This is a genomic window from Methylobacterium oryzihabitans, assembly GCF_004004555.2.
GTDB lineage: Bacteria > Pseudomonadota > Alphaproteobacteria > Rhizobiales > Beijerinckiaceae > Methylobacterium > Methylobacterium oryzihabitans.
The window spans coordinates 1-56017 of record NZ_SACP01000006.1 but is presented as its reverse complement, the minus strand read 5'-3'; the positions used below and the strand labels follow the sequence as shown (position 1 = coordinate 56017).

At 71.8% G+C, this 56017-nt stretch carries 49 protein-coding genes and 1 pseudogene (1 of these 50 cut by a window edge); 27 read left to right on the top strand and 23 right to left on the bottom strand.

Annotation, left to right across the window (positions count from 1 at the left end):
* Positions 1-275 carry the 3' portion of a l-ornithine N(alpha)-acyltransferase gene (gene olsB, locus EOE48_RS08110; RefSeq protein WP_127728290.1) on the top strand. It extends 715 nt beyond the left edge of the window, so the window shows 275 of its 990 coding nt (coding positions 716-990); its start codon lies beyond the left edge, outside the window; the stop codon is at positions 273-275.
* Between the two features lie 9 nt (positions 276-284).
* On the opposite strand, the gene EOE48_RS08105 is transcribed toward olsB, so the two are convergent.
* Positions 285-1532 carry an FAD-dependent monooxygenase gene (locus EOE48_RS08105; protein WP_127728289.1) on the bottom strand — a complete coding sequence of 416 codons (1248 nt, stop codon included), beginning with the start codon at positions 1530-1532 and terminating at the stop codon, positions 285-287.
* Positions 1533-1675: 143 nt separating this feature from the next.
* Here EOE48_RS08105 and tesB point away from each other — a divergent pair, with 143 nt between their 5' ends.
* The 5 genes from tesB (at position 1676) to EOE48_RS08080 (ending at position 6577) form a co-directional block, all read left to right on the top strand.
* Positions 1676-2551 carry an acyl-CoA thioesterase II gene (gene tesB, locus EOE48_RS08100; protein ID WP_127728288.1) on the top strand — a complete coding sequence of 292 codons (876 nt, stop codon included), beginning with the start codon at positions 1676-1678 and terminating at the stop codon, positions 2549-2551.
* 259 nt (positions 2552-2810) lie between these two features.
* Positions 2811-3149, top strand: coding sequence for a P-II family nitrogen regulator (locus EOE48_RS08095; RefSeq protein ID WP_127728287.1), 339 nt, complete (start codon positions 2811-2813; stop codon positions 3147-3149).
* 68 nt (positions 3150-3217) lie between these two features.
* Complete coding sequence (locus EOE48_RS08090) at positions 3218-4723, top strand: ammonium transporter (RefSeq protein WP_127728286.1); 1506 nt, start codon at positions 3218-3220, stop codon at positions 4721-4723.
* 286 nt (positions 4724-5009) lie between these two features.
* Positions 5010-5990, top strand: coding sequence for a TorF family putative porin (locus tag EOE48_RS08085; RefSeq protein WP_246154045.1), 981 nt, complete (start codon positions 5010-5012; stop codon positions 5988-5990).
* Between the two features lie 134 nt (positions 5991-6124).
* A complete protein-coding gene (locus EOE48_RS08080; RefSeq protein WP_425463636.1) occupies positions 6125-6577 on the top strand; it encodes a PaaI family thioesterase in 453 nt (150 codons plus the stop codon).
* On the opposite strand, the gene EOE48_RS08075 is transcribed toward EOE48_RS08080, so the two are convergent.
* Entirely contained in the window at positions 6574-7359 is a 786-nt protein-coding gene (locus EOE48_RS08075) for a HesA/MoeB/ThiF family protein (protein WP_127728285.1), read from the bottom strand. The genes EOE48_RS08080 and EOE48_RS08075 overlap by 4 nt on opposite strands.
* Before the next feature lie 104 nt (positions 7360-7463).
* On the opposite strand from EOE48_RS08075, the gene dapE reads away from it, so the two are divergent.
* Together dapE and EOE48_RS08065 are read left to right on the top strand one after the other, a co-directional pair.
* On the top strand, positions 7464-8651 hold the full coding sequence (dapE, locus tag EOE48_RS08070) for a succinyl-diaminopimelate desuccinylase (RefSeq protein ID WP_127728284.1): 1188 nt from the start codon (positions 7464-7466) through the stop codon (positions 8649-8651).
* Positions 8652-8718: 67 nt separating this feature from the next.
* A complete protein-coding gene (locus tag EOE48_RS08065) occupies positions 8719-9288 on the top strand; it encodes a hypothetical protein (RefSeq protein ID WP_127728283.1) in 570 nt (189 codons plus the stop codon).
* Between the two features lie 10 nt (positions 9289-9298).
* On the opposite strand, the gene EOE48_RS08060 is transcribed toward EOE48_RS08065, so the two are convergent.
* The 11 genes from EOE48_RS08060 to zapE form a co-directional block, all read right to left on the bottom strand.
* Positions 9299-10324: an SDR family oxidoreductase gene (locus EOE48_RS08060; RefSeq protein WP_127728282.1), complete on the bottom strand. Its 1026-nt coding sequence runs from the start codon at positions 10322-10324 to the stop codon at positions 9299-9301.
* A 55-nt stretch (positions 10325-10379) separates the two neighbouring features.
* Complete coding sequence (locus tag EOE48_RS08055) at positions 10380-11294, bottom strand: manganese catalase family protein (protein WP_127728281.1); 915 nt, start codon at positions 11292-11294, stop codon at positions 10380-10382.
* 281 nt (positions 11295-11575) lie between these two features.
* Positions 11576-12976 carry a dihydrolipoyl dehydrogenase gene (gene lpdA, locus EOE48_RS08050; protein WP_127728280.1) on the bottom strand — a complete coding sequence of 467 codons (1401 nt, stop codon included), beginning with the start codon at positions 12974-12976 and terminating at the stop codon, positions 11576-11578.
* Positions 12977-13058: 82 nt separating this feature from the next.
* Positions 13059-13802 (bottom strand): SDR family oxidoreductase, encoded by a 744-nt coding sequence (locus EOE48_RS08045; protein ID WP_127728279.1) that lies wholly within the window; start codon positions 13800-13802, stop codon positions 13059-13061.
* Positions 13803-14175: 373 nt separating this feature from the next.
* Positions 14176-15462, bottom strand: coding sequence for a 2-oxoglutarate dehydrogenase complex dihydrolipoyllysine-residue succinyltransferase (gene odhB, locus EOE48_RS08040; protein ID WP_127728278.1), 1287 nt, complete (start codon positions 15460-15462; stop codon positions 14176-14178).
* Between the two features lie 93 nt (positions 15463-15555).
* Positions 15556-18510: a 2-oxoglutarate dehydrogenase E1 component gene (locus tag EOE48_RS08035; RefSeq protein WP_127728277.1), complete on the bottom strand. Its 2955-nt coding sequence runs from the start codon at positions 18508-18510 to the stop codon at positions 15556-15558.
* A 200-nt stretch (positions 18511-18710) separates the two neighbouring features.
* Positions 18711-19595 carry a succinate--CoA ligase subunit alpha gene (sucD, locus tag EOE48_RS08030; protein ID WP_127728276.1) on the bottom strand — a complete coding sequence of 295 codons (885 nt, stop codon included), beginning with the start codon at positions 19593-19595 and terminating at the stop codon, positions 18711-18713.
* Positions 19596-19959: 364 nt separating this feature from the next.
* Entirely contained in the window at positions 19960-21159 is a 1200-nt protein-coding gene (gene sucC / locus EOE48_RS08025) for an ADP-forming succinate--CoA ligase subunit beta (RefSeq protein ID WP_127728275.1), read from the bottom strand.
* A 90-nt stretch (positions 21160-21249) separates the two neighbouring features.
* A complete protein-coding gene (mdh, locus tag EOE48_RS08020) occupies positions 21250-22212 on the bottom strand; it encodes a malate dehydrogenase (RefSeq protein WP_127728274.1) in 963 nt (320 codons plus the stop codon).
* Between the two features lie 252 nt (positions 22213-22464).
* Positions 22465-23154, bottom strand: coding sequence for a TetR/AcrR family transcriptional regulator (locus EOE48_RS08015; RefSeq protein ID WP_127728273.1), 690 nt, complete (start codon positions 23152-23154; stop codon positions 22465-22467).
* Between the two features lie 89 nt (positions 23155-23243).
* On the bottom strand, positions 23244-24449 hold the full coding sequence (zapE, locus tag EOE48_RS08010) for a cell division protein ZapE (protein WP_246154044.1): 1206 nt from the start codon (positions 24447-24449) through the stop codon (positions 23244-23246).
* Positions 24450-24690: 241 nt separating this feature from the next.
* On the opposite strand from zapE, the gene EOE48_RS08005 reads away from it, so the two are divergent.
* Positions 24691-25245, top strand: coding sequence for a GNAT family N-acetyltransferase (locus tag EOE48_RS08005; protein ID WP_127728271.1), 555 nt, complete (start codon positions 24691-24693; stop codon positions 25243-25245).
* A gap of 98 nt (positions 25246-25343) precedes the next feature.
* On the opposite strand, the gene EOE48_RS08000 is transcribed toward EOE48_RS08005, so the two are convergent.
* Positions 25344-25781, bottom strand: a complete 438-nt coding sequence (locus EOE48_RS08000; protein WP_127728270.1) for a PIN domain-containing protein — start codon at positions 25779-25781, stop codon at positions 25344-25346.
* Positions 25782-26298: 517 nt separating this feature from the next.
* On the opposite strand from EOE48_RS08000, the gene EOE48_RS07995 reads away from it, so the two are divergent.
* The 3 genes from EOE48_RS07995 (at position 26299) to EOE48_RS07985 (ending at position 30062) form a co-directional block, all read left to right on the top strand.
* On the top strand, positions 26299-26931 hold the full coding sequence (locus tag EOE48_RS07995) for a DUF2155 domain-containing protein (protein WP_127728269.1): 633 nt from the start codon (positions 26299-26301) through the stop codon (positions 26929-26931).
* A gap of 153 nt (positions 26932-27084) precedes the next feature.
* Positions 27085-27894 (top strand): response regulator, encoded by an 810-nt coding sequence (locus EOE48_RS07990; protein ID WP_127728268.1) that lies wholly within the window; start codon positions 27085-27087, stop codon positions 27892-27894.
* Positions 27895-28367: 473 nt separating this feature from the next.
* The gene (locus EOE48_RS07985) at positions 28368-30062 is read left to right on the top strand and encodes a methyl-accepting chemotaxis protein (RefSeq protein ID WP_425463635.1); all 1695 of its coding nucleotides are present in this window, start codon (positions 28368-28370) and stop codon (positions 30060-30062) included.
* A 1-nt stretch (position 30063) separates the two neighbouring features.
* Here the strand turns inward: EOE48_RS07985 and EOE48_RS07980 are convergent, their stop codons facing one another.
* The 3 genes from EOE48_RS07980 to panE form a co-directional block, all read right to left on the bottom strand.
* A complete protein-coding gene (locus EOE48_RS07980) occupies positions 30064-30399 on the bottom strand; it encodes a hypothetical protein (RefSeq protein WP_127728267.1) in 336 nt (111 codons plus the stop codon).
* 351 nt (positions 30400-30750) lie between these two features.
* On the bottom strand, positions 30751-31263 hold the full coding sequence (locus EOE48_RS07975; protein WP_127728266.1) for a hypothetical protein: 513 nt from the start codon (positions 31261-31263) through the stop codon (positions 30751-30753).
* A gap of 70 nt (positions 31264-31333) precedes the next feature.
* Positions 31334-32314 (bottom strand): 2-dehydropantoate 2-reductase, encoded by a 981-nt coding sequence (gene panE / locus EOE48_RS07970; protein WP_127728265.1) that lies wholly within the window; start codon positions 32312-32314, stop codon positions 31334-31336.
* A 158-nt stretch (positions 32315-32472) separates the two neighbouring features.
* Between panE and EOE48_RS07965 the strand changes: the two genes are divergently transcribed.
* From EOE48_RS07965 to EOE48_RS07940, 6 genes are all read left to right on the top strand, one after another.
* Entirely contained in the window at positions 32473-33807 is a 1335-nt protein-coding gene (locus EOE48_RS07965; RefSeq protein WP_127728264.1) for a chloride channel protein, read from the top strand.
* 142 nt (positions 33808-33949) lie between these two features.
* A complete protein-coding gene (locus EOE48_RS07960; RefSeq protein WP_127728263.1) occupies positions 33950-35101 on the top strand; it encodes a YihY/virulence factor BrkB family protein in 1152 nt (383 codons plus the stop codon).
* A gap of 70 nt (positions 35102-35171) precedes the next feature.
* Entirely contained in the window at positions 35172-35609 is a 438-nt protein-coding gene (locus EOE48_RS07955) for a hypothetical protein (RefSeq protein ID WP_127728262.1), read from the top strand.
* Positions 35610-35669: 60 nt separating this feature from the next.
* Positions 35670-36146, top strand: a complete 477-nt coding sequence (locus EOE48_RS07950; RefSeq protein WP_127728261.1) for a MarR family winged helix-turn-helix transcriptional regulator — start codon at positions 35670-35672, stop codon at positions 36144-36146.
* The gene (locus EOE48_RS07945) at positions 36128-37582 is read left to right on the top strand and encodes an amidase (protein WP_127728260.1); all 1455 of its coding nucleotides are present in this window, start codon (positions 36128-36130) and stop codon (positions 37580-37582) included. Before EOE48_RS07950 ends, EOE48_RS07945 begins: the two co-directional genes overlap by 19 nt.
* Positions 37583-37714: 132 nt before the next feature.
* Positions 37715-38065: a hypothetical protein gene (locus tag EOE48_RS07940; RefSeq protein WP_127728259.1), complete on the top strand. Its 351-nt coding sequence runs from the start codon at positions 37715-37717 to the stop codon at positions 38063-38065.
* Positions 38066-38371: 306 nt separating this feature from the next.
* On the opposite strand, the gene EOE48_RS07935 is transcribed toward EOE48_RS07940, so the two are convergent.
* On the bottom strand, positions 38372-40183 hold the full coding sequence (locus EOE48_RS07935) for an IlvD/Edd family dehydratase (protein ID WP_127728258.1): 1812 nt from the start codon (positions 40181-40183) through the stop codon (positions 38372-38374).
* Between the two features lie 212 nt (positions 40184-40395).
* Between EOE48_RS07935 and EOE48_RS07930 the strand changes: the two genes are divergently transcribed.
* A complete protein-coding gene (locus tag EOE48_RS07930) occupies positions 40396-40602 on the top strand; it encodes a hypothetical protein (RefSeq protein WP_127728257.1) in 207 nt (68 codons plus the stop codon).
* Between the two features lie 308 nt (positions 40603-40910).
* Positions 40911-42089, top strand: a complete 1179-nt coding sequence (locus EOE48_RS07925; RefSeq protein ID WP_127728256.1) for a pyridoxal phosphate-dependent aminotransferase — start codon at positions 40911-40913, stop codon at positions 42087-42089.
* Here EOE48_RS07925 and EOE48_RS07920 read toward each other — a convergent pair whose 3' ends face one another.
* From EOE48_RS07920 to EOE48_RS07910, 3 genes are all read right to left on the bottom strand, one after another.
* Positions 42090-42929 (bottom strand): DUF1206 domain-containing protein, encoded by an 840-nt coding sequence (locus EOE48_RS07920; RefSeq protein WP_246154043.1) that lies wholly within the window; start codon positions 42927-42929, stop codon positions 42090-42092.
* A 121-nt stretch (positions 42930-43050) separates the two neighbouring features.
* Entirely contained in the window at positions 43051-44979 is a 1929-nt protein-coding gene (locus tag EOE48_RS07915; protein ID WP_425463634.1) for a PAS domain S-box protein, read from the bottom strand.
* 157 nt (positions 44980-45136) lie between these two features.
* Positions 45137-45661, bottom strand: coding sequence for a tellurite resistance TerB family protein (locus EOE48_RS07910; protein ID WP_127728253.1), 525 nt, complete (start codon positions 45659-45661; stop codon positions 45137-45139).
* Positions 45662-45811: 150 nt separating this feature from the next.
* Here EOE48_RS07910 and EOE48_RS07905 point away from each other — a divergent pair, with 150 nt between their 5' ends.
* On the top strand, positions 45812-46117 hold the full coding sequence (locus tag EOE48_RS07905) for a hypothetical protein (protein WP_127728252.1): 306 nt from the start codon (positions 45812-45814) through the stop codon (positions 46115-46117).
* A 556-nt stretch (positions 46118-46673) separates the two neighbouring features.
* Here the strand turns inward: EOE48_RS07905 and ptsP are convergent.
* Together ptsP and EOE48_RS07895 are read right to left on the bottom strand one after the other, a co-directional pair.
* Positions 46674-48935, bottom strand: a complete 2262-nt coding sequence (ptsP, locus tag EOE48_RS07900; RefSeq protein WP_127728251.1) for a phosphoenolpyruvate--protein phosphotransferase — start codon at positions 48933-48935, stop codon at positions 46674-46676.
* Positions 48936-49210: 275 nt separating this feature from the next.
* Positions 49211-50476 (bottom strand): aspartate kinase, encoded by a 1266-nt coding sequence (locus EOE48_RS07895; RefSeq protein WP_425463633.1) that lies wholly within the window; start codon positions 50474-50476, stop codon positions 49211-49213.
* A 161-nt stretch (positions 50477-50637) separates the two neighbouring features.
* Between EOE48_RS07895 and ubiG the strand changes: the two genes are divergently transcribed.
* The 6 genes and pseudogenes from ubiG to EOE48_RS07865 form a co-directional block, all read left to right on the top strand.
* Entirely contained in the window at positions 50638-51384 is a 747-nt protein-coding gene (gene ubiG / locus EOE48_RS07890; RefSeq protein ID WP_127728250.1) for a bifunctional 2-polyprenyl-6-hydroxyphenol methylase/3-demethylubiquinol 3-O-methyltransferase UbiG, read from the top strand.
* 51 nt (positions 51385-51435) lie between these two features.
* Positions 51436-52002 carry a YbhB/YbcL family Raf kinase inhibitor-like protein gene (locus EOE48_RS07885; protein WP_127728249.1) on the top strand — a complete coding sequence of 189 codons (567 nt, stop codon included), beginning with the start codon at positions 51436-51438 and terminating at the stop codon, positions 52000-52002.
* Positions 52003-52182: 180 nt separating this feature from the next.
* Positions 52183-52779, top strand: a pseudogene (gene rimP, locus EOE48_RS07880) (ribosome maturation factor RimP); the annotation flags it as partial.
* Positions 52780-52860: 81 nt separating this feature from the next.
* Positions 52861-54558 carry a transcription termination factor NusA gene (gene nusA / locus EOE48_RS07875; protein ID WP_127728247.1) on the top strand — a complete coding sequence of 566 codons (1698 nt, stop codon included), beginning with the start codon at positions 52861-52863 and terminating at the stop codon, positions 54556-54558.
* Positions 54559-54578: 20 nt separating this feature from the next.
* Positions 54579-55352, top strand: coding sequence for an RNA-binding protein (locus EOE48_RS07870; RefSeq protein ID WP_127728246.1), 774 nt, complete (start codon positions 54579-54581; stop codon positions 55350-55352).
* 113 nt (positions 55353-55465) lie between these two features.
* Positions 55466-56017: translation initiation factor IF-2 associated domain-containing protein (locus tag EOE48_RS07865; protein ID WP_187371347.1), on the top strand; the 552-nt coding region annotated here is incomplete at its 3' end.

Genomic DNA, 56017 nt, shown 5'->3' with positions numbered 1-56017 from the left:
CCCGCGCCCCCGAGGCGTGGCGCGCCCGCGCCCTGCCGGAGCGCCACGTCGCGATGGACCGCCTCGACCGCGGGGCGATCGACCCGCGCATGGCGCTCCAGTCGCTGCCGCCGCTGATCAAGGGCTACCTGCGCGTCGGCGCCACCTTCGGCGACGGCGCGGTGGTGGACCGGCAGTTCGGCACCACCGACGTGTTCGTGGTGCTGCCGGTCGAGGCGATCGCGCCGCGCTACGTCGGGCATTTCGGCGCGAGCGCCGACCGGCACGCGGCCTGAGCGCGGCGACTACAACGCCTCGCCGCGCATCAGCCGCGGCGGGGTGCCGCGCAGGCCGGCGGCCTCGCGCACGAACAGGCGCTTGAGGCCGGGCAGGCGGTCGACGAGGCCGAGGCCGACGTCGCGGGCGAGGCGCACCGGCAGGGCGTCGGTGGAGAAAAGGCGGTTGAGCCCGTCGGTCGCCGCGCCCATCGCCAGGGCGTCGAAGCGGCGGGCGCGCTCGTAATCCTCGCGCACGTCCGGGCTGCCCGGATCGAGACCGAGGCGCAGGGCGTCGGCGAGGATCTCGGCGAGCGCGGCGGCGCTGCGCAGGCCGAGATTGAGGCCCTGGCCGGCGATCGGGTGGACGACGTGGGCGGCGTCGCCGAGCAGCAGCAGCCGCGGCGCGCCGAAGCGGCGGGCGATGCCGAAGGCGAGCGGATGGGCGTGGGGCGCGTCCTCGAGGGCGAGCCGCCCGAGCACCGGGCCGAAGCGCCGCTCGACCTCGCGCAGCACCTCGTCGGGGCCGCCACCGAGGAGTGCGGGCAGGTCGGCCCGCCGCTCGGTCCAGACGATCGACGAGCGGTGGCCGAGCGACCCGCCGGGGACGAGCGGCAGGGTCGCGAACGGGCCCGACGGCAGGAAGTGCTCGTAGGCCCTGCCCTCGTGGTCGCGCTCGTGCGCCACCGTCGCGACGACGCCCGATTGCGGATAGGACCAGCCGACCCAGCCGATGCCGGCCGCCTCGCGCAGGCGCGAGCGGGCGCCGTCCGCCGCGACCACGAGGGCGGCGCGCAGGGCCCGCCCGTCGGCGAGCGTCGCGGTGATGCCGGCGGCATCCGCCCGCGCGGACGAGACCGGGACCGGTTCGAGGGCGACACCGGCCGCCGCGCAGGCGTGGCGCAGGGCGTCGAGCAGGCCCGGCCCCTCGATCATGTGGGCGAAGGGCTCGCCCGCCTCGACCTCGCCGCCGAAGGTGAGGAAGACCGGCCGCACCGGGTCGGCGACGCGGCTGTCGGTGATGACCATCTCGCGGATGACCTGGGCGCGGGGCGCCACCGTCTCCCACACGCCGAGGCGTCCCAGCATCCGCCGGGCGCCGGCCGCCACCGCGTAGGCGCGGTTCGGCCCCGGCCCGCTGCGGGCGAAGGCGGGGTCGCAGACCGTGAGCCCGACCGCCTCGCCGAGCGCCTGCCGCAGGGCCAGCGCGAGGGACAGCCCGGGCAGGCCGCCGCCCGCCACGATGATCTCCCGCGCCGGCCGAGTCCGCCCCACCATGTTCCCTCCGGTTCCGTGCCGCACCTTGCGGTGCCGTCGGCATAGCACGGCGCCGCGCCGTCCGGGCCGTCGGCTTGACGCATCGCGGCCCCCCGCTCCAGATCGGCGCAGGGTACGGTGCGGCGCACACGGGAGACCACGCAGTGAAGGCGGTCGACGAACTTCTCGCCATCCTCGATCTGGAGCAGCTGGAGCAGAACCTGTTCCGCGGCCGCTCGCCGAAGGACCGCTGGCAGCGGGTGTTCGGCGGCCAGGTCATCGGGCAGGCCCTCGTCGCCGCCACCCGCACGGTCGCGCCGGAGCGCCGGCCGCACTCGCTGCACGGCTACTTCCTGCTCGGCGGCGACCCGAAGGTGCCGATCGTCTACGAGGTCGACCGCATCCGCGACGGCCGCAGCTTCACCACCCGCCGCGTCGTCGCGATCCAGCACGGCCGGGCGATCTTCTCGATGTCGGCCTCGTTCCACCTCGAGGAGCCCGGCCTCGCCCACCAGATGCCGATGCCGGCGGTGCCGACGCCCGAGGAGCTGGAGGGCGAGACCGCCCTGAAGGCGACGATGATGGCGCGGATGCCCGACCCGGTGCGGGCGTATTTCGAGCGCGAGCGGCCGATCGAGCTGCGCCCGGTCGAGATCGAGCGCTACGCCTCGCCGGAGAAGCGCGACCCGCGCTTCCACGTCTGGATCCGGGCGACCGCGCCGCTGCCCGACGACCCGGCGGTGCACCAGAGCATCCTCGCCTACGCCTCCGACATGACGCTGCTCGACACCTCGCTCATCGCCCACGGCCGCACGGTGTTCGAGAGCGCGATCCAGCCGGCGAGCCTCGACCACGCCCTGTGGTTCCACCGCCCGTTCCGCGCCGACGAGTGGCTGCTCTACGCGCAGGACAGCCCGAGCGCCTCGGGCGCCCGCGGCTTCTCGCGCGGGCTGATCTTCACCCGCGACGGCACCCTCGTGGCTTCCGTGACACAGGAGGGCATGATCCGCGAGCGGCGCGAGGCCCCGCCGGAGCCGTGAACTCCCGTCCGTGCCGCCAATCTGCCCACTCGTTATTCAAATGATGAATTTCTGACCGATTTTGCCTGCCCGGACGGCGTCTTTCTCCGCAAACGGCCCAGGAACCGGGCAGGCCATCGATCTCCTTCGGAACGGGCCCTGGCACAGTCCTTGATACGGGCGCCGCATCGGTGGCGCGCTGTCCGGGCGTTGCGCCGAACCACGAGCCGCCGCGCGACCGCGCGGGCAGCCCGGGCCAATCCGAAAGGGGGCACGACCCATGAAGATCGTCATGGCCATCATCAAGCCGTTCAAGCTGGAGGAGGTGCGCGACGCCCTGACCAGCATTGGCGTGCACGGCCTGACCGTGACCGAAGTGAAGGGCTACGGACGGCAGAAGGGACACACCGAGATCTACCGCGGCGCCGAGTACGCCGTGAGCTTCCTGCCGAAGCTCAAGATCGAGGTCGCGGTCGCCGTCGACCTCGTCAGCAACGTCGTCGACGCCATTGCGGCGGCCGCCCGCACCGGCCAGATCGGCGACGGCAAGATCTTCGTCCTTCCGCTGGAGAAGGCCGTCCGCATCCGCACCGGCGAGACCGACGCCGACGCCCTGTGATCCGCGGCGCCGGTGATCCCGGCGCGCTCCCCAACCCCCGTCAAGACCCTCTCGGGAGTTCCGTTCCCATGAAGCTTCGTCACCTCCTGGCTGCCGGACTGGGAGGCGCCGTCCTGGCGCTGGCCCTGGTCGAGCCGTCCCTGGCGCAGACGCCGACCGTGGAGGCACCGGCCGCCGCCGCGGCGGCGGCGCCGGTGCCCAACAAGGGCGACACCGCCTGGATGCTGATCTCGACGGCGCTCGTGCTGATGATGTCGGTGCCCGGCCTCGCCCTGTTCTACGGCGGGCTGGTGCGCACCAAGAACATGCTGTCGCTGCTGACCCAGGTCTTCGCCATCGTCAGCGTCGCCGCCCTGCTCTGGGTGTTCTACGGCTACAGCCTCTCCTTCACCAACGGCGGCGGCATCAACGACTTCGTCGGCGGGTTCTCGAAGGCGTTCCTGAAGGGCGTCGACGCCAACTCCACGGTCGCCACCTTCTCCAACGGCGTCGTCATCCCCGAATACGTCTATCTGTGCTTCCAGATGACGTTCGCGATGATCACCCCGGCACTCATCGTCGGCGCCTTCGCCGAGCGGATGAAGTTCTCGGCCCTGCTGCTGTTCAGCGTGCTGTGGCTGACCTTCATCTACTTCCCGATGGCGCACATGGTCTGGTACTGGGGCGGTCCCGATGCGGTCGGCAACGCCGCCAAGGCGCTCGCCGCGGCGACCGACGAGGCCTCCAAGAAGGCGGCCCAGGACGCGCTGGACGCCGTCAACGCCGATGCCGGCCTGCTGTTCAAGTGGGGCGCCCTCGACTTCGCCGGCGGCACCGTGGTGCACATCAACGCGGGCATCGCCGGCATCGTCGGCTGCCTGCTGATCGGCAAGCGCATCGGCTACGGCCGCGACCTGCTCGCCCCGCACTCGCTGACCATGACGATGATCGGCGCCTCGCTGCTGTGGGTAGGCTGGTTCGGCTTCAACGCCGGCTCGAACCTCGAGGCCAACGGCTCGGCGGCGCTCGCCATGCTCAACACCTTCGTGGCCACCGCCGCGGCGGCCGTGTCCTGGCTGTTCGTGGAATGGGCCGCCAAGGGCAAGCCGTCGCTGCTCGGCATGCTGTCGGGCGCGGTCGCCGGCCTCGTCGCCGTCACCCCGGCCTGCGGCTTCGCCGGCCCGATGGGCTCGATCGTCCTCGGCCTCGTCGCCGGCGCGGTCTGCTTCGTGATGTGCTCCACGGTCAAGAACGCCATCGGGTACGACGACTCCCTCGACGTGTTCGGCGTGCACTGCGTCGGCGGCATCATCGGGGCGCTGGCCACCGGCATCCTGGTCAACCCGGCTCTCGGCGGCGTCGGCGTCCCCGACTACGCGACGAAGCCCGGCGAGCTCGTCGCCGCCGCCTACGAGTTCGGCCCGGCCTTCCTGGCCCAGGCCAAGGCGGTCGGCTTCACGGTCCTGTGGTCCGGCATCGGCTCGGCGATCCTGTTCAAGCTGGTCGACGTGCTGATCGGCCTGCGGGTGACCGCCGACGAGGAGCGCGAAGGCCTCGACGTCGCCGATCACGGCGAGCGCGCCTACAACTACTGATCGACGCCTCTCCCCCAGCGTCAGCGGGCTCCGGTGCTACGGCACCGGGGCCCTTTTTGTTGCCCGATTCGGCAGGCGGAGCCCCGGCGCCTCCCGGGACGGCACTCTCACGCCCGAAGGTCCCGCCGGGACCCCGCGAAAACTGTGGCAACACTGCAACGTTTTTGCGGTGCGAACACGGACGGGGCGAAAATGCCTATCAAATGGGCAAATGCTCGAAAGTTAGTTTTGCTCGAAACGGCGGATTTCGCCACCTTGGCCGGAAAGCAAGATGGGGCCTTCCAAGATGAGTCAGCGGTTTTTCCTGAAGGGTGCAGTCGCGGCGGTGGCCGCCACCCTGAGCTTCGGTCCGGTTCTGGCGGCAGACCTCTCGACGGCCCCCAAGGTGATGCCGGCCGAGGCGAAGGCGCCGGATCCGATCATCGGCTTCTCGTGGTACTCGCAATACGCCACGGACTACAACTTCCGCGGCGTGTCGCAGTCGAACCTGCAGGGCAGCTACCAGACCTTCTTCGAGGCGCAGTTCTTCAACAACTTCGCCTATGCCGGATTCTACACCTGGCAGACCCGCCTGCCGACGCGACCCGACTTCGAGTTCGACCTCGTCGCCGGTATCCGGCCGACCTTCGACAAGCTGTCGTTCGACCTCGGCGTGATCTACTACTTCTACCCCAACGAGCAGCGCCTGTTCAACGCGGCCGGCGCCCCGCTGACCACCGCCAACACCGACTTCATCGAATACGCCGGCAAGGCGCTGTTCCAGGCGACGCCGGAACTGGCGATCGGCGCCAACGTGTTCTTCGCGCCGAACTACCTCGGCCAGCACACGAACGGCACCTACACCTCGGGCACCATCGCCTACACCCTGCCGGCCTCGTGGTTCTCGTTCCTGCCGGAGGCTTATGCCGGCGGCTTCTCGTTCTCGGGCGAGGGCGGCCACTACTTCCTCGGCGCGGCCAAGACCTCGGCGACCGGCTTCAACGCCGACATCAACCGCTTCGCCAGCTTCAACCTGCCGAGCTACAACTACGGCAACGTCGGCGTGTCCTGGTCGTACAAGAACCTGCTGGTCGATTTCCGCTTCCACACCACCGACCTGACGCCATCGCAGTGCTTCGCCCTCACCGGCGACTTCCGCGGCAACATCAACGGCGGCACCTCGCGCTGGTGCGGCGACGCCTTCATCGGCTCGATCCGCTGGCAGGCCTCGACCGCCAATCCGGGCGTCTACGCCGAGCCGGGCGGCCTGTTCAACTTCTTCAAGTAACCGGGCCGGGCTTTACGCCCGATCCCGCGACCGACGCGAAGCCCCGGAGCGATCCGGGGCTTTCGTCGTTCGGCTTCCCGGCCGCCGCGCCGGCCCCTACAGTCGCGCCCGCGCAGCCGGCCGGGGAGAACGACGTGGGCGACGAAAACGGGTTTCCGGCGGGAGAAGAGCGCGTCCGGGCGAGCTTCGCTAGGCAGGGGCTGATGCGGACGCTCGGGGCGACCCTCGGCACGGTGGCGCCGGGGTCGGTGGAGATCGCCCTCGCGCCGGGCCCCGCGGTCTCGCAGCAGCACGGCTTCGTCCATGCCGGCGCGGTGAGCGCCATCGCCGACAGCGCCGCCGGCTACGCCGCGCTGAGCCTGATGCCGCCGGGCGCCGGCGTGCTGACCACCGAGTTCAAGATCAACCTCGTGGCCCCCGCCGCCGGCGACCGCCTCGTCGCCCGCGGCCGGGTGGTGAAGGCCGGCCGCACCCTCACCCTGGCCCAGGCCGAGGTGTTTTCCGAGCGCGACGGCGCCGAGCGGCTGGTCGCCCTGCTCACCGCGACGCTGATGACGGTGCAGGGGCGCGACGGGATCGGGGATTAGCCTCCCGCCCCGCGCCCGCTCAGCGGGTTGTCCGGGTCCCAGCCGTAGCGCAGGGTCTCGAAGCGCAGCGAGCGGGCGTCGACCATCAGCAGCCGGCCGACGAGGCTGTCGCCGAAGCCGGTCAGGGCGCGGATCACCTCCAGCGCCATCAGCGAGCCCATCAGGCCGGCCAGCGCCCCGAGCACCCCGGCCTCGGCGCAGGTCGGGACCGAGCCGGCCGGGGGCGGGTTCGGAAACAGGCAGCGATAGGTCGGGTTCGGCCGCCCGTCGGCGCCGGTCTCGTGGGCGCGGATCGTGGTGAGCGAGCCGTCGAACTGGCCGAGCGCCGCCGTCACCAGCGGCCGCCCGGCCCGGTAGCAGGCATCCGACACCGCGTAGCGGGTGGAGAAGTTGTCGGAGCCGTCGGCGACGAGGTCGTAACCGGCGACCAGCGCCTCGGCGTTGCCGGCGTCGAGCCGCAGCGGGTGCGCCTCGACCCGGACGTGCGGGTTGAGCCGCGCCACCGCCTCGGCCGCGCTCTCGACCTTCGGCCGGCCGAGATCGGGCGTGCCGTGGATCACCTGCCGCTGGAGGTTCGACAGCGACACGGTGTCGTCGTCGACGATCCCGACCGTGCCGATCCCCGCCGCCGCGAGGTACTGGATCAGCGGCGCCCCGAGGCCGCCGGCCCCGATCACCAGCACCCGCGCCGCCTTGAGCCGGACCTGACCCGGGCCGCCGACCTCCCGCAGCACGATGTGGCGGGCGTAGCGCTCGATCTCGTCGGGGCTGAGACTGCTCATCGCCTCCGGATACGCGAGGCCGGCGGGCGGAGGAAGAGCATCGGCTTGCAACCCCGCCCCGCTTCGCTACCGGTGGGGCGACCGACCGCGACGAGACGAGCCCCGTGACCACCCTCCCCTCCCCGCTGGCCCTGGCCCGGGACCTGATCCGCTGCCCCTCCGTGACCCCGGCCGAGGGCGGCGCGCTCGCCTGCCTCGCCGGCCACCTCGCCGCGGCGGGGTTCTCGGTCGAGCGGCCGGTCTTCTCCGAGCCGGGCACCCCGGACGTCGAGAACCTCTACGCCCGGATCGGCCGCGCCGGCCCGTGCCTGCTGCTCGCCGGCCATACCGACGTGGTGCCGCCCGGCGAGACCGGCGCCTGGCGCCACGGCCCGTTCGACGGCGCGGTGGCGGACGGCGTGCTCTACGGTCGCGGCGCGGTCGACATGAAGGGCGGCATCGCCTGCCTGCTGGCGGCGGTGCTCGGCTTCCTCGCCGCCCGCGGGCCGGATTTCGGCGGTTCGATCGCCTTCCTCATCACCGGCGACGAGGAGGGCCCGGCGGTCAACGGCACCCCGAAGCTCCTCGACTGGGCGCTGGCGCGGGGCGAGCGCTTCGACCATTGCCTGCTCGGCGAGCCGACCAACCCCGACCGCCTCGGCGAGATGATCAAGATCGGCCGGCGCGGCTCGCTCACCGGCGACCTCACGGTCCACGGCATCCAGGGCCACGTCGCCTATCCCCACCGGGCCGACAACCCGATTCCGCACCTGCTGCGCCTCGCCGGCGCCTTGCTCGCCGCGCCCCTCGACGCGGGCACCGCGCATTTCGACGCCTCGAACCTCGAATTCACGACCCTCGACGTCGGCAACCCGTCGACCAACGTGATTCCGGCCAGCGCCCGCGGCACCTTCAATATCCGCTTCAACGACCTGTGGACGCTCGCATCGCTCGCCGACGAGCTGCGCCGGCGCCTCGCCGGAGCCGCGGACGGCGCCCGCTACGACCTCGCCCTGCGCCCGACCAACGCGGTCGCGTTCCTGACCCGACCCGACGCCTTCGTGGAGCGCGTCGCCGACGCCATCGCGGCCGAGACCGGCCTGCGCCCGGTCCTGTCCACCACCGGCGGCACCTCGGATGCGCGCTTCATCAAGGACGCCTGCCCGGTGATCGAGTTCGGCCTCGTCGGGCAGACCATGCACCAGATCGACGAATGCGTGCCGGTGGCCGATCTCGACCGGCTCGCGGCGATCTACCGGCGGGTGCTCGACGCCTATTTTCCGGCCGATGCTGCGCTGCAAAAACCCGCTTGACCAGTCTACGACGAAAGTTGAATCTCCTCCGACGAAGGCGGCTGGTCCGCCGATCGCCGGAGGCGTCATGCTCGTCACCGCCGAGGAAGTCGGCCGCTCCCTGCGGGGCGCCGCCGCGCTGCTGAACCGCCATCCCCAGGCCCTGCGCCTGTTCGACGTCAGCGAGCGCGGGTTCTGGCGCTCGTTCGGGGCGATCTGGCTCACCGCCCCGGCGATGGTGATCGCGCTGGCCCTGGAGCGGGGGCCCGGCACGCCGCTGCTGCGCCCCGATCACACCACCCTGGCGGTGCTGGCCGGCACGCTCGCGGCGTTCCTGGTGATTCCGGTGACGATGCTCGGCCTCGCCCGGCGCCTCGGCCTGACGCGGGCCTACGTGCCGTTCGTCATCGTCACCAACTGGACCCTGGCGCTCGCCCTGGCGGTGCTGTCGCTGCCGGGCTTCCTGCTGGTGCTCGGGCTGGCGACGCCGGGCCTCGCGGCGCTCTATGCCGCCGCCTTCGCGGTGATCCTGCTCCACATCCACGGCGTCGCGGTCCGCGCCACCCTGGGGCTGCCGGCCCCGGCCGCGTTCCTGGTCAGCCTCGCCTGCGGCCTTCTCGTCGCCGCGGTCGCCGCCGGAGCGCACGCGGCGGCGTAAGGCCGGCGCCTCAGAGGCGGCGGCCGCCGCGGGCCCGCCCGAGCAGCCCCGCCGCCAGCGTCAGCCCGATCCCGACGAGGCCGGCGGTCTTCATCGGGTTCAGCTTGGCCGGCTGCAGGCTCGCCCGGGTGTAGTAGCTCTTGCGCCGCACGAAGCCGGGCTGGTGGCCCTTCGCGGCGCCGTCGCCGACGGGGTCGCGCAGGGCACCCTCCGGGTCGCGCGGCGGCTCGCTGCGCTGCTGGAACGCGATGATCGCCGGCGCGAGCTTGTCGTAGGCCCCGGGCGCGAATTCCTTGAGGCCGACCAGCACCCTCCCGCCGCCGCCGACGAAGATGTCGCGCTGGGGATGCACCGCGGCGTGCAGGATCGCGTGCGCGACTTCCTCGGGCGGGTAGATCGGCGGCGGCAGGGTCGGCTCGCGGTCCATGTAGTTGCGCGCCCGCTGCGGCAGCGGCGTGTCGATCGAGGTCGGCTTGACCAGCGTCACGCTGATCGGCAGGCCGTCCTGCTCCAGTTCCATCCGCAGGGCGTCGGTAAAACCCTTCACCGCGTGCTTGCTGGCGCAGTACATGCCCTGGAACGGGAAGGCGAGGTCGGAGGCGACGCTGCCGACGTTGATGAGCGCCCCGCCGCGCTCCTTCAGGTACTCGACTGCGACCAGCGAACCGAACACCGTGCCCCACAGGTTGGTCTGGAGCAGGCGGGCGTGGTCCTCGTCGGTGACCTCGCGCAACGGCCCGTAGATGGTCAGGCCCGCGACGTTGACCCAGGTGTCGAAGCCGCCGAAGGCCGCGACCGCCCGGTCGGCGATCGCCTGGACGTCCGCGCGCCGGCCGACATCGGCGACGACGTGGATCGCCCGGCCGCTGGCGGCCTCGATCTCGGACTGGATGCGGGCCAGGGCCTCGCCGTTGCGGGCCGCCAGCACGACGCGGGCGCCCCGCTCGGCCGCCATGCGGGCGGTGGCAAGGCCGATCCCGCTCGACGCGCCGGTGACGACGACGACCTGATCGCGCAGGGACTTGTGCTGCTTCATCGGCGGACACCTCCGGGAATGGGAACGGGGCGGCGCGACGCCGCCCCGCCGGCCGTCAGCGGCTCTTCTTGTAGAGCTTGCTCGCGATCTCGAAGATCTCTTCCGGAGCGTAGTTCGGCGCGAAGGCGCCGTAATTGCCGTCGAGTTCCGGGATCTTGCCGCCCTCGGGCAGGCCGTCGACCACTTCGAGGTGGCCCGGCGGATCGCCCGGCAGCGCGACCTCGTCGTTCGACCACACGCCGGCTGCCTCCTGGTAGTCGCTGGGGCTGAAGCGATACAACCGCCGGTGGCTGCCCTCCTGGAGGTACTTCTGGCATTCCGGAATATTGTCGAGCCGGATGTTGGGCGTCGGCAGCATCTTCTCGATCTCGACGCCGGTCAGCTTCTTCAGCGCCAGCCCGTAGGCGTGGGCGTGGACCGAGCCGCGCACCAGCAGGTAGCCGCACACCTCGCGCCCGGTCGGGTCGGTCAGGGTCTCGTAGACCCGCAGCTTGTGCAGCCGGGCGCCGCATTCGAGATGGAAGTTGTGCAGCAGGTCGATGATGATGTTCCCGGTCGTGGTGACCATGTCCATGTTCCACGACGCGGCGTTGGCGTTCATCGGCATCGCGCCGCCGCCGTTCGACAGGAAGCTGCCGGCCAGCCGCACGTCCTTCATCTCCTCGAACGGCGCCTTCGACACGTCGACGTCCGGGGTGTCGTCGCCGGGGCCGTTGTTCAGCATCGAGATGCCAGTCGAGACCAGCTCGACATGGCCCAGTTCCTCGGCGAAGATGCTCGAAACGAGGCTATAGAAAGGACGAAGCTTGGATTTGTTGCGGAAGTTGAAGCTCTGGAACATGTAGTTCCCCAGCGTCGACATCTCGCCGTACTTGCCACCCAGCAGTTCCTGCAGGGCAGCCGCCGCATTCGGGTCTGGCTTTTTAGGCTGGGGAAGCTCGGCCTGGAGCCGATCGATCCGCATGAACATGTCCGGAGCCCTCGTTGTCAGCGACGAGGGGCTACGGTTCAGCGGCGGATGCGTTCCATCACAGGTTGAAAATCCTCCTGCGGCGGATCCGCCGCAGGGGCCGTGCCCGGGGAATCCGGGCACGGCAGTCGCTTCATACGATTTTCGATTGATCGCTCGGCGATTGCTGCGCAATCGCTTCGCGATGCGAAAATCGGCTTCGCTCAGGTGCGCGCAGAGCTTTGCTCTGCGCCGCGCGGACTATTGATACGGTTTTCGGAACTGATCGTCCGAAAACCGTATCACATGTGCAGGGCGCGCTTGTCGACGGCGAGCGCCGCCTCCTTGACCGCCTCGGTCAGGGTCGGGTGTGCGTGGCAGGTGCGGGCGATGTCCTCCGACGAGGCGCCGAACTCCATCGCCACCGCGACCTCCATGATGAGGTTGCCGGCATCCGGGCCGACGATGTGGACGCCGAGCACCCGGTCCGTCCCGGCATCGGCCAGCACCTTCACGAAGCCGTCGGTGGTGTGGTTGACCTTGGCGCGGCCGTTCGCGGTGAACGGGAACTTGCCGGTGTTGTAGGTCACGCCGTCCTTCTTCAGCTCCTCCTCGGTCAGGCCGACCGAGGCGACCTCCGGCGTGGTGTAGACCACGTTCGGGATCACGCCGTAATTCACGTGCCCGGCCTTGCCGGCGAGGATCTCGGCGACGGCGACGCCCTCGTCCTCGGCCTTGTGGGCCAGCATCGGGCCGGCGATGACGTCGCCGATCGCGTAGAGGCCGGTGACGTTGGTGGCGTAGTGGTTGTCGGTGAGGATGCGGCCCTTGTTGTCGAGCTGCACGCCGACCGTCTCGAGGCCGAGCCCGGCGGTGTAAGGCACCCGGCCAATGGCGACCAGCACCACGTCGGCCTGGAGCGTCTCGGCCGCGCCGCCGGCCGACGGCTCGACCGTCACGGTGGCGCCCGCCCCCTCGCGGGTCACGCCGGTGACCTTCGACGACAGCTTGAAGGCGATGCCCTGCTTCTGGAGGATGCGCTGGAACTGCTTGCCGACCTCGCCGTCCATGCCCGGCAGGATGCGGTCGAGATACTCGACCACCGTGACCTCGGCGCCGAGGCGCCGCCACACCGAGCCGAGTTCGAGGCCGATGACGCCGGCGCCGATGATGACGAGCTTGCCCGGAACCTTGGCGAGGTCGAGGGCGCCGGTGGACGAGACCACGACCTCCTCGTCGATGGTCACGCCCGGCAGGTTGGCGACGTCGGAGCCGGTCGCGATGACGACGTTCCGGGTCTCCAGCATCTGGTTGCCGCCGTCCTCCGACAGCACCTCGACACGGCCGGCGCCGGCGAGGCGGCCGGTGCCGTGGAAGCTCTCGACGCCGTTCTTCTTGAGCAGGAACGCGACGCCCTTGGTGTTGCCGTCGACGCCCTCCTGCTTGAACGCCATCATCTTCTTGAGGTCGAGCTGCGGCTCGCCGACCGTGATGCCGAGGTCGGGGAAGTGCTTCGTGGCCTCCTCGAACGCCTCGGAGGCGTGCAGCAGCGCCTTCGACGGGATGCAGCCGACGTTGAGGCAGGTGCCGCCGTGGCTGGCCCGCTTCTCGACCACCGCGGTCTTGAGGCCGAGCTGGGCGGCCCGGATGGCGCAGACGTAACCGCCGGGGCCGGTGCCGATGACGACGAGATCGTAGGACATGAGAGCTTCCGCACAGTGAGGTCGCGCAGCCGGCGCAGCAAGGCCCGCGCCGGTCGCGCGACCGGAGTGGTGGAGGGCGGTGTTAACGGCCGCCCGAGACCGTCACGAGGGTTCCGGTGGTGTAGGACGCCTCATCCGAGAGCAGCCAGACGATCGGGGCCGCGACCTCCTCGGCGGTGCCGACGCGCTTCATCGGCACCGAGGGGCCGAGGCGCACGAGCCGGTCGGGCTGGCCGCCGCTGGCGTGGATCTCGGTCTCGATCAGCCCGGGGGCGACCGCGTTGACGCGGATGCCCTCGGCGGCGACCTCGACCGCGAGGCCGGTGGTGAAGGTGTCGATCGCCCCCTTCGAGGCGGCGTAGTCGACGTACTGGCCGGGCGCGCCGAGGCGCGCGGCGACCGACGACAGGTTGACGATGGCGCCGCCCCGGCCGCCGTGCTTCGTCGACATCCGCCGCACCGCCTGGGCCGCGCACAGGAACGAGCCGACGACGTTGGTGGTCATCATCCGGGTCAGGCGCGTGCCGGTCATCTCGTCGACCCGGGCAGCGTAATCGACCACGCCGGCATTGTTGACGAGGCCGCCGAGGGTCCCGAGTCCGTCGGCCTGCCGAAAGAGGTCCTCGATCTCGGCCTCGACCGCGACGTCGCTCCGCACCGCGAGCGCGGTGCCGCCGCCGGCCTCAATCTCCCGCACCACCGCCTCGGCGGCGTCGCGGTTCGACACGTAGGACAGGCAGACGCGCCAGCCCCGCTTTGCCGCGAGCAGCGACACCGCGCGACCGATGCCGCGGCTGCCGCCGGTGACCACCAGGACCTTGTCCATCGACGTTCCTTCCCGAGCTGGGCGCCCCCGGTTCTGCGAGGGGGCCCCTCCCCCATTCCCGAGGCGGGGCCCGCCGTCAAACGATCATGCAACGTCCGGTTGATGGGCCGCGGGTGGTCCCTCGCCGAGGGGTTCGGGGCTTCGTCGCCGAGGGGCCGGCGCGAGCAGGCACGCGCGCGCCTTCTCCTCTCCCCGCGAGCGCACAACTGCCAGGGAAAAATCCTGTTCAGAGTCAAGCGCGGGACCCCCTCTCCCGAGTGGGAGAGGGGAGACGCGCTCCTTCTTCGCCGGACGGCCCTGCCGCACGCAGGGCGAAGAGTCCGGGCGCCACTGACTGCGGCCGAACCCAGCCCGGCGGGTTACGAGTCCCGCCTCACAGATCCAGCACGAGACGCGCCGGGTCCTCCAGGGCTTCCTTGATCCGCACCAGGAAGGTCACCGCCTCCTTCCCGTCGACGATGCGGTGGTCGTAGGACAGGGCGAGGTACATCATCGGCCGCGCCTCGATCTTGCCGCCGCGCACCACCGGCCGCTCCTCGATGCGGTGCATGCCGAGGATGCCCGATTGCGGCGCGTTGAGGATCGGGGTCGACATCAGCGAGCCGTAGATGCCGCCGTTGGTGATCGTGAAGGTGCCGCCCTGCATGTCCTCGATCGACAGCTTGCCGTCGCGGGCCTTGCGGCCGAAGCCGGCGATCGCCTTCTCGATGCCGGCGATCGACAGGGTGTCGGCGTCGCGCACCACCGGCACGACCAGGCCCTTGTCGGTCCCGACCGCGATGCCGACGTGGTAGTAGTTCTTGTAGACGAGATCCTGGCCATCGATCTCGGCGTTCACCGCCGGCACGTCCTTCAGGGCCTGGATCACCGCCTTGGTGAAGAAGCCCATGAAGCCGAGCTTGGTGCCGTGCTTCTTCTCGAAGATGTCCTTGTACTGCTGGCGCAGGCTCATCACCGCGCCCATGTCGACGTCGTTGAACGTCGTCAGCATCGCAGCGGTGTTCTGCGCGTCCTTCAGGCGCCGGGCGATGGTCTGGCGCAACTTGGTCATGCGCACCCGCTCCTCGCGGGAGGCGTCGTCCGGCGCCGAGGGGGCGCGGGCGATCTGCGTCGGGGCCGGGGCGGGCGCCGCCGCGCCGCCGCCCTTCACGGCGGCCAGCATGTCGCCCTTGGTGACGCGGCCGTCCTTGCCGCTGCCCTGGACCGAGGACGGATCGACGCCGCTCTCCTGGGCGATGCGGCCGACCGCAGGGCCGTGGTCGCCGGCCGGGCGGGCCTGACCGGAGGGCGCGGCCTCGCCGTGGTTGCCGTAGGCGGCCGCCGACGACTTCGTGGGCTCCTTGGCGGGCTCGGCCTTCGCAGGCTCGGCCTTAGCCGGCTCCTTGGCCGGCTCCTTGGCCGCCTTGGGCGCCTCGCCGGCGCCGCCCTCGACGATCGAGCCGAGCAGCGCGCCGGGCTCCACCGTCTCGCCGTCCTTGGCGACGATGTCGCCGAGCTGGCCCGAGGCCGGGGCGTTGACCTCGAGGGTCACCTTGTCGGTCTCGAGTTCGACGAGGGGCTCGTCGGCCTTCACGGTGTCGCCGGGCTTCTTGAACCAGCGGCCGATGGTGGCCTCGCTCACGGACTCGCCGAGGGTCGGGACGCGGATTTCGGTGGCCATGATGTCCGTCTGTCAGGGTTGGGGCCGGGTGGCCCGGTCAGGTGTGAGCGGCGCCCCGCTGGCGGGACGCCGGATGACGCGCGATCCGGCGGTTCAGACCGCCAGGGCCTCGTTGAGGAAGGCCTGGAGCTGGTCGAGGTGCTTCGACATCAGGCCGACCGCGGTCGAGGCCGAGGCCGGGCGGCCGACGTAGCGCGGGCGCTTGGAGGCCGAGCCGGCCTGGTTGAGCACCCATTCCAGGTAGGGCTCGACGAACGCCCAGGAGCCCATGTTCTTCGGCTCCTCCTGGCACCACACCACCTCGGCGTTGCGGAACCGGGCGATCTCGGCGGCGAGCGACTTCAGCGGGAACGGGTAGAGCTGCTCGACGCGCAGGAGGTAGACGTCGTTGACGCCGCGCTTCTCGCGCTCCTCGTAGAGGTCGTAATAGACCTTGCCCGAGCACAGCACGACCCGCCGGACCTTGTCGTCCTTGGCGAGCTTGACGCCCTCCGGCGCCCGCTCGGCGTCGTCCCACAGCACCCGGTGGAAGGTCGAGCCCTCGGCGAGGTCGGAGAGCGGCGACACCGCTCGCTTGTGGCGCAGCAGCGACTTCGGCGTCATCAGCACCAGCGGCTTGCGGAAGTCGCGCTTGAGCTGCCGGCGCAGGATGTGGAAGTAGTTCGAGGGCGTCGTGCAGTTGGCGACCTGCATGTTGTCCTCGGCGCACATCTGCAGGTAGCGCTCCAGGCGGGCCGAGGAATGCTCGGGCCCCTGGCCCTCGTAGCCGTGCGGCAGCAGCATCACGAGGCCCGACATGCGCAGCCACTTGCGCTCGCCGGACGAGATGAACTGATCGACCACGACCTGCGCGCCGTTGGCGAAGTCGCCGAACTGCGCCTCCCACAGGACGAGCGCGTTCGGCTCGGCGAGGGAGTAGCCGTACTCGAAGCCGAGCACCGCCTCCTCCGAGAGCATCGAGTTGATGACCTCGTAGCGGCTCTGCCCGTCCTTGACGTGGTTGAGGGGCGTGTAGCGCTCCTCGTTCTCCTGGTCGATCAGCACCGAGTGGCGCTGCGAGAAGGTGCCGCGCTCGACGTCCTGGCCCGAGAGCCGGACCTTGTGGCCTTCGAGCAGCAGCGAGCCGTAGGCCAGCGCCTCGGCGGTGGCCCAGTCCAGGCCCTCGCCGGTCTCGATCGCCTTGGCGCGGTTGTCGAGGAAGCGCTTGATCGTGCGGTGGAGGTGGAACTCCGCCGGGACCTCGGTGATCTTGCGGCCGATCTCCTTGAGGAGGTCGGTCGCGACGCCGGTGCGGCCGCGGCGCGGGTCGTCCTCGTCCTCGCGCACCGCCTTCAGGCCCGACCAGCGGCCGTCGAGCCAGTCGGCCTTGTTGGCCTTGTAGCCGGTGGCGATGTCGAACTCGCTGTCGAGGGTGGCGCGGAACTCCGCCTTGCGGGCCTCGACCTCGTCGGCCTTGACCGCGTTCGCCTCGACCAGCCGCTTGGAGTAGGTCTCCAGCGTCGACGGGTGCTTGCGGATGATCTGGTACATTTTCGGCTGGGTGAACGCGGGCTCGTCGCCCTCGTTGTGGCCGAAGCGGCGGTAGCACAGCATGTCGATCACGACCGGCTTGTGGAACTTCTGCCGGTACTCGGTCGCGATCTTGGCCGCGAAGGTCACCGCCTCCGGGTCGTCGCCGTTGCAGTGGAAGATCGGGGCCTCGACCATCTTCGCCACGTCGGACGGGTAGGGCGAGGAGCGCGAGAAGCGCGGATCGGTGGTGAAGCCGATCTGGTTGTTGATGATGAAGTGGATCGAGCCGCCGGTGCGGTGGCCCTTCAGGCCCGACAGGCCGAAGCACTCGGCCACCACGCCCTGGCCGGCGAAGGCGGCGTCGCCGTGGATGAGGAGCGGCAGCACGCTGGTGCGCTGCTCGTCGCCGGTCTGGTCCTGCTTCGCCCGCACCTTGCCGAGCACCACCGGATCGACGATCTCGAGGTGCGACGGGTTCGCGGTCAGCGACAGGTGGACGGTGTTGCCGTCGAACGAGCGGTCGCTCGACGCACCGAGATGGTACTTCACGTCGCCCGAGCCCTCGACCTCGGCCGGGGACGACGAGCCGCCCTTGAACTCGTGGAAGATCGCCCGGAACGGCTTCGACATCACGGTGGCGAGCACGTTGAGCCGGCCGCGATGCGCCATGCCGAGCACGATGTCGGTGACGCCGAGCGCGCCGCCGCGCTTGATGATCTGTTCGAGCGCCGGGACCATCGCCTCCGAGCCGTCGAGGCCGAAGCGCTTGGTGCCGGTGTACTTGAGGTCGAGGAACTTCTCGAAGCCTTCCGCCTCGATCAGCTTGTTGAGGATCGCCCGCCGGCCCTGCTCGGTGAACGAGACCTCCTTGTCCTTGCCCTCGATGCGCTCCTGGATCCAGGCCTTCTCCTCGGGATCGGAGATGTGCATGAACTCGAAGCCGAGGGTCTGGCAGTAGGTCCGCTCCAGGATCGCGACGATCTCCCGGATGGTGCCGAATTCGAGCCCGAGCACGTTGTCGAGGAAGATCGGGCGGTCCCAGTCGGCCTCGGTGAAGCCGTAATGCTGCGGGTGCAGCTCCTCGTGGTCGCCGCGCGGCTGCAGGCCCAGCGGATCGAGCTTGGCGTGCAGGTGGCCGCGCATGCGGTAGGCACGGATCAGCATGATCGCGCGCACGGAATCCTTGGTCGCCTGCTGGACGTCGACCGGCGCGGCGGCGGGGCCCTTGGCCTCCTGGCGCGCCTTGATCTTCTCGCCGACCGCCTTCTCCAGGGTCGCCCAGTTGCCGTCGAGCGCCGAGACGATCTCGCCGTTGGCCGCGATCGGCCAGTTCGGCTTGGTCCAGGACGCGCCCTCGGCGTTCTTGACGACCGTGGCCCGGTCCTCCTTCAGGCCCTCGAAGAAGGTCCGCCACTCCGGATCGACCGCGTTCGGGTCCCGGGTGTAGGTCGCGTACAGTTCCTCGATGTAGGCGGCGTTGCCTCCGTACAGGAACGAGGTTCCGAGGAGGGCGTCGTTCGCGTCCTGGCGTGCCATGGCGTGTCTATCCGCGGTTTCCTGCCCGGGAGGACGTAAGGGGGGTCGGACCGCCCTCTCGCCGGGGGATGGAGGCGCCCAGGCAGTCCGGGCGCCGGATTCGTCGCTGTCGGGCCCCTCATCTGGGGTCGGGGCCCGTCCGGTGCCGGGCGGTCTGCCATGCACCGGGTGCAGAAAGCGTTGCTGGTTTCCTCGGGGCCTCAGCCCCGCAGGACTTCCACCAGGGTCTTGCCGAGGCGGGCCGGCGACGGCGAAACCTTGATGCCGGCGGCTTCCATCGCGGCGATCTTGTCCTCGGCGCCGCCCTTGCCGCCCGAGATGATCGCGCCGGCATGGCCCATGCGGCGGCCGGGGGGCGCCGTGCGGCCGGCGATGAAGCCGACCATCGGCTTCTTGCGGCCGCGCTTGGCCTCGTCGGCGATGAACTGCGCCGCCTCTTCCTCGGCCGAGCCGCCGATCTCGCCGATCATCACGATCGACTCGGTCCTGTCGTCGGCCAGGAACAGTTCGAGCATCGCGATGAACTCGGTGCCCTTGACCGGGTCACCGCCGATGCCGACCGCGGTGGTCTGGCCGAGGCCCTCGTTGGTGGTCTGGAACACCGCCTCGTAGGTCAGGGTGCCGGAGCGCGACACGATGCCGACCGAGCCGGGCTTGAAGATGTTGGCCGGCATGATGCCGATCTTCGACTCGCCCGCCGTGACGATGCCCGGGCAGTTCGGGCCGATCAGCCGCGACTTCGAGCCTTCGAGCGAGCGCTTGACCCGCACCATGTCGAGAACGGGAATCCCTTCCGTGATGCAGACGATCAGCGGGATCTCGGCGTCGATCGCCTCGCAGATCGCGTCGGCGGCGCCCGGCGGCGGCACGTAGACCACCGAGGCGTCGGCGCCGGTGGCCTCGCGGGCCTCCTTCACGGTGTCGAAGACCGGCAGGCCGAGATGGGTCGAGCCGCCCTTCCCCGGCGAGGTGCCGCCGACCATCTTGGTGCCGTAGGCGATCGCCTGTTCGGAATGGAAGGTCCCGTTCTTGCCGGTGAAGCCCTGGCAGATGACCTTGGTGTTCTTGTCGATGAGGATGGACATGCTGTCAGGGACTCCGTGGAGTTAGCGGGCGCTTTGCGATTTGAGGTCGCAGCTTCATCAGGACAACGCTGAGAGCGACAACGACCGGCGCGCCCACGATTAAAACGAGAACGACGAACAAGCCGCCTGGACCGCACTCTCGGTCGTAAATCGGGTAGTTATCGTTTTCCCAACTCACAACTTGAGCGTTTGAGCAGTAGATTAGATCCGATATTGCGATCATCACGACTGCAGCTACCAGGAGGAGGGATGCGCATCCGAGATAGAAGCCGAACCGCCTGGACAGCCAGATCCCGATCACTAGGGGGATTCCAGCCAATACGACCGTCGGCATCAAGGACAGGAGCGCAACCCAGATCAACGGTCAGTTTCCGCCACGCACCGCCGCGACGATCTTCTGGGCCGCGTCGTCGAGGTCGTCGGCCGGGATCACGTTGAGGCCCGAGTTGCGGATGATCTCCTTGCCCTTCTCGACGTTGGTGCCCTCGAGGCGCACCACCAGCGGGACCTGGAGGCCGACCGCCTTCACCGCCGCGATCACCCCGTTGGCGATCACGTCGCACTTCATGATGCCGCCGAAGATGTTGACCAGGATGCCCTTCACGTTCGGGTCGGCGGTGATGATCTTGAACGCCGCCGTGACCTTCTCCTCCGAGGCGCCGCCGCCGACATCGAGGAAGTTCGCCGGCTCCTCGCCGTAGAGCTTGATGATGTCGAGCGTCGCCATGGCGAGGCCGGCGCCGTTGACCATGCAGCCGATCGTGCCGTCGAGCGCGATGTAGGCGAGGTCGTACTTCGACGCCTCGATCTCCTTCTCGTCCTCCTCGGTGGTGTCGCGCAGCTGCACGATGTCCGGGTGGCGGTAGAGGCTGTTCGAATCGAACGAGATCTTGGCGTCCAGGCACTTCAGGTGCCCGTCCGTGGTGACGATGAGCGGGTTGATCTCCAGCATGCTCATGTCCTTGGCGGTGAACGCCTCGTAGAGCTTGCTGGTGACGTCCGCCGCCTCCTTGGCGAGCGCGCCGGTGAGGCCGAGCGCCTTGGCGACCGCGCGGCCGTGATGCGGCAGCACGCCGGTGGCCGGGTCGACCGAGAAGGTGACGATCTTCTCAGGCGTGTCGTGGGCGACCGCCTCGATGTCCATGCCGCCCTCGGTCGAGACCACGAAGGCGACCCGGCCGGTCTCGCGGTCGACAAGCATCGACAGGTAGAACTCGGTCTCGATGTCCGAGCCGTCCTCGATGTAGAGGCGGTTGACCTGCTTGCCGGCCTCGCCGGTCTGGATCGTGACCAGGGTGTTGCCGAGCATCTGGCCGGCGAAGGCCTTGACCTCCTCGACCGACTTGGCGAGGCGCACGCCGCCCTTCTCGCCGGCCTCGGCCTCCTTGAACTTGCCCTTGCCGCGCCCGCCGGCGTGGATCTGGGACTTCACCACCCAGAGCGGGCCGCCGAGCTCGTTGGCGGCGGCCTCGGCCTCGCTGGCCTTGAAGATCGCGCGGCCGTTCGAGACCGGCAGGCCGAACTGCTGGAGCACGGCCTTGGCTTGGTATTCGTGGATGTTCATGGGTGGCTTCCTGGTGAAGGCGGGGCGTCGGGCACGGAGCGGGCGCGGCGGGGCCTGTCGACAGGCCCTCGGCCGCGCCCGCGGGGCCGGTTACGCCAGCGCGCCGTTGATGCTCTTGCAGGCCTCGATCAGGCCCTTCACGGAGTTGACCGACTTCTCGAACATCGCCTTCTCGTCGGCCGAGAACTCGACCTCGAGGACGCGCTCGACGCCGTTCTCGCCGATCACGATCGGCACGCCGATGAACAGGCCGTCGACGCCGTACTGGCCGGTGAGGTGGGCGGCGCAGGGCAGGACGCGCTTCTTGTCCTTCAGGTAGCTCTCGGCCATCGCGATCGCCGAGGCGGCGGGCGCGTAGAAGGCCGAGCCGGTCTTGAGCAGGTTGACGATCTCGCCGCCGCCCTTGCGGGTGCGCTCGACCATCGCGTCGAGCTTCTCCTGGGTCGTCCAGCCGAGCTTGACGAGGTCGGTCAGCGGCACGCCGGCGACCGTCGAGTAGCGCACCAGCGGCACCATGTCGTCGCCGTGGCCGCCGAGCACGAAGGCGGTGACGTCCTCGACCGAGACCCCGAACTCCTCGGCCAGGAAGTGGCGGAAGCGGGCCGAGTCGAGCACGCCGGCCATGCCGACGATCTTCTTCGGGTCGAGGCCCGAGAACTTCTGCAGCGCCCACACCATCGCGTCGAGCGGGTTGGTGATGCAGATCACGAAGGCGTTCGGGGCGTGGGTCTTGATGCCGGTGCCGACCGCTTCCATCACCTTCAGGTTGATGCCGATCAGGTCGTCGCGGCTCATGCCGGGCTTGCGCGGCACGCCGGCCGTCACGATCACCACGTCGGCGCCCGCGATGGCGCTGTAGTCGCTCGCGCCGCTGTACTTGGCGTCGAAGCCGTCGACCGGGGCCGACTCGGCGATGTCGAGGCCCTTGCCCTGGGGCACGCCATCGGCGATGTCGAACAGCACGATGTCGCCGAGTTCCTTGAGGCCGGCGAGGTGCGCGAGCGTGCCGCCGATCTGTCCGGCGCCGATCAGGGCGATCTTCTTGCGTGCCATGTAGGTCCGATCCTTCGCGGTATGGAGGAAACCGTCAGGGGCCGGGGTCCGCTCGCGTGGAGCCCGCGCCAAGCGGGGGCCTGTTTGGCGAAAAAAGCCCGGCCCGACAACCCGAGCCGCCGGTTCCGGCCCCCGCAACAGGCCGTGAGCTGCCCCAGGGAACCTCGCCGAGAACAGACAAAAGCAAGATATTGCAGCGACTTCCCCGATGATGGCCGCCCGGGTTACAGAATGACCAAGCTGTCACCCGCCTCAGAGCACACCGGTGCGAAGCGCCCGCAGCAGCACCCGGATCACCGCCCCGAGCCGCAGGTCGATGAGGTCGCGCGGGATCTCGGCGTCGAGCTGGATCGAGGCCGGGTGGATGAAGCGGTGGCTGGCGTCGAAGATGAAGGCCAGCGCCCGCTCGCGGTCGCGCAGCGAGAAGGCGCCGGCATTGAGCCCCTCCTCGATCACCCGCTCGACCAGCACCCGCAGCCGCCCGCGGTGGCGCCGGGCGATCGGCCGCGACTCGACCGTGGCGTCGAGATGGACCGCGAACAGGTTGGGATCGTGGAGCAGCGCGTCGCGCTGGAGCGCGGCGAGCGCGAGCAGCAGCCGCTCCAGCTTGTCGTCGGCCGGGTCGGGCGCGTCGGCGATGACGGCGAGTTCCGCCTCGACCTCCCGCAGCCAGCGCCCGGCGACCGCATCGACCAGCGCGACCTTCGAGGGGAAGTAGCGGTAGACGTTGGCGTGGGTCATGCCGGCCTCGGCCGCCACGCCCACCACCGTCACCCCCCGGTGCCCGAGGCGGCGCAGGTGCTCGGCCGCGATGGCGAGCAGCCGGGCATCGGCCGACGGCGGAGCCGACCGCGCCCGGGCCGCGGCCCCGACGGAGGGCGGACCGCCCTCCGGGGCGGCCGGCTCGTCGCGGGTCTGGGCGCCGGGGCGGCTGCGGGTCATGGACGAACGGGGCTGCCGGGGCCGGAAGCGGCCGGGAAGCCCGACGTTACCGGGCCGGACCGGGGGCGAGAAGCCCCGGAGGCCGCGCGTCAGGTCTCGACCAGCCCGGTCGTGCTGCCCGACGCCTCGGAATCCGGCCGCCCGTGCGGCAGGGCGAGGTACTCCTCGGACCGCATCTCGATCAGCCGCGACACCGTGCGCTCGAACTCGAACGCCTCGCGGCCGGTCTCGGCGGCGTAGAGCGCGGTCGGCTCGGCGGCGGCCGAGGCGAGCAGCTTGACACGGGCGTCGTAGAGCGCGTCGATCAGGGTGATGAACCGCTTGGCCTCGTTGCGCTGGGGCAGGTCCATCACCGGGATGCCCTCGACGATCACGGTGTGGAACCGCTCGGCCAGGGCGAGGTAGTCGGCGGCACCCAGCGGCCGGGCGCAGAGGTCGGCGAAGGTGAACCGCGCCGTGCCGCCGGCCGCCTCGGGGATCGACACCTCGTGGCCCTTGACGGCGATCGCCGCCGGCCGGCCCCGCCGCTCGCCGGTCAGCGCCAGGAAGGCGCGGTCGAGGGCCTGCGCGGAAGCGGCGTCGGCCGGCACGTGGTAGACCGGGGAGCCGCCGAGCTTCTCGAGACGGAAATCGGTGCGGGAATCGAGCCGCACCACCTCGACGCGCTGCTTGAGCAGGTCGATGAACGGCAGGAACAGCGCCCGGTTCAGGCCGCCCTCGTAGAGCCGGTCGGGCTCGACGTTCGAGGTCGCCACCACCACGACCCCGTGCGCGAACAGGGCGGTGAACAGGCGCCCGAGCAGCATCGCGTCGGCGATGTCGGTCACCGTGAACTCGTCGAAGCACAGGAGCCGGGTCTCGTCGGCGAGCGCCTCCGCAACCGGCGCGATCGGGTCGTCGCCCCTGGCGGTGCCCTGCTTCACCGCCTGCCGGTGGCGGTGGATGCGCTCGTGCACGTCGCCCATGAAGGCGTGGAAGTGGACCCGGCGCTTGGGCTCCGGTGCCGCCTCGTGGAAGAGGTCCATCAGCATCGTCTTGCCGCGGCCGACGAGGCCCCAGACGTAGAGGCCGCGCGGCGCCGCCGCCGGCTCGGGCCGGCGTCCGAACAGCCGGCCGAGCATGCCGGGCTTCGCCGGCGGGGGCACGCGGGCGAGCTCGTCCAGCAGGGCGTCGAGGCGCTCCACCAGGACGATCTGGGCCGGGTCGCGCTCGATCGCGCCGGAGGCCACCAGGGCGTCGTAGCGGGCGGCGACCGGGCCGGAGCCGGGTCGCCCGGGAGCAGGGCTGTGGGTCACGGGGGACGGCTTAGCCCGAGGCCCCGCCGCGGGCAATGCGGTGACAATGGGGCCGGCGCATGCGCCCGCGGCAGGACCGCCGCCCGCCCGCCCGGCGGAACGGTGCCGCGCCCTGCTGCATTGCACCATCCGCGTCACGGAGCCGGAGAACCGGCCGGACGCCGCCGGCGCCGCGACGCCGGCCGGGGGCGGAGGAAGGGACCAGGGACGGCCGAACGACAACAAGAACGGAGCCGACACCATGTCCGACTCGAATCCCGACTGCGTCATCCGACGCCTGTGGCCGAGCGATCGCGAGGCGGTCCAGGCGCATTTCCGCCGCCTCGACGGCGCGAGCCGCTTCCAGCGCTTCTTCGGCGCCGTGAGCGACGACGGCGCCGCCGCCTACGCCGCCCGGTCGCTGACCGGCGCGGGACTCGTCTACGGCGCCTTCGCGGGCGGGACCCTGCGGGGTCTCGGCGAGTTGCGGCCGGCCGGCGGCGCCCGTCTCGGCCCCGAGGCCGAGGCCGCCTTCACGATCGAGGCGCCGTTCCGCGGCCGCGGCCTCGGCACCGCGCTCGGCCGGCGCGTCGCCGAGGCCGGGCGCAATGCCGGGGTGCGCCGGCTCCACATGCGGGTGCTGCCCGGCAACCGGCCGATGCGGGCGCTGGCGCGCGGGCTCGGCGCCGAGTTGCGCAACGCCGGGCGCGAGACCCACGCGGTGCTGGCGCTCGCGCCCGCCACGATGCTGTCGCTGTGGCACGAGGGCTGGAACGGCCTGTTCGACGCCGTCCTGGCGATGACGGCGGGGCGCTAAGCAGATTTCGCAAGAGTGGTTGCCGGTTTTGCGACAAAAATCTGCGGCAAAACAGAGACCTAAGCGGACGAAGCGTTGGCTTGCCGACGCAAGGCCGCTTAGCCCCCGACGTCCGGCGGCAGGCCGGCGAGGGGGTTGAGGGCCGCGACGCCGGTCGCCGCGAAGCGGTCGGGGTCGCGGGTCAGCACGGTCAGGCCGCGGGCCCGCGCGGTGGCGGCGACGAGCAGCGCCGGCAGCGGGGCGGCCTCCGGCATCTCGGCGAGGCGGGCGGCGATCAGCGCCACCTCCGCATCGACCGGCACCAGTCGCGGGCCGAAATCGCGCAGCAGCGCGTCGCGCAGAGCCTCGATCGCCAGGGCCCGCGGTTCCGCCCCCGCGCGGCGCAGCGCCATGAGGCCGCGCTCCAGTTCCATGAGGGTGATGGCGCTGAGGACCAGCAGGCGGTCGTGCCGCTCCATCCAGGCGATCACGTCCGAGGCGGCGGCGCGCTCCTGCGGATCGAACAGGGACACGAGCGAGGTGTCGATGAGGTACATGGGTCGCAGCCGGCCTCTCCCTCGGAGCGGCAGGGAGGACGCCGCCACTGTGCGCCCGGGTCTGTAGCACGGTCGGATCGGGCGGCGGAAGGGCGTGGGCACGGCACCGCGCCCTCGGCGGTTTCCCGAAACCCCGGCACGGATTCCGCAACGGTCGCCCGGGGGCGACGCGACCGTCCGCGGTCGGCGCGAGGCTGATGGTCATACGAAATCCGATTGATCGCCCGGCGATCCCTTCGGGATCGTGGCGACTGCTGAGCAATCGCTTCGCGATGCGGATTCCGGCTTCGCTCATGCGCCGCGCAGGCTGGGAAGACGGCATCCGGAAGTGATCGTCCGGATTCCGTCTCCCCCTTGAACGTCGTGCTCGAAAAATCCTTCCGCCGACGACGGAGGCCGGGCGACACAGCCGGAATCGGGGTCTTCGGGTGATGGCCTTGAACTCCGCCCTTTTTCCACCACCCTTGTTGGTTCTACGGCGAGTCCCGTGACTGCTCCGAGGGTTGGGCCGAGCCGCATGACCGTCCGTACCGCCGCGCGCGCCGGCCTTCTCGCCGCCCTCTGCGTCGCCTCGACGGCGGCGCTCGCCGACAAGATCCGCAACCCGACCGCGGTGTTCTCCGGCCTCGACAAGATCACCGGGCGCATCGTGTCGTTCGAGGTCGCGGTGGACGAGACCGTGCAGTTCGGCGCGCTCCAGATGACGCCGCGGGTCTGCTACACCCGGCCGCCGACCGAGAGCGCCAAGACCACCGCCTTCCTGGAGGTCGACGAGGTCACGCTGGAAAACAAGTACCGGCGCATCTTCACCGGCTGGATGTTCGCGTCGAGCCCGGGCCTGCACGCGATCGAGCACCCGATCTACGACGTCTGGCTGGTCGACTGCAAAGGCGGCACCGACATCGTGGCGGAGCCGAAGGAGCAGGAGGACGCGCCGGTGGCGGCCAAGCCCGAGCGCAGGCGCCGGGAGCAGGCCCAGCGCGGCGAGGACACCCGCCCGGCCCGCACGGTCAACCGCGAGGGACAGGTCGATGTGGCGCCGCTGCGCGGCACGCCGGTCCAGCCGCGCCAGTCGCCGTCGCGGCGCTTCTTCCCGACCAACGACGGCCCGTTGCCGCTCAACGCCGACCCGAACGCGGTCCCGCGCTGAGGCGCGGCGCCTGCCCCTGGGAAAGACCAGTCGAAGACCGGCGGCGCCCAAGACGATCGCGGCGTCTCTGCGTCGAGACGGCAACGAAACGTAAGGGCAGACGGCGTATCACGGCGGGATGACCCGTGCGCCGCCGCGAACGAGACCCGCCGCATGACCGATCCCCTGGCCGTCCTGATCGCCGAAGCCGACGGCGCGTCGCGGCAATCCGTGGCGGCCATGGTCAGGAGCGACGCCCCGGGCACCGCCGTGACCGAGGTCGGGGACGGCCCCGCGTTCGAGCGCGCCCTGGCCGCGCCGCCCGACGTGATCTTCCTCGACGTGACGCTGCCGGGCCTGAACGGCGCGTCCCTCGCCGAGTGGCGCCGGCAGGCCGGGGCGGGCAAGGTCGTGGTGCTGTTCTCGGACCTGCTGTCGCCGCACTGGCACACCACGGCGGCGCGGCTCGGGGTCTACGACGTGCTCATCAAGCCCCTGACCGGTCAGCAGATCCACAACGTGCTGGCGGCGGCCCGGGTGATCCGGCGCCCCCTGAACCTGCTGGTGGTCGACCCCAACCGCGCGACCCGCTCGGTGATCCGGCGGCTGCTCGACCAGAGCCATTTCTCGTTCGGCATCGTGGAGGCGGAGAGCGGACGCCGGGCGCTCGACCTCGTCGCCGGCCAGAGCTTCGACCTCGCGATCGTCGATACCGGGCTGACGGATTGCCCGGCCCTGGAGGTCGCCTGCCAGATCGAGGCGCGCCGGCCCGGGATCAAGCTCATCCTGATGGGGGTCGGCCTCGCGGGGCAGACCCGGCGGCTGAGCGCCTTCGGCGTCTCGGGCGTCCTCAGCAAGCCGTTCCAGTTCATCGACGTGGACCAGACGATCCACGCCGCCTTCGGGCTGTGGCACCCCTACCTCATCAACGCGCTCCAGGCCGACCGCACGAGGCGCGCCCGGGCCGTGGGCGAACCGGCCTGACCGCGGCCCGGCGGACAACCGGCCGGGCACGCTCCACCGGCTCCGAGTCCGGCCGCCCGCCTCGGATCCGGGCACAGGCGCGGTCTCTTCCGGCCGTGCGCGCCCGGTCGCCGAGGATCCGGCACGTCATCGATGTCGAACCTCAACCTTTGATTGCATTTTGATCCGAAAAGTTGTGACACCTCGTCGCCTCCGACACGCCGACGACTTCCGCTCACCGCTGCGTCGCGCCGCAAGATCGATCGAATGCTGCAGCGTTCACAGAATAGACGACGATCTCCGTGAGACACTCGCAGGTCGGAACCGTCCCGCCCTTAAAGCAACGTAGACGATCGCCAGGATAAGCTGTCGCGGGTCCGGCCGGATAGCGTAGGGCGACGCCGTCCGGACTGCTTGCGCAGCCTCTCGACCGATGCGGGACATGGATCGAGCAGAGTGCGAGCCGGACGGACCCGGAACGAGGGAGAGGTGCGGTGAGACGGCTGGCCCTGAGCAACATGCGGATCTTCGTGAAGGCGTCGCTGCCGGTCGGCCTTCTCCTGGCGGCGCTGGCCTGCCTGTGCGGCTTCGCGGTGACGCGGATGACGCGGATCGCCGACACCTACGCGGGCGTGATCGAGCGCGACGTGGCGGCGGCGCAGGCGGCGATGACGGTCGAACTCGACCTCGCACGCTACGGGGCGATTGCCAACCGCATCGTCTCGGAGAGCTCGATGTCGGAACTCGACGCCCTCGAGAAGCAGACCAAGGCGATGGCCGCGTCGCTGCCGGACCACCTGAAGGCGCTGACCGCCCTGATGCCGGCGGCGCAGGCCCGCAGCGAGGCGGTGCAGGCGCGGTTCGACCGCGCCTTCGAGGCCACCGACGAACTCATCACCAAGACCTTCGGCAGCCAGCAGGATCAGGCGCTGAAGATCGCCCGCGAGCAGGTCGATCCGGCCCTCGCCGAGGCCGGCCGGCTGCTGGCGGCGATCGTCACCGAGGCCGACGCCACCGTCCGGCGGGCGACCGCCGACGCTGCGGCGGCGGTCGAGACGGGGCGGCGGACCACGCTGGCGGTCGCGCTCGGCGTCGCCGCCGCGGCGGTGCTGCTGGCCTGGCTGATCCTCCAGGGCGGCGTCGCCCGCCCGGTGGTCGCCCTCGCCCGCACGATGGAGCGGCTGGCGGCCGGCGACGAGGCGGCGCCGATCGCCGGCACCGGGCGGCGCGACGAGGTCGGGCGGATGGCGCGGGCGGTGCAGGTGTTCCGCGACAACCTGATCCGCACCCGCACCCTGGAGGCCGAGACCGCGGAGGCCCGGCTCGGCGCCGAGGAGCAGCGCCGGACCGGCATGCGCCGGATGGCCGACCGCTTCGAGGCGGCAGTGAGCGGCGTCGTCGAGGCGGTGTCGGCCCGGGCCGGCGAGATGCAGGCCGCCGCCCGGTCGATGACCGCGACCGCGACCGAGACGGCCGGGCAATCGGCGGCGGCGGCGGCCGCCGCCGAGGACGCCGCGGCCAATGTCGGCACGGTGGCGGCGGCGGCCGAGCAGCTCGGCAGCTCGGTCCAGGAGATCGGCCGGCAGGTCTCCGGCTCGGCCGGCCTCGCCCAGGCGGCGGTCGGCGAGGCCGAGCAGACCGCGCGGCTGGTGCAGCAGCTCAGCGCCACCGTGGCGCGGATCGGCGACGTGGCGACGATGATCTCCGGCATCGCGAGCCAGACCAACCTGCTGGCGCTGAACGCCACCATCGAGGCGGCCCGGGCCGGAGAGGCGGGCCGCGGCTTCGCGGTGGTGGCCGCCGAGGTCAAGGAACTCGCCACCCAGACCACCCGGGCGACCGAGGAGATCGGCGGGCAGATCGCCCAGATCCAGGGGGCGACCGGTCAGGCGGTGACGGCGATCGGCGGCATCGGTGCGCGCATCCGCGAGATCAGCGGCGTCGCCGCCTCGATCGCGGCGGCGGTCGAGGAGCAGGGCGCCGCGACCCAGGAGATCGTGCGCAACGTCGCCCAGGCGGCAACCGGTGCCGGCGCGGTGACGAGCAACGTCGGCGGCGTCGCCCTGGCGGCGGAGGCGACCGGGACCGCCGCGGCCCAGGTGCTCGATTCGGCCTCGGCGCTGTCGCGGCAATCCGAGCATCTGAGCCAGGAGGTGGCGCGCTTCCTCGACAGCGTCCGGGCGGCGTGACCTACCCGGCGAGGCGGCGGTTGCAGGCGGCGTAGTAGCCGCCGCCCTTCTGGGTCCAGCGCAGGCCGCCGTTGCCGGTGCCGGCGGCCCGGTTGGCGCGGTAGCGCTCGAGGCAGGTCCGCCGCCGGGCCTCGCCCTCCGGGAGGGCGGCGTGGCGCGGATCGACCGCGTCGGGCAGGACGAGGGGCGTCGCCGTCGCCGGGGCCGGACGCACCGGCCGCGACGGATAGTTCGACGCGAACGGGTTGGTGACGAGACCGCCCTGGGCGAGGGCCGGCGCGGCGAGCCCGAGCAGCAGGAATGCGGACCCGAGCATCCGGCGGAGCGGGGCAGGCATCGTCAACGGGGTCCTCGAACGGCAAAAAGGCCCGCCGGACTCACCGGCAGGCCCGAGAAGGCAGGGTCCACGTTCCAGGGTTGGCGGAGGTCGAGGGGGCACGTCACAAGGCCGTCTCGGCACCGTGCCCGTCAATCCGCCCTGGAGCCACTATCCCTGTCGGAAGTGGTCCGGTGGCGTGTCCTGGTCACCGGCATTGGTCTGCGTCGCGTGAGAGCTGCGGCCCTGATGTCTCATGGCTTGCCTCCTCGAGTCCGACTCGACGAGGAGGATGCTGCGCCCGCGGCGCGACCGGGTCAAGCGGGTTGTCGAGCCGGCTCGCGAATCCGTGAGACCGTGTTGCACCGCCCCTCAGGCGACGTGCAGCACCGCGTCCTTCACCACCCGGGCGACGATCTCGCAGGAGAGTTCGGCGGCGTCGCAATGCGTCACCTGCCGGTCGGCGTGGTCGTGGTCGAGGCGGGGGTCGCAGGCGCTGGCGAGGAAGTAGCCGGCATCGGTGATGCTCATGACGTAGACGTCCGAGCGCTCGCCGGTCCGGCGGTTGATGAGCATGAACTGGGTGTAGGCCTGCTCGAAATCCGGCCGGCCGCGAAGCGGCGGTCCGCGCTCGACCAGCACCCCGTGCGGGGCGAGCTGCGCCGCCGCCTGTCCCAGCACCTCGGCGGCGATGCCCTTGAGCAGCGCGACGTGGCGGGCGTCCTCGAGGGTGAGCGGAGCGTCGTCCCGGGGCGGCCCGGCCCCCTCCGGCGCGCCCTCGTGCCGGCGGCGGCGCTGCTCCTCGAAGAAGTGCCCGAAATCCGGCAGCGCCGTCTGCTGGCACCGCGGCGGTGCCGCCGCGGCGATCGTGTCGCTCTCCGCCATCGCCCGCGCTCCGCGTCCGGTCCGACCGCGGGAGCTTAACCCAGCGGCGCGGGCCGGCAAGCCGGGCGGATCATCCCTCGCGGGCGCGGCGGGCCTCGTAGGCCTTGAGGTGGATGTAGGCGGTGGTGAGGTGCGGCAGCGCCGCCCCCGGATCGCCGGCGCGGCCGCGGCGGATGAGGTCGCCGACGACGTGGTCGGCCTCGATCCGGTTGCCGGCCGAGAGGTCGCGCATCATCGAGGCGGTGGCGGGCGAGCCTTCGGCGGTCAGCATCGCGCGGCCGTTCTGCGCCACCTTCTCGCGCGGGGCGTGGCCCGCCGCGGCGGCGATCGCGCGGCATTCCTCGAACAGGCCGAGCATCCACTCGCGCCCGCCCGGCGCCGCCACGATGTCGCCGACCGAGGTCCGCATCAGGCAGGTGCCGGCGGCGAGCGCGGCGAGAAACACCCACTTCTCCCACATCTCGAGCAGGATCCGGTCGCTCGGCCGCGCCTGGAACGCGACGCCCTGCATCAGGGCGGTGACCGCCGCCATCCTGTCGGGCCTCCCGCCCGTGTCGGGCGTCCCGCCCGAAACGCCGGGCTTATCCCCCGGACCGGCGCGCTCGCCGAAGGTGAGGCTATGCAGGTCGGTCATCCGCACGATCTCGCCGGCCTCGTTCACCGTGCCGGCGATGGCGCAGGAGCCGCCGAGCACCCGGCCGGGGCCGAAGCGGGCGTCGAGGAGGTCGAGATGGGCCATGCCGTTGAGGATCGGCAGCACCGCCGTCTCCGGCCCGACCGCCGGCGCCACCGCCTCGACCGCGCCGGCGAGGTCGTAGGCCTTGCAGCTCAGGAGCACGAGGTCGTAGGGCCCCCCGAGGCCGTCGGCCGTGACGGTGCGGGGCGACGGGATCCGCAGCACGCCGTCGGGGTTGCGCACCACCAGCCCGTCCGCGGCGAGCCGCGCCGCCCGCGCCGGCCGGACCAGGAAGGTCACGTCGCGCCCCGCCTCGGCCAGCCGCGCCCCGAAATAGCCGCCGGTCGCCCCGGCCCCCACCACCAGCACCCGCATCGTCGGTCTCCCTCCCCGTGGCGCCCGCGGGCGCCGGGGCATTGTCGGCCGAACGCGGCCGGATGGCGAGGCCGGCCTCCCCTGCGGCGACGCTTTCGGCCTTCGCAACCGGCGCCCTTTCGGCCAAGGTCGCCCCGGCATCGCGAGCGGGTTGAGGAATGGGTCGGGTTCGGGATCTCGTGCAGCGCGTCACCGGCTCGTCCCGGGCGCTCGCCGACCAGTGGCTGCGGCGCGGGCTGTTCCTCGCCGGCGGCCTCGCGGTCGGCGGGGCGGCGGTGCTGATGGCCAAGCTCGCCGACGGGGCGCAGGCTTCGTTCCGGGCGGTCCTCGCGGTCTCGCCCTGGATCGCCCTGGGCCTGGCCCCGCTCGGCTTCGCCGGCGCGGTCTGGCTCGCCCGCAATGTCTTTCCGAACTCGCAGGGCAGCGGCATCCCGCAGGTCATCGCCGCCCGCGAGATCGAGGATCCGGTCCGGCGCCACGCTCTCGTCTCGCTGCGGGTGGCCTTCGGCAAGATCGTCGTGATGACGATGGGCCTGCTCTGCGGCGCCTCGATCGGGCGCGAGGGGCCGACGGTGCAGGTCGGGGCGGCGCTGATGGCCGCGGCCGGGCGGCTGTCGCCCGAGCGGCTGAGCGGGCTGCTCCTCGCCGGCGGCGCGGCCGGGGTGGCGGCGGCGTTCAACACGCCGCTCGCCGGCATCGTGTTCGCGATCGAGGAGCTGAGCCGCAGCTTCGAGTCCCGGACCTCCGGGCTCGTCGTCACCACGATCATCGCGGCGGGCCTCACCTCCCTCGCGCTGGTCGGCGACTACTCGTATTTCGGCCGGACCGCCGCCCGGCTGCCGTTCGGGGCCGACTGGCTCGCGGTGGCGATCTGCGGCGTGAGCGGCGGACTCGCCGGCGGGCTGTTCAGCCGGATCGTGATTGCGTTCGGGCGCGGCCTGCCGGGGCGGGCCGGGGCCTGGATCGCCCGCCATCCCGTCGCCTTCGCGGCCCTGTGCGGCCTCGGCGTCGCCGGGTGCGGGCTCCTCACCGGCGGCCACGCCTACGGCACCGGCTACGAGCAGGCGCGGGCGCTGCTGCACGGCACCGAGCCGGTCCACGAGGGCTTCGCCCCGGCGAAGTTCGCCGCGACCGTGCTGTCCTCGGTCAGCGGCATCCCGGGCGGGCTGTTCGCCCCCTCGCTCGCCGTCGGGGCCGGGCTCGGGGCCGAGGTCGCCCGGCTGTTCGCCGGCACGCCGCCCGGGGCGCTCGTGCTGATCGGGATGGTGGCCTACCTCGCCGGCACGCTGCGGGCGCCGATCACCGCCTTCGTCATCGTCTCGGAGATGACCGAGACCCACGCGATGATGATCCCGCTGATGATCGCAGCCCTCATCGCCGACGCGACCGCGAAGCTGATCTGCCCGCACGGGCTCTACCACGCACTCGCCGCCCAGATCGTGGCGCAGGCCGCGCCCGACACCTCCGCCCGGGACCTGCCGCAGCGGCCGTAACCCTTTGACCCAGCGTCGCTTCAGCGGACGGGCGCGCGACCGTCCGGCCGGAACGACTCGCCCCGGCGCGACGTTGTGACCACGACCGCCCACGCTTGCCGGTCGACGCTTGCCCGTGGTCCTCCGCAGAAGGTGCCCGACCATGCCCGATTCCCGGCCCGGCCCCGCCGCGCCCGCGACCTCGCTCCTGTGGACGGCCTTCCTCGGCCTTGCGCTGGTGCGCCTCGTGACCGCCCGGCGCCCGGCCGCCGCCGAGGCCGCGCCGGACCCGACCCGGCATCTCGGCCAGGGCGCGCGCTCCTATTCGGGCCGTCCGGCGCAATGGGTCGCCGACACCGAGGAGAATCGCGGCCGCAAGGCCGAGACCCCGACCGAGATCCCGGCCAAGGGCTGGAAGGACATCCTCTACCGGGTCTACGTCGAGTTCCAGAAGGACCGGGTGCTCTCGGTCGCGGCCGGCACGACCTTCTACACCCTGCTCGCCATCTTCCCGGCGATGGCCGCGCTGGTGTCGCTCTACGGCCTCGTCGCCGACGCCGCGACCATCAACGACCACCTCGCGATGCTCCAGGGCGTGCTGCCCTCGGGCGCCCTCGACATCCTGGGCGAGCAGGTCAAGCGCATCACCGCCAAGGGCAACACCACGCTCGGCCTCACCTTCTTCACCAGCCTCGCGATCTCGCTGTGGAGCGCCAACGCCGGCGTCAAGGCGATGTTCGACGCCCTCAACATCGTCTACGAGGAAGAAGAGAAGCGCAGCTTCGTCCAGCTCAACCTGCGCTCGCTGGCCTTCACCCTCGGCGCGCTGCTGTTCGTCGTCACGGCGCTGACCGGCATCGTGGTGCTGCCGGTGGTCCTCAACTTCATCGGCTATTTCGGCATCAGCATCAGCCCGTCGGCGTGGTACATCGCCCTGCTGCGCTGGCCGATCCTGCTCGCGATCCTGCTGTTCGGCCTCGCCCTGCTCTACCGCTACGGCCCGAGCCGCGACCTGCCGCGCTGGCGCTGGATCACCCCGGGCAGCGTGGTCGCCGGGGTGGTGTGGCTCGTCGCCTCGATCGGGTTCTCCTGGTACGTCTCCAACTTCGGCAACTACAACGAGACCTACGGCTCGCTCGGCGCGGTGATCGGCTTCATGACCTGGATCTGGATCTCCTCGACGATCGTGCTGATCGGCGGCGAGATCAACGCCGAGATCGAGCACCAGACCGTGCGCGACACCACGGTCGGGCCGGAGACGCCGCTCGGCACCCGCAAAGCCCGGATGGCCGACACCGTGGGGGCGCCGGCCTGACCGGCGCCCGTTGCGCGTCTTCATGTCCTGAACGACAGTCTCCGGTGCCGCTCGGCGCCGGAGATCTGTCATGTCCTATGGACCGACCTGGAACTCGATGTTCTGCTTCCCCGTCTTCTGGCCCTTCAGCGGGTCTGTGAGCCAGGATCTGGCACCGGACATCACCTACACCGTGCCCGAGATCGAGAAGGCGATCCTCGCCAGGGTCGGGAGCTACGGTCACCAGATCGGCATCATCTCCGACGCCCTGGAAGCTGTGATCGCGCGACTGGATCAGGCCCCGGAAGGCGCGTCGCCGCCGGTCATCCGAAGCCTTGATGCCGATGGAGGCAAGGATCCCGTGGCCGAGTTCAGGACCCTCGTGAAGGAAGTGAAGGCGGCCAAGGCGGAGTACCGCGCCGCGTCCCCACGCGACGCGGCCCTGCGGGATGCCGCGCATGCCCTCGCACGGCTGAAGACGGTGGATCCGGACGGCTACAGGTCTCTCGCGGCTGCCCTTCCACGATGAGGCGGGGACGATCCGCGAAGCGTGGTGGCGCCGCAATGGTTCCGATATAAACTATCTCGCATGGAGCCGCTGCCGACCCCCGATCCCGCCGCCGACGAGACGGAGCCGCTGCGGGTGTGGTTCCGCTTCCTGCGCCTGCACCGGCGGGTCTCCGCCGCCATCGCCGGGGAGCTGCGGGCGCTCGGCCTGTCGATCCCGCAATTCGACGCCCTGTCCACCCTGTCGGAGCAGGAGGGGCTGACCCAGCAGGATCTCGCGGCGCGGCTCTACGTGACCAAGGGCAACGTCTCGGGGCTGGTCGAGGCCGGGCTGGTCGAGCGCCGGGCGAGCCCCGCCGACCGGCGCTCGCACGCGCTCCACCTCACGCCCGCCGGCCTGTCGCTGGCGGAAGCCGGCATCGCCGCCCAGGCGGCCTATGTCCGCCGCACCCTCGGGCGGCTGCCCGAGCGCGACGTCGCCGAGCTCGACCGGGTGGTGCGGGCGTGGCGGGCGGCGGCCCGCGACGACGAGGAGAGCCGATGCCCGACACCCTCCTGACCCTCGCCGCGAGCGCCCAGCGCCGCCTGCTGCTGGCGCGCGAGGTCTCGGCCGTCGAGCTGCTCGACGCGGCGCTCGCCCGGATCGCGGCGCTCAACCCGCGCCTCGACGCGGTCGTGGCCCTCGATCCGGAGGCGGCCCGGCGTCAGGCCGCCGCCAGCGACGCGCGCCTCGCCGCCGGCACGGCGCTGCCCCTCGACGGGCTTCCCGTCACGATCAAGGACGCCTTCGACGTCGCCGGCCTCGTCTCGACCGCCGGCGCGCCGGCCCACCGCGAACGGGTGCCGGAGGCGGACGCGGCGGCCGTCGCCCGGCTGCGGGCGGCCGGCGCGGTGATCCTCGGCAAGAGCAACGTCCCGCCCTGGTCGGGCGACTTCCAGACCACCAACGCGGTCTACGGCACCACCCGCAACCCCTACGATCCCGAGCGCTCGCCGGGTGGATCGTCCGGCGGGGCGGCGGTCGCGGTCGCCACCGGGATGAGCGCGGTCGAGCTCGGCTCCGACCTCGGCGGCTCGATCCGCTGGCCGGCCCATGCCTGCGGGCTGTTCGGGCTCAAGCCGAGCTGGGGGCTGGTCTCGACCCGCGGCCACGTCCCGCCGGAGCCGGGGGCGACCCGCGAGGGCGACCTCGTGGTCGCCGGGCCGCTGGCGCGCTCGGCCGCCGATCTCGGCCTCGTTCTCGACGTGGTCCTGGGGCCGGCCGCGCCCGACGGCCTGCGCCCGCGCCTCGACCCGCCCCGCCGCACCGCGCCGGAAGGCCTGCGCGTCGCCGTGATGGCCGCCGCCGGCTTCGCCCCGGCGGCTTCGGCCGTGAGCGGGGCCGTGACCGAGGCGGCGGATCTCCTGCGCCGGGCCGGCGCCCGGGTCGACGAGGCCCGTCCGGCGATCGACCTCGCCGAGAACTTCCGGCTGTTCGCGCTCCTCAACCACGCCCTCGTGGCCGCGAGCCTGCCGCCGGCGATCCGCGACCGGATCGCGGCGCGCGCCCGGGATTTCTCCCCCGACGACGACTCGCATCCGGCGCTCCAGGCCCGCGGCGCCCGGCTCGACGCCGCGACCTACGGCGCGCTCCAGACCCGGCGGGCGGCGATCCACGCCGCCTGGACAGCGTTCTTCGCCGATCACGACGTGCTGCTGTGCCCGCCGGCGCCGGTGCCGGCGATCCCGCACGACCACGGGCCGGACCTGCACGCCCGCCGGCTGTCGGTCGACGGCGCGGCGCATCCGTATTTCGACCTGCTGAAATGGCCCTCGCTCGCGACCCTCAGCGGCCTGCCCGCCGCGGTGGCGCCGGTGACGCGCGATCCGGCCGGCCTGCCGGTGGGCGTGCAGATCATCGCCGGGCCGGGGCAGGACCGCACCGCGATCGCGGTCGCCGGGATGCTGGAGGCCCTGGGCTGCCGCTACGTCCCGCCGCCGATCCTCACGACGTGAGGCAGATCCTCACGACGTGAGGCAGATCCTCACCGCCTGAGCCTGTCGGACTTTGGTCCGGGGGTCCGGCGACGGACACCGGAGCGCCCGCCGGAGTTGTCCCCCGTCCGGACGCCCGGAGGAGACAGACCGATGCGCAGCCTCACCCTTGCCGCCCTCGCCGTGCTGGCGGGCGCCGTCCCCGCCCTCGCCAGTCCCTGCGGCCAGCAGATCGCCACGATCGAGCGCCGGCTCGACAGCCCGGGCGCGGCCTCGGTGACGGGCAGCACCGGCAGCACCGGCACCGCGACCGGCTCGCCCCGCGCCCTCCCGGCCCCGCCCGCCGGCCAGCCGAGCGACCCGGCCATGAAGCCCGACGCGGGGAAGATCGGCGAGGCCCGGCGCCTCATCGAGCAGGCCAAGACCCAGGACAAGGCCGGGCAGGACGCCGCCTGCGAGGACACCATGACCAAGGCCAAGGAGATGATCGGCGCGCTGCCGTAGGGTGGGGGCTGTCCGAACCCTCCCCCACCTCTGCGGCGGGGCTGTGCGGGGAAAAGAAGTGGCGCGTCTCCCCTCTCCCGAGTGGGAGAGGGGCCGGGGGTGAGGGTGGCTCGGGTTCCGAGATGGACTCCCAGCGTCGAGCTGCGCAGCTCGACGGCCCAGAGTCATTGCGGAACCGGCTCCACCCTCACCCCTACCCCTCTCCCACCCGGGAGAGGGGATCCCGCGCTTGATTCCGAAAGGGATTTTTCCCTGGCCGTCGTGCCGCAGAGGGAGGGTTCGGGCCGCGCTCCGCCCCTCGCCGCCTCAGTGGTTGTCGCGCGGCGGGCCCATGCTCTGGGCGACGCGCTGGAACGCCTCGGCGCCCTTGAGGATCATGCCCTCGGAGAGCTGGGCCACCATCGCGCGCTGGATCGCCTGCCACGGCGTCTGGCTCGCCGGGTAGGGGTAGCCGCCCCGGGCGCTCAGGTCGTCGCGCCGGCGCTGCAGCTCCTCGTCGGAGAGCAGGATGTCGGCAGTGCGCTTGTTGAGGTCGATGCGGACGCGGTCGCCGTTCTGGAGCAGGGCGAGGCCGCCGCCCGCCGCCGCCTCCGGCGAGGCGTTGAGGATCGAGGGCGTGCCCGACGTGCCGGACTGGCGCCCGTCGCCGATGCAGGGCAGCGACAGCACACCCCGGCGGATCAGCGCGGTCGGCGGCTGCATGTTCACCACCTCGGCCGCACCCGGATAGCCGATCGGCCCGGCGCCGCGCATGATGAGGATCGTGTGCTCGTCGATGTCGAGGGAGTCGTCGTCGAGGCGGTGGTGGTAGTCCTCCGGCCCGTCGAACACCACGACCCGGCCCTCGAAGGCGTAGGGATCCTCGGGATTGGCGAGGTAGCGGTCGTAGAACTCGCGGCTGATGACGCTCGTCTTCATGATCGCCGAGTCGAACAGCGAGCCCTTGAGGTTGAGGAAGCCGGCCCGCTCGCGCAGCGGCTCGCCGTAGGGCCGGATCAGGTCGCGGTCCCAGGTCCGCGCCTCGCGGCAGTTCTCGCCGATGGTGCGGCCGTTGCAGGTCAGCGCCTCGGTGTGGATCCGCCCGGCCTCGATCAGTTCGGAGATCACCGCCGGCAGGCCGCCGGCGCGAAAATACTCCTCGCCGAGATACTGCCCGGCCGGCTGCATGTTGACGAGCAGCGGCACGTCGTAGCCGACCTTCTCCCAGTCGTCGCAGGTCAGCGGCACGCCGATGTGCTTGGCGATGGCGTTGATGTGGATCGGCGCGTTGGTCGAACCGCCGATCGCCGTGTTGGCGACGATGGCGTTCTCGAACGCCTCGCGGGTGAGGATATCGGAGGGCTTCAGGTCCTCCCACACCATGTCGACGATGCGCAGGCCCGTCGCGTAGGCGGCCTGCCCGCGCTCGCGGTAGGGCGCGGGGATCGCCGACGAGCCCGGCAGCGCCATGCCGAGCGCCTCGGCGAGCGCGTTCATGGTCGAGGCGGTGCCCATCGTGTTGCAGTGCCCGGTCGAGGGCGCCGACGACGCGACGATGTCGAGGAACTGCTGGTAGTCGATGTCGCCGGCGGCGTGGCGCTCGCGCGCCTTCCACACCACGGTGCCCGAGCCGGTGCGCTCGCCGCGGCTCCAGCCGTTGAGCATCGGCCCGACATTGAGCGAGATCGCCGGGATGTTCACGGTCGCCGCCGCCATCAGGCAGGCCGGCATGGTCTTGTCGCAGCCGGTGAGCAGCACGACGCCGTCGAGGGGATAGCCGTACAGCACCTCGACCAGCGACAGGTAGGCGAGGTTGCGGTCGAGGGCCGCCGTCGGCCGCTTGCCGGTCTCCTGGATCGGGTGGCAGGGGAACTCGAATGCCACGCCGCCGGCCGCGGTGATGCCCTCGCGCACCCGCTTGGCGAGTTCGAGGTGGTGGCGGTTGCACGGCGACAGATCGGAGCCGGTCTGGGCGATACCGATCAGCGGCTTGCCCGATTGCAGCTCGGTCTGGGTCAGGCCGTAATTGAGATAGCGCTCGAGGTAGAGCGCGGTCATGCCCGGGTTGTCGGGATTGTCGAACCACAGCCGCGAGCGCAGGCGGCCGGCGTCGATGCGTGGGCGTGGCGTCTGGGCCATTGTCGGCCTCCCCTTCTCCCGAGAACGATTCGAAGGACCATGGACCCGGGCGGTGCCGGAAGGCAACACCGGGCGGCACCGCTGCCACGGTGTCGTGTCGCAGGACCAAAGAATCGCGCGCGGGGGTGTCCCCAAGCGGCCGGCAGGGATGCTAAGACCCGCGGCGCACATTCCGGCGAACCACGCCCCGACACACGCCCGAGGACACGCGCATGGCCGACAAGCCCTCCAACCCCCTGATCCCGATTGGCATCGTGGTGTCGCTGCCGGTGCTCGCCTGCCTGCTCATCATGCTGACCGACGACGGCATCGAGCGCTCGCTGCTCTGGGCCGCGGTCAAGGTCGGCCTGCTGCTGATCGTCATCGGCGGCGCGCTGTCCTTCGGCGTCAGCCGGCTGGCCGAGCGCAAGTCGCTCTGAGCGGGTCGCTCCAAGGCGGACTTGGGCTCGCTCCGTCTTCGAACGAGGCGGTGGCTCTCTCCTCTCCCCGTGGGCGGGAAGAGGGCTTGGGATCCTTCCGATTCCACTCTACCTCGTCGTCGATGAAGCGAGCCCAGGCGAAGCCGGAGCGATCCTGACGGATCGCGCTCGCTGCGTCTTCTGAACCGAGACCGCCCTCTCTCCGCCCGCGGGGAGAGGAGATCGCGCACCACCCGGGTTTGCGCACCCGCAAAAAGCACGACAACACGACGGGCCACGCCCGCACCCCACGCCGAGGAAACCCCGCCATGCCGCAGGTCGTGCCCGCCTTCTCCCGTATCGGCGAGGAGAACGCCTTCGCGGTCCTGGCCCGGGCCACGGCCCTCGCCCAGGCCGGGCGCGACGTCATCAACCTCGGCATCGGCCAGCCCGACATGCCGACCCCGCCCCACGTCGTCGAGGCGGCGATCAAGGCCCTGCGCGACGGGCATCACGGCTACACCCCGGCGACCGGCATCCTCCCCTTGCGCGAGGCGGTGGCCCGCGACCTGAAGGCCCGGCTCGACGTCGAGGTCTCGCCCGAGCGCGTGATGATCGTGCCCGGCGGCAAGGTCACGATGTTCATGGCGATCCTGATGTTCGGCGAGCCGGGCTCCGAGATCCTGTATCCGGACCCAGGCTTCCCGATCTACCGCTCGATGATCGAGTTCACCGGCGCGACCCCGGTGCCGGTGCCGATCCGCGAGGAGAACGGCTTTGCGTTCTCGGCCGAGGAGACGCTCGCCCTCATCACGCCGCGCACCCGGCTGGTGATCGTCAACTCGCCGGCCAACCCGACCGGCGGCGTCACCCCGAAGGCCGAGATCGACCGGCTGGTCGCCGGCCTCGCGGCGCATCCCGGCGTGGCGATCCTGTCGGACGAGATCTACGGCACGATGACCTACGACGGCGAGCGCCACCACACGCTGCTCGCCTATCCGGAGATCCGCGACCGGCTGATCTACCTCGACGGCGCCTCGAAGACCTACGCGATGACCGGCTGGCGCCTCGGCTGGTCGGTGTGGCCGGCGCCGCTCTACGACGCCGCCCGCAAGCTCGCGGTCAACTCGTTCTCCTGCGTCAACGCCGCGACGCAATGGGCCGGCATCGCCGCCCTCGACGGGCCGCAGGACTGCGTCGCCGCCATGATGGCCGAGTTCGACCGCCGCCGGGCCCTGGTGGTCGAGGGCCTGAACCGGCTGCCGGGCATCTCGTGCATCACGCCGAAGGGCGCGTTCTACGCCTTCCCGAACATCGGCGGGACCGGCTGGAAGGCGAAGGCGCTGGCCTCGGCGCTGCTGGAGGAGGCCGGCGTGGCGACGATCGGCGGGCCGGATTTCGGGGTCCACGGCGAGGGCTACCTGCGGCTGTCCTACGCCAACTCGGCCGAGAACATTGCCCGCGCCCTGGAGCGGATGGGCGCGTTCCTGGATTCCAACCGGCGCTGATCAGCGCCGGCCCGCCAGGGCCTCGCGGGCGTCGTCGAGATCGGGCGGGTCGATGCGGCGGTAGCGGGCCTGGATCAACCCGAACGCCCCGAAGGCGGCGAGCCCGGCGGCAACGAGGCCGAGCAGCACCCAGCCATAGGGTTGCAGCCGCAGGGCCTGGAGCGCGCCGCCGAGGCCCTTCACGTCGGCCGAGCGGCTCTCCCAGGCCGCCGCGATCAGGAAGCCGCCGATCAGCCCGAAGGTGACGCCGCGGGCGGCGTAGCCGAGGCGGCCGACATGGACCGCCCAGGTGCGGGCATCGACCGGCAGGGCGAGGCGGCGGACCACGTCCCCGCGCCACGCCTTGACCAGGAAGGCGCCGCCGGCCGCCACCACCCCGAGGCCGATCGCCGCCACCGCCCAGCGCCCGAACGGCTGCTGCAGGAGCCACGCGGTCCAGTCCCGGGCCGCCCGGTCCTCGTCGCCGGCGAGTCCGCCGAACCCCGCCACCGCCCGCCCGACCGACAGGGCGAGGGAGCCGTACAGCACGGCGCTGAGCAGGTGGCCGGCCCGGGTGGCGAGGCCCTTGGCCGAGCGGCCGTGGCGGTCCGCGTCGGTGACCGCCTCGATCAGGCGCCACAGAGCGAAGCCGGCGAGCCCAACCGCGACGAGGCCGAGCAGAATCCAGCCGAAGCGCCGTTCGAGCAGGGTCAGCAGGGCGCTGCGGCTGCCGCCGGCCTGTCCGCCCTCCCCGATCGCCGCCAGGACCGCGAGGCCGCCGACGAGGCAGTAGGTCAGGCCGCGGGCGCCGTAGCCGGCGCGGGCGACGAGTTCGAGCACGGAGCCGCCGGATTTCAGCACGGTCGCCTCCGGCGGGCAGGTTCGTCCCCCTCGCGGGCGGCGGTTGGCGTCACGGCAGGTCCTCCCCGCGGGCGGGCAGGGGAGATGGCGCGGCCCGCCGGCGCGGCAAGGGCGGCGCCGGTCAGTCGAAGCGCACGCTGATCTCGTCGCCCTGGCGCCGGACCACGGTGCAGGCCATCGGCCCGGCATCGGGCGGGGATAGGACGAAGCGGTCGGGCAGGCCCGGCTCGCCGAGGCGCAGCCGGGCGCCGCCGGCGGAACGGTCGAGGATCGTGCAGGCGACGGTGCGGCCGTCGATCTCGGCGCTCGCGGCCAGGAAGACGCGCTCGCGCGGCGTCTCCCGGCGCTCGTCGAGGCCGACCACCCACTCGTCGAGGCAGCGGGCGATGCCGGCCACGCCCGAGGCGGTGGTCCGCATGTTGGCCGAGACCGTGCCGGTGGTGTGGCGCTGCGCCTCGGTCGCCTCGGCGGTCTCGGCGACCAGGCGGCCGACCGTCGCGACCGCGGCGCCGATCCGCGACAGGGTCTCGCTGACTTCCGTCGACACCCCCTGCATCGCCGCGATCTCACCCGAGATGCGGGTGGTGGCCGACTGCGCCTGGCTGGCGAGATTCTTGACCTCGCTCGCCACGACGGCGAAGCCGCGGCCTGCGGCGCCGGCCCGGGCCGCCTCGATGGTGGCGTTGAGCGCCAGCAGGTTGATCTGCTCGGCGATGCCGCTGATCGCCTGGACGACGCCGTCCATCGCCAGGGCCGCGTCGCGCAGCCGCCCCGTCAGGGCGTCGGCCGAATCGGCGTGGGCCTGGATCTCCTCGACGGCGCGGCGCGACTGCGCCATCTGGCCGACGACCGTCGCCGAGGTGGCGTGCATCGCCTCGGCGGCGGCGGAGACGGCGTGGACCTTCTCGAGCGCCGCGCCGGCGAGGCGCACGACCTCGTTGCGCACCGACATGCTGCTGGTGATGTCGGTGGCGTACTTCACCACCTTGTAGGGGCGGCCGCCGGGATCGAGGATCGGGTTGTAGGTCGCCTGGATCCACACCGCGCGCCCGTCCTTGCCGAGGCGCTGGTAGACCGCGGAGGCGTAGCGCCCGGCCCGCAGGCCGGCCCAGAACTCGGCGTAGGCGGGGCTCGCGGCGTAGCTCTCGGGCACGAACATCCGGTGGTGGCGTCCCGCGACCTCGTCGAGGCGGTAGCCGAGCGCCGCCAGGAAGTTGTCGTTGGCGTCGAGGATCCTGCCGTCGAGGTCGAACTCGATCACCGCCTGCGAGCGGCCGATCGCCGCGATCTGGCCGGCCCGCTCGGCGTCGGCCTGCTTGGCCGCCGTCACGTCGAGGGCGAACTTCACGATCTTGACCAGCCGGCCGTTCATGTCGAACACCGGATTGTAGGTCGCCCGAATCCAGACCTCGCGACCGTCCTTGCCCCGGCGCCCGAACTCGCCGTCCCGGACCTCGCCCCGCCTCAGGCCGTCCCAGAACCCGGCATAGGCTGCGCTCGCGGCCTCGTCCTCAGGCACGAACATCCGGTGGTGGCGGCCGACGACCTCGTCGAGGCGGTAGCCGAGTGCTGCCAGGAAGTTGTCGTTGGCGTCCAGGACCGTGCCGTCGAGATCGAACTGGATCACCGCCTGCGAACGGCCGATCGCCCGGATCTGGCTCGTCGCCTCGGCCCGGGCGAGGCGCTCGGCGGTGACGTCGAAGGCGTATTTCACGATCTCGACCGGCCGGCCGCGCCGGTCGAGCACCGGGCAGTAGGTCGCGCGGATCCACACCTCGCGCCCGTCCTTGGCGAAGCGCCGGAACGCCGCCGTGCGGGTCTCGCCGCGGCGCAGGGCGTCCCAGAACGCGACGTAGTCGGGCCCGTTCGCCTCGTCGGGATCGACGAACAGGCGGTGGTGGCGGCCCCGCACCTCGGCGAGGCCGTAACCGGTCAGCGCCAGGAACCGGTCGTTGGCGTCCAGGATGGTGCCGTCGAGCGCGAAGGCGATCATCGCCTGCGACTGCTCGACCGCGCGGAGCCTCGCGCGCGCCGCGGCCGACCGGTTCATGGTGGCTAACATGGTGACCTGCGCAACTCGATGGTCCGTTTGAGTTGCGTACGACAGATCATTTAAGAAATCGTATTCACGACCGCGAACCCCAGATTTTCAGCGACTATCATAAGTCAGCTTGCGCCGATCCAGGATCCGCGACGATGAGATCGGCTCAGAGTGAACCAGAATTGTCCGCGACATCGGCCTCGATGCGACTGATAGCCTCGCGGTCGAGATCGAGGGCTTCGGCCAGCATCGCCAGGAAGGTTCGTTCCTGCATCGTGTCTGGATCGACGGCGAGGCGCGCCGCCGCGTAGATCCGCGCCGCCGTCTCGGGCGTGCTCACCCGGTCGGCGATCTCGTCGATCGAGGCCGGATCGGCCAGTTCGCGCTCCAGCCATTGCCGCTCCGGCACGCCGATGCCGGCCTCGGCGAGGGCCCGCTCCAGCCGTTCGCGCTCGCGGGCGTCGATCACGCCGTCGGCGGCGGTGGCGGCGACCATCGCGCGCAGCATCAGGGTCGCCTCGTCCTCGTCGAGGTCGGCCGCCGCGAACGGGCGGGCCGCATCCTCCCCGGTGCCGCCGCGCCGCAGCGCCAGGGCACCGAGGCCGACGACCAGCGCCACGCCGCCGAGGGCGGCGAGCCCGCCCCGGCGGGCGCGCACCAGGGCATCCACGATCCGCTTCGCCTCGGCCATTCCGCTCTCCTCCCGATCGGCTCCCGGCCGGCCCGCGGGCCGGCTTCTGCGCCGACAACCCGTTCGGGGGACGGCGGTTGCCGCGCGGCGGCGCGCCGGAACGATGACGGCGACGGCCGGTTGCCCGGGATCACGTCTCAGGAGGATGCCATGACCCAGCGCGACACGGCCCAGCGCCGGAACCTGCGCGACTTCGACGCCCATGCCGACCGCAACGGCCAGGATCTCGGCCAGGACGACCCGCGCGACCTCGGCCGCCCGGCCGAGCTGCAGCGGCGGCTGAATGAGGATCCGGACTGGGACGCCGAGACCGCCCGGATCGCCTCGGACCGGCAGCGGCTGGATGCGACCGCCGGCGGCAGCATCGGGACCGTCGAGGCGACCGAGGCCGAGACCCCGGCGGAGAACCTGCGCCGGATCAGCGACCCGAGCACCGGGGGACCGGACCGGTCGTAGCGAGGGCCGAACTCTCCCCACTGCGGGAGAGTGTCCGGGGAAGTCCCCGGCGATACGAAATCCGGACGATTCGTTCCGGGAATCGTATCGCCGGCCCGCGCGGTGCAGCCTTCGGCTCCACACACCTGAGCGAAGGCGATTTCCGCATCGCGAAGCGATCGATCGGAAATCCTATGACGGACATGGCGCGGGATCTCGCCTCTCCCCGCGGGCGGGGAGAGGGTCATGACCCCCTTGTCGGGGTCATGACAAGCGCAGGCGCAGCCGGAGCGAGGGTGAGGGGGTGGTGCTGGAGGAGCCTTATCCGGAGACACCCCCTCACCCTCGCCCTGCGGGCTCGCTGCCGACCCCGCAAGAGATCGTCAGCCTTCCCCCTGCCCGCGGGGGGCTATCCGGGGAAAATCCCTTTTAAAATCAAGCGCGGGATCCCCTCTCCCGAGTGGGAGAGGGGAGAGGCGCCACTGATTTTCCCCGGACAGCCGTGCCGCCCGCGGGGAGAGGAGAAGGCCCGCGCGTTCCCTTTCCGCGGACAGTCTTGCCGCGGGGGGGGCAGCGCCTACAGCACCACGCCGTTCGCCTCCGCGAAGGCGGCGAGCGCCGGGCGCAGGGAGGCGCCGTCGCGGGTGCGGGCGAGTTCGGCGTCGAGGAAGGCGCCGACCGCGCCCGCATCAAGGCTCAGCACCATCGCCTTGACCGGGCCGACCGAGGCCGGGGACATCGACAGCGAGCGGAAGCCGAGCCCGATCAGTGCCATCGCCTCCAGCGGCCGGCCGCCGATCTCGCCGCAGACGGTGGCGGGGGTGCCGGCGGCGTTCGCCCGCTCGGCGATCAGCCGGAACGCCCGCAGGGCCGCCGCGCTCAGCGGATCGAAGCGGTCGGCGACCTGGCGGTTGTCGCGGTCGACCGCGAACAGGAACTGCATCAGGTCGTTGGAGCCGACCGAGAGGAAATCCGCCTCGGCGGCGATCTCGTCCATCTGGAACAGCAGCGAGGGCACCTCGACCATCACGCCGAGGCGGCAATCGGACGGCAGCGGGTGGCCGTGGCGGGAGAGGTGCGCCTTCTCGCGATCGACGATGGCGCGGGCGCGGACGAACTCCTCCACCGTCGCGACCATCGGGAACATGATCTTGAGCGGGCGCCCGCCGGCCGCCTTGAGGAGGGCGCGCAGCTGCATCCGCAGCAGGCCGGGCCGGTCGAGGCCGATGCGGATCGCCCGCCAGCCGAGCGCCGGGTTCTCCTCCTCCAGCGCTTTCATGTAGGGCAGGATCTTGTCGCCGCCGATGTCGAGGGTGCGGATCGTCACCGGCAAGCCGCCGGCGGCGGAAAACACCGCCTCGTACAGGGTCTGCTGCTCGGCCGCCGAGGGCATCCGCTCGGCGACCATGAACTGCAATTCGGTACGGAACAGGCCGATGCCCTCGGCCCCGGTCTCGTGCAGGTGCGACAGGTCGACCAGCAACCCGGCATTGAGCTGGAGCCCGACCGCCACCCCGTCGCGGGTGAGCGAGGGCAGGTCGCGCAGGCTGCGGTACTGCTCCTGGCGGCGGGCGCGCAGGCGCGCCTTCTCGGCATAGGCCGCCTCGATCTCCGGGCCGGGCCGGATCTGGACCTCGCCGGCGGCGCCGTCGACGATGATCGCGTCGCCGCTCTCGACCAGCGCTGTCGCGTTGGCGACCTCGCCGACCGCCGGGATGCCCAGCGCCCGGGCCACGATGGCGATGTGGCTGGTCGGCCCGCCCTCCTCCAGCACGACGCCGCGCAGGCGCGAGCGATCGTAGTCGAGCAGCGCCGCCGGCCCCATCGAGCGGGCGACCAGGATCGCGTTCTCGGGCATCACGCCGGGGCCGGCGGCGTCGCGGCCGACGAGCTGGCGCAGGAGCCGCGTGGCGAGGTCGTCGAGGTCGTGCAGGCGCTCGCGCAGATAGGGGTCGCTCTGGCGCAGCATCTTGGCGCGGTTGTCGGACTGCACCCGCTCCACCGCCGCCTCGGCGGTGAGGCCCGACAGCACCGCCTCACGCATCCGGCGCAGCCAGCCCTGGTCGTGGGCGAACATCCGCACCGTCTCGAGCACCTCGCGGTGCTCGCCCGCCCCGGCGACGTCACCGCGCTCGACGAGGTCGTCGATCGCCGAGCGCACCTCGGCGATGGCGGTGTCGAGCCGCGCGACCTCGCGCTCGACGTTCTCGGCGATGAGGTTGCGCACGACGATGCGCGGCTCGTGCAGCACGACGTGGCCGAGCCCGACGCCGTCCGCGAGGGCGACGCCCGGCTGGCACAGCGAGCGGCGCGAGGCGTTGACCGTGCCCGGCGACAGCGCCTGCAATTCCCCCGAGGCGATCATCTCCGCGAGCACCATCGCGGTGGTCTGGAGCGCCTCGATCTCCTCCTCGGAATAGACCCGGTAGGTGCGGTTCTGCACCACCAGCACGCCGAGCATGTTGCCGGCCCGCAGCAGCGGCACGCCCAGGAAGGCGTGGTAGGCCTCCTCGCCGGTCTCCGGCCGGTAGGAGAAGGCCGGGTGCGACTGGGCGTCGGAGAGCGACAGCGGCTCGGCGTTGGCGGCGATCAGGCCGACGAGGCCCTCGCCGGCCCGCATGGTGGTGAGGTGGACCGCCTCGCGGTTCAGGCCCTCGGTGGCGAACAGCTCAAGCATGCTGTCGTCGCGCAGGACGTAGACCGAGCAGACCTCCGCGACCATGTTGGCCGCGATGATGACGACGATGCGGTCCAGGCGGGCCTGGGGGCTCACCGGCTCCGCCATGGCTTCGCGGAGGCGGCGCAGAAGCAGGCGCGGGCCTCCAGGCGCAGCGGGCATGGTGTCCAGTTCCACCCTGTGGCGAGTCGGGGCCGCGGCGCTCCCGAGGGCCTCGCCGGGCCTTCCGGAGCGGCCTCGTGTCTCGTCGTATAGCGACTCGGAACCCCGACCGGCAAGCGCCGTGTGCCCGCACTTGTGGCGGAGACGCAGGAAAACGCTTCGTCTAGAGACGCTTCAATTCCAGTGAAGGTCTACCGACGGCAAGGTCGGCACCAAGTCGAGGCATTGCAGTGCAGCATCGGACGGGCGTCGTCGCGACCGTCCGGTGGGCCGGATCAGGCCCGGTCGAGGCCGTAGAGCGCGTGCAGGGTCCGGACCGCGAGTTCGGTGTAGGCGGCGTCGATCAGGACCGAGAACTTGATCTCCGAGGTGGTGATCGCCCGGATGTTGATGCCCTTCTCGGCGAGCGCCCGGAACGCCTTGGCGGCGACGCCGGCGTGGCTGCGCATGCCGACGCCGATCGCCGAAACCTTGACCACGTCGGTGGCGCCCTCGATGCGCTCGACCTCCAGGGCCTGGGCCTGCGCGTCGAGGATCGCGCGGGCGCGCTCATAGTCGCTCGCCGGGACCGTGAAGGTCATGTCGGTGGTCGCGCCGTCGCCCGAGACGACCTGGATGATCATGTCGACGTTGATGTTGGCGTCGGCGAGCGGGCCGAAGATCGCGGCCGCGATGCCGGGCTTGTCCTTCACCCGGCGGAGCGTGATCTGGGCCTCGTCCTTCGAGAAGGCGATGCCCGTGATGATCTGCTGTTCCACGATGTCGTCCTCGTCGCAGATGAGGGTGCCGGGGCGGGCGTCGTCGGGGTCGTCGAAGGAGGAGCGCACCGTCGTCGGGACGCGGTGGACCATGGCGAGCTCGACCGAGCGGACCTGGAGCACCTTGGCGCCGAGGGAGGCCATCTCCAGCATCTCCTCGAACGCGACCCGCTCCAGCCGCCGGGCCCTGGGCACCACCCGGGGGTCGGTGGTGTAGACGCCGTCGACGTCGGTGTAGATGTCGCAGCGCTCGGCGCCGATCGCCGCCGCGATCGCGACCGCGCTGGTGTCGGAGCCGCCGCGGCCGAGCGTCGTCAGCCGGCCGGTCTCGGGGTGGATGCCCTGGAATCCGGCGACGACCGCGACCTCGCCGCGCTTGAACCCGGCATCGAGGCGGGCGCCGTCGATGGCCTGGATGCGGGCCGAGCCGTGCTGGTCGGAGGTCTCGATCGGGATCTGCCAGCCCTGCCAGGAGCGGGCCTTGAGGCCCATCTCGGCGAGCACGATGGCGAGCAGGCCCGACGTCACCTGCTCGCCGGAGGCGACCACGGCGTCGTACTCGCTCTGGGCGAAGAGCGGCGAGGCCTCCTTGCACCAGGCGACCAATTCGTTGGTCTTGCCCGACATCGCCGAGACCACCACCGCGACCTCGTAGCCGGCGCGGACCTCGCGGGCGACGTGGCGGGCGACGTTGCGGATGCGGTCGACCGTGGCGACGGAGGTGCCGCCGAATTTCATCACCAGACGGGGCGCGGGACCAGACGGCTTCGGACCAGACGACATGGGACCAAACGTAAAGGTTGCCGGCGGCCGGACCGGCCGCCGCGCGATGCCGGGCGGGTAACCGCGGGGCGGGGGCGTGTCAATGCGGGCCGCGGCGGCCGGTTGGTCGGGACCGCCCGATGCGCTACCTGCACCGGGCGACAGCCTGGAGCCCCCCGCGCATGAGCGACCCGACCGGACCCTCGATCGACCGCGACGAGGTCGCGCGCTTCGAGCGCATCGCCGCGACCTGGTGGGACGAGGCCGGGCCGATGCGGGTGCTGCACCGGTTCAACCCGGTGCGGCTGGCCTATATCCGCGACGCGGTCTGCCGCCATCTCGGCCGCGACCCGGCCGGGCCCCTGCCCCTCGACGGGATCAGCCTCGTCGATGTCGGCTGCGGCGGCGGCGTGCTGTCGGAGCCGCTGGCCCGCCTCGGCGCGCGGGTCACCGGCCTCGACCCGGCCCCGACCAACATCCGGGTGGCGCGCGCCCATGCCGAGGAGGCCGGAATCCCGGTCGACTACCGCGCCGAGACGATCGAGGCGGTGGTGGCTGCCGGCGAGCGCTTCGACGTCGTGCTCGCCATGGAGGTGGTCGAGCACGTCACCGACATGCCGGCCTTCGTGGCGACGGCCGCGGCGGCGGTGAAGCCCGGCGGCCTGCTGTTCGCCGCCACGATCAACCGGACCATGCGCTCCTTCGCGCTCGCCATCGTGGGCGCCGAGTACGTCCTCGGCTGGCTGCCGAAGGGCACCCACGACTGGGACAAGTTCGTCACCCCCGAGGAGCTCACCCGGGCGGTCGAGGCCGGCGGGCTGTCGGTCACAGACGTCGTCGGCGTCGTGTTCAACCCGCTCACCAACCGCTGGCGCCCCGCCCGCGACACCGCGGTGAACTACATGATCGCCGCCGCGAAGGCCGGCTGAACCGCGCTCCCGCCGTCGCCGTTGTCCGCGGTGGCAGCGGCGGAGACGGACATGCTCGAGAAATTGCCCCACGCGGTCGGCGCGGCCCTGTCGGGGGTGAAGGCCGGCCTCGACCGGACCGCGTGGCACGCCGAGTTCGCGACGGTGCCGGGCGGCCTCGCCCTGACCAGCCCGGCCTTCGCCGACGGCGCCGCGATCCCGGCGCGCTTCACCGCCGACGGGCCCGGCCTCTCCCCTCCCCTCGCCTGGAGCGGCGTGCCGGCCGGCACCGCCGCCCTGGCGCTGCTGGTCGAGGACGCCGACAGCCCGACCCCGAAGCCGGTCGTCCACGCCATCGCGTGGCACGTGGATCCGGGCCGCGCCGGCCTCGACGAGGGCGAGCTGGCGCCCGACGCGCCCGACGCGCCGGATCTCGGCAGGAACACCTATCTCAGGGCCGGCTGGCTGCCGCCGGACCCGCCGACCGGCCACGGCCCGCACCGCTACCTGTTCCAGCTCTACGCCCTCAAGGCGCCCCTCGACCTCGACGGCACGCCCGGGCGCACCGCGTTCCTCGACGGCGTGCGCGCCGGCGCGATCGCCCGCGGCCTGCTCACCGGAACCTACGAGCGGCCCTGAATCGTCTTGCAAACCTGAATTCCCTTGCAAAACCGGGCGCACGGGGCTATGTCCCCGGGCATCAGTTCTGGTTGCGGTCGAGAGGTCGCGGTTCGGGAGTGGGCCCCTCGGGGTCCGCTCTTTTTTATTGCCGCCGACCCGGATGCGCCGGGACCACGACCGCCCACGGCCCGAGCCAGCATGACCGACACGCCCGAGATTTCCCCGAACGAGAAGCGCCTCATCACCGAGACCGGCGTCGCCGCCCGCGTGGCGCAGATCGTCGAACCGGCGATCGAGGGGCTCGGCTACCGCCTCGTGCGGGTGCGGGTGACCGGGCACAACGGCTGCACCGTGCAGATCATGGCCGAGCGCCCGGACGGCACGATGGCGGTCGACGATTGCGAGGCGGTCAGCCGCTCGATCTCGCCGCTGCTCGACCTCGACGACCCGGTCGGGCGCGCCTACCACCTCGAGATCTCCTCGCCGGGCATCGACCGGCCGCTGGTGCGGGCGGGCGACTTCGTGCGCTGGGCCGGCTACGAGGCGAAGGTCGAACTCGCGGTGCCGCTCGACGGCCGCAAGCGCTTCCGCGGCGTGATCGGGCCGGTCGATCCCGCCGGCGCCACGGTCCGGATCGCGCTCGACGACGTGAAGGAGGGGCTGCCGGATGCCTACGACCTGCCGCTTCGCGACCTCGGCGAGGCCCATCTCGTGCTCACCGACGAGCTGATCCGCGAATCCCTGCGCCGCGGCTCCGCCCCGGCCCAGGATGACGATGAGCAGGACGACGAGGACCAGGATGGGACCGAGCCCGTCTCCACGGCTCACTGACGCTCCTCACAGACACACCGTTTCCGCTGAGTAAGGATTGAACCGATGGCCGTCGTCAGCGCCAACAGGCTCGAACTCCTCCAGATCGCCGACGCGGTCGCCCGCGAGAAGGTGATCGACCGCCAGATCGTCATCGAGGCGATGGAGGAGGCGATCGCCAAGGCCGCCCGCTCGCGCTACGGCGCCGAGACCGACGTGCATGCCGAGATCGACCCGCGCACGGGGGCGCTGCGGCTGTCGCGCCACCTCCTCGTCGTCGACGAGATCGAGAACGACGCCCGCGAGATCGACCTCAACGCCGCCCGCCGCCACAACCCGGCGGCCCAGGTCGGCGACGTGATCTCCGACACCCTGCCGCCGTTCGACTTCGGCCGCGTCGCCGCCCAGTCGGCCAAGCAGGTCATCGTCCAGAAGGTCCGCGACGCCGAGCGCGCGCGCCAGTTCGACGAGTACAAGGACCGCATCGGCGAGATCATCAACGGCACCGTCAAGCGGGTCGAGTACGGCAACGTCATCGTCGATCTCGGCCGCGGCGAGGGCATCGTGCGCCGCGACGAGACCATTCCGCGCGAGACCTTCCGGCCCGGCGACCGCATCCGCTCCTACCTGTTCGACGTCCGCTCCGAGGTGCGCGGACCGCAGATCTTCCTCTCGCGCTCGCACCCGCAGTTCATGGCCAAGCTCTTCGGCCAGGAAGTGCCGGAGATCTACGACGGCATCGTCGAGGTGAAGGCGGTCGCCCGCGACCCCGGCTCTCGCGCCAAGATCGCGGTGATCTCGCGCGATTCCTCGATCGATCCGGTCGGCGCCTGCGTCGGCATGCGCGGCTCGCGCGTGCAGGCCGTCGTCGGCGAGCTGCAGGGCGAGAAGATCGACATCATCCCGTGGTCGCAGGATCAGGCGACCTTCATCGTCAACGCGCTCCAGCCGGCCGAGGTCGTGAAGGTGGTGCTCGACGAGGAGGCCGACCGGATCGAGGTCGTGGTCCCCGACGACCAGCTCTCGCTCGCCATCGGCCGCCGCGGCCAGAACGTGCGCCTCGCCTCCCAGCTCACCGGCTGGGACATCGACATCCTGACCGAGGCCGAGGAATCCGAGCGCCGGCAGAAGGAGTTCGTCGAACGCACCAACGCCTTCATGGAGGCGCTCGACGTCGACGAGACCGTCGGCCAGCTGCTGGCCGCGGAAGGCTTCCGCTCGGTCGAGGAGATCGCCTATGCCGAGCCGAACGACCTCGGCAGCATCCAGGGCCTCGACGAGGAGACCTCGGCCGAGATCCAGGCCCGCGCCCAGGACTACCTCGCCCGCATCGAGGCCGAGAACGACGCCCGCCGGATCGAGCTCGGCGTCGCCGACGAGCTGCGCGACATCGACGGGATCACCACCCCGATGATGGTCGCGCTCGGCGAGAACGAGGTGCGGACGGTCGAGGACCTCGCCGGCTGCGCCACCGACGACCTCGTCGGCTACACGGAAGGCCGCGGCGCCGAGGCCGTGCGCCATGCCGGCTACCTCGACGGGTTCGAGCTGTCGCGGGCCGAGGCCGAGGCGATGATCATGGCCGCGCGCGTCCATGCCGGTTGGATCGAGGCGCCGCCGGCCGAGGAGGCCGCCGAGGACGGCGAGGGCCAGGAGAGCGAGGGCGACGGCGAAGCTGAGGGCGAGGAGGCCGCCGACGGCGAGACCGCCGAGGACGGGACCGCGCCGGCCGAGGGCGAGACCGCCGAGGGCCGGACCGCCTGAGAGAGAACCGGGAACCGCCGATGAGCGCCGCCGTGCCGACCGAGACCGAGACCCTCCCGGACGTCCTCGACGCCGGGCTCGGCCGCGGCCGCGCCGGGGCCGAGCGGACCTGCCTCGTCACCCGCAGGACCCTGCCGCCGGCGGCGATGATCCGCTTCGTGCTCGGGCCCGACGACACCGTCGTGCCCGACCTCAGGGCGAAGCTGCCGGGCCGCGGCGGCTGGGTGACGGCGACGCGCCGGGCGGTCGAGGAGGCGGTGCGCCGCCGCCAGTTCGCCCGGGCGTTCAAGCGCCAGGGCGTCGTTGCGGCGCCCGATCTCGCGGATGTGATCGAGGCCGCCCTGCGCGACGACCTGCGCCAGGGCTTCGCGCTGGCCAACAAGGCCGGCTGCGTCGTCACCGGCTTCACCAAGGTCGAGAGCGCGGTGGCGAGCGCCGGCGGGGTCGCGGCCCTCGTCCACGCCTCCGACGCGAGCCCGGACGGGTGCCGCAAGCTCGCCCAGGCATTGCGCCGGCGGTACGGCGATGCCATATCGGGGATCCCGGTGGTCAACGACCTGTCCAATGCGGAATTGGACATGGCCTTGGGTCGGGATCATGTGATACATGCAGCCCTCGTCGCGGGAGCCGGCACAACCGGCTTGCTCGCGCGTTGGCGTCGGCTCCGTGCGTTTCGCGGCGAGCCGACGACATCCGGACAGGCCGGAGCGTCGTCGGACGCCTCAGGCGTTCCGGGCGGCGTCCAGGACGACGGCAGGATCGATTCGACCGGCGCTTCCGCGTCCGGTGGGTGAGTAGATGGTTGGGAACGGCCCGGATCCGCGGGCGCGCTCCCGGGATGCGAGTGGGAGGCGGCCCCCGATGGGTTGCGTCCCGGGACGATGAGAACCCCCAGGGTCTGAACTGAATGAGTGAGACGAAGAATCCGGGTGACAAGACGCTGCATGCGGGCCCCTCGAAGACGCTCTCGACGAAGCGTCCGATCGAGCAGGGCGTCGTGCGCCAGAGCTTCTCCCACGGCCGCTCGAAGTCGGTGGTGGTCGAGACGGTGAAGCGTCGCGTCGGCGGTGCCAGCCCGGCACCCGCGGCCCCGAAGGAGGCGGCCGGGTCCGCCCCCGCACAGAGCCGGCCGTCGCGGCCGGCCGAGCGCCAGGGTCCGGCCCGGTCCGGCGTGGTGCTGCGCACCCTCAGCGACCAGGAGCAGAGCGCGCGCCTCGCCGCCCTCGCCGACGCCCGCCGTCGCGAGGACGACGACCGCCGCCGCGCCGCCGAGGAGGCGGAGCGCCGTGCCGCCGAGGAGGCGTCCCGCGCCGCACCGCCGGCACCCGCTCCGGCCGCGGCTGCCCCCGCCGCTCCGGCGGCCCCCGAGGCCGCGCCGGCCGCCCGTCCGGCCGCGACGCCGCGTCCGGCTGGTGCTCCGGCCGGCCCGCGCCCGGCTGCCGCGGCTGGCCGGGCCGGC

What these genes read in the sequence shown, in the direction of transcription:
- EOE48_RS08105 (WP_127728289.1), bottom strand. Translation starts at nt 1,532, where the DNA reads ATGGTGGGGCGGACTCGGCCGGCGCGGGAGATCATCGTGGCGGGCGGC.
- EOE48_RS08095 (WP_127728287.1), top strand. Translation starts at nt 2,811, where the DNA reads ATGAAGATCGTCATGGCCATCATCAAGCCGTTCAAGCTGGAGGAGGTG.
- EOE48_RS08090 (WP_127728286.1), top strand. Translation starts at nt 3,218, where the DNA reads ATGAAGCTTCGTCACCTCCTGGCTGCCGGACTGGGAGGCGCCGTCCTG.
- EOE48_RS08085 (WP_246154045.1), top strand. Translation starts at nt 5,010, where the DNA reads ATGAGTCAGCGGTTTTTCCTGAAGGGTGCAGTCGCGGCGGTGGCCGCC.
- EOE48_RS08075 (WP_127728285.1), bottom strand. Translation starts at nt 7,359, where the DNA reads ATGAGCAGTCTCAGCCCCGACGAGATCGAGCGCTACGCCCGCCACATC.
- EOE48_RS08065 (WP_127728283.1), top strand. Translation starts at nt 8,719, where the DNA reads ATGCTCGTCACCGCCGAGGAAGTCGGCCGCTCCCTGCGGGGCGCCGCC.
- EOE48_RS08060 (WP_127728282.1), bottom strand. Translation starts at nt 10,324, where the DNA reads ATGAAGCAGCACAAGTCCCTGCGCGATCAGGTCGTCGTCGTCACCGGC.
- EOE48_RS08055 (WP_127728281.1), bottom strand. Translation starts at nt 11,294, where the DNA reads ATGTTCATGCGGATCGATCGGCTCCAGGCCGAGCTTCCCCAGCCTAAA.
- lpdA (WP_127728280.1), bottom strand. Translation starts at nt 12,976, where the DNA reads ATGTCCTACGATCTCGTCGTCATCGGCACCGGCCCCGGCGGTTACGTC.
- EOE48_RS08045 (WP_127728279.1), bottom strand. Translation starts at nt 13,802, where the DNA reads ATGGACAAGGTCCTGGTGGTCACCGGCGGCAGCCGCGGCATCGGTCGC.
- odhB (WP_127728278.1), bottom strand. Translation starts at nt 15,462, where the DNA reads ATGGCCACCGAAATCCGCGTCCCGACCCTCGGCGAGTCCGTGAGCGAG.
- EOE48_RS08035 (WP_127728277.1), bottom strand. Translation starts at nt 18,510, where the DNA reads ATGGCACGCCAGGACGCGAACGACGCCCTCCTCGGAACCTCGTTCCTG.
- sucD (WP_127728276.1), bottom strand. Translation starts at nt 19,595, where the DNA reads ATGTCCATCCTCATCGACAAGAACACCAAGGTCATCTGCCAGGGCTTC.
- sucC (WP_127728275.1), bottom strand. Translation starts at nt 21,159, where the DNA reads ATGAACATCCACGAATACCAAGCCAAGGCCGTGCTCCAGCAGTTCGGC.
- mdh (WP_127728274.1), bottom strand. Translation starts at nt 22,212, where the DNA reads ATGGCACGCAAGAAGATCGCCCTGATCGGCGCCGGACAGATCGGCGGC.
- EOE48_RS08015 (WP_127728273.1), bottom strand. Translation starts at nt 23,154, where the DNA reads ATGACCCGCAGCCGCCCCGGCGCCCAGACCCGCGACGAGCCGGCCGCC.
- EOE48_RS08005 (WP_127728271.1), top strand. Translation starts at nt 24,691, where the DNA reads ATGTCCGACTCGAATCCCGACTGCGTCATCCGACGCCTGTGGCCGAGC.
- EOE48_RS08000 (WP_127728270.1), bottom strand. Translation starts at nt 25,781, where the DNA reads ATGTACCTCATCGACACCTCGCTCGTGTCCCTGTTCGATCCGCAGGAG.
- EOE48_RS07995 (WP_127728269.1), top strand. Translation starts at nt 26,299, where the DNA reads ATGACCGTCCGTACCGCCGCGCGCGCCGGCCTTCTCGCCGCCCTCTGC.
- EOE48_RS07990 (WP_127728268.1), top strand. Translation starts at nt 27,085, where the DNA reads ATGACCGATCCCCTGGCCGTCCTGATCGCCGAAGCCGACGGCGCGTCG.
- EOE48_RS07980 (WP_127728267.1), bottom strand. Translation starts at nt 30,399, where the DNA reads ATGCCTGCCCCGCTCCGCCGGATGCTCGGGTCCGCATTCCTGCTGCTC.
- EOE48_RS07975 (WP_127728266.1), bottom strand. Translation starts at nt 31,263, where the DNA reads ATGGCGGAGAGCGACACGATCGCCGCGGCGGCACCGCCGCGGTGCCAG.
- panE (WP_127728265.1), bottom strand. Translation starts at nt 32,314, where the DNA reads ATGCGGGTGCTGGTGGTGGGGGCCGGGGCGACCGGCGGCTATTTCGGG.
- EOE48_RS07965 (WP_127728264.1), top strand. Translation starts at nt 32,473, where the DNA reads ATGGGTCGGGTTCGGGATCTCGTGCAGCGCGTCACCGGCTCGTCCCGG.
- EOE48_RS07960 (WP_127728263.1), top strand. Translation starts at nt 33,950, where the DNA reads ATGCCCGATTCCCGGCCCGGCCCCGCCGCGCCCGCGACCTCGCTCCTG.
- EOE48_RS07955 (WP_127728262.1), top strand. Translation starts at nt 35,172, where the DNA reads ATGTCCTATGGACCGACCTGGAACTCGATGTTCTGCTTCCCCGTCTTC.
- EOE48_RS07950 (WP_127728261.1), top strand. Translation starts at nt 35,670, where the DNA reads ATGGAGCCGCTGCCGACCCCCGATCCCGCCGCCGACGAGACGGAGCCG.
- EOE48_RS07945 (WP_127728260.1), top strand. Translation starts at nt 36,128, where the DNA reads ATGCCCGACACCCTCCTGACCCTCGCCGCGAGCGCCCAGCGCCGCCTG.
- EOE48_RS07940 (WP_127728259.1), top strand. Translation starts at nt 37,715, where the DNA reads ATGCGCAGCCTCACCCTTGCCGCCCTCGCCGTGCTGGCGGGCGCCGTC.
- EOE48_RS07935 (WP_127728258.1), bottom strand. Translation starts at nt 40,183, where the DNA reads ATGGCCCAGACGCCACGCCCACGCATCGACGCCGGCCGCCTGCGCTCG.
- EOE48_RS07930 (WP_127728257.1), top strand. Translation starts at nt 40,396, where the DNA reads ATGGCCGACAAGCCCTCCAACCCCCTGATCCCGATTGGCATCGTGGTG.
- EOE48_RS07925 (WP_127728256.1), top strand. Translation starts at nt 40,911, where the DNA reads ATGCCGCAGGTCGTGCCCGCCTTCTCCCGTATCGGCGAGGAGAACGCC.
- EOE48_RS07915 (WP_425463634.1), bottom strand. Translation starts at nt 44,979, where the DNA reads ATGAACCGGTCGGCCGCGGCGCGCGCGAGGCTCCGCGCGGTCGAGCAG.
- EOE48_RS07910 (WP_127728253.1), bottom strand. Translation starts at nt 45,661, where the DNA reads ATGGCCGAGGCGAAGCGGATCGTGGATGCCCTGGTGCGCGCCCGCCGG.
- EOE48_RS07905 (WP_127728252.1), top strand. Translation starts at nt 45,812, where the DNA reads ATGACCCAGCGCGACACGGCCCAGCGCCGGAACCTGCGCGACTTCGAC.
- ptsP (WP_127728251.1), bottom strand. Translation starts at nt 48,935, where the DNA reads ATGCCCGCTGCGCCTGGAGGCCCGCGCCTGCTTCTGCGCCGCCTCCGC.
- EOE48_RS07895 (WP_425463633.1), bottom strand. Translation starts at nt 50,476, where the DNA reads ATGTCGTCTGGTCCGAAGCCGTCTGGTCCCGCGCCCCGTCTGGTGATG.
- ubiG (WP_127728250.1), top strand. Translation starts at nt 50,638, where the DNA reads ATGAGCGACCCGACCGGACCCTCGATCGACCGCGACGAGGTCGCGCGC.
- EOE48_RS07885 (WP_127728249.1), top strand. Translation starts at nt 51,436, where the DNA reads ATGCTCGAGAAATTGCCCCACGCGGTCGGCGCGGCCCTGTCGGGGGTG.
- nusA (WP_127728247.1), top strand. Translation starts at nt 52,861, where the DNA reads ATGGCCGTCGTCAGCGCCAACAGGCTCGAACTCCTCCAGATCGCCGAC.
- EOE48_RS07870 (WP_127728246.1), top strand. Translation starts at nt 54,579, where the DNA reads ATGAGCGCCGCCGTGCCGACCGAGACCGAGACCCTCCCGGACGTCCTC.